This window comes from Shewanella sp. SR1 (assembly GCF_020447145.1).
Lineage (GTDB): Bacteria > Pseudomonadota > Gammaproteobacteria > Enterobacterales > Shewanellaceae > Shewanella > Shewanella baltica.
On record NZ_JAJAEF010000001.1, the window covers coordinates 1 to 57671 of the forward strand.

A 57671-nucleotide genomic window follows, 5' to 3' on the forward strand; every position below is an offset into this window, starting at 1 on the left:
TAATGAGAGTATTGGTAAAAGTCGAGGCGGTAATTCAACCAAAATTCACTTAGCCGTCGACAGCGGAGGATTACCGATTTATTTCGAATTATCAGAAGGCCAAAAACACGATATTACACACGCCCCCAGCTTAATTGAGCACCTGAAGCAGGTTGATACCGTCATTGCAGATAAAGGTTATGACAGCGATGCTTTTCGTGAACTTATCGCAAATAAAGGCGGGAAATCTGTTATTCCGAGGCGCCGCTATAAGAATACACCTCAAGAAAAAGTCGATTGGTGCTTATATCGGTATCGACATTTAGTGGAGAATGCTTTTGGAAGAATTAAACACTATCGATCAATATCAACAAGATATGACAAGCTAGCAAGAAATTACGCCAGTATGGTGTCACTGGCGTTTATGTTAATGTGGCTGCCGATGTATTGCTGAACAATATTTGTACAGCAAAGATCAACAGACCCTAATACAGGCAATCAATGCCGACAATTAATGCTGACGATAAAAACCGCTGTAAACGCTTAGCAACAGAAGATTAACGCTTAAGCCATATTCAATCACCAAAATGCGCCAAACGAGAGCCTTGTTCAAAAGGAATGCCATTAGCCCTTGAACCCTATGGCACCTTACCCGTAAGCTAGGCGGATTAAACACTTAGACTCATACCTATGTCCGCAACAGGTTTTATTCAACGTACACTCGATGCGCTCAGTGTCTATTATCACAAGCGGGTTTTGATCCTGTTATTACTGGGTTTTTCCGCCGGTCTACCATTAATGCTGGTATTTTCAACGCTATCCTTTTGGTTGCGTGAAGCCGGTGTTGATCGCACTTCAATCGGTTATTTCAGCTGGATAGCCTTGGCCTATGCGTTTAAATGGGCTTGGTCGCCCTTAGTCGATCGACTCTCGCTACCACTGTTAACTCGCTTTCTAGGACGACGCCGCAGCTGGATGTTGTTCGCTCAGCTGTTATTGGTTGGGGCTATCTTAGGTATGTCGTTCAGCGATCCGCTCAAGGATCTCGAGCGCTTGGCGCTGTTCGCGTTAATGGTCGCCTTTGCTTCCGCCACCCAAGATATTGTGGTTGATGCCTTTCGGATTGAATCCGCCCCAGAAAAGATGCAAGCCGCATTAGCCGCCGCCTATCAAGTGGGTTATCGCAGCGCTATGATTATCGCCACCGCAGGTGCACTCACCATAGCGGCTTGGGTCGAACCCGGTAACACAGCATACAACTTAGTCGCCTGGCAAACCTCTTACCTGATTATGGCGGGCTTAATGTCCGTGGGGATTTTGACCACACTTTTTAGCAGTGAGCCCGAAGTCGATACCCGCGCCGCCGATGCCACCGAATTAGCCTTAAAGCAACGCTTAAGCGCCACTTATCCAAGAATTATCGCTGCTGGCATGTCTTGGGTATACACGGCCAGTATTTTGCCTTTTATCGACTTTTTCAAACGCTATGGCCGCAGCGCTATCCTCATCCTATTGCTGATTTCTTGCTACCGGATCTCAGATATTGTGATGGGCATTATGGCGAACGTCTTTTATGTGGATATGGGCTTCACTAAAGAAGAAATTGCCTATTTGAGTAAAATCTATGGCCTGATCATGACCTTAGTCGGCGCAGCCTTCGGCGGTGTTTTGTTAGCGCGTTATGGCACGATGAAGATCCTTTTCCTTGGCGCTTTGTTGGTTGCGGTAACCAATCTGTTATTCGCGTGGCAGGCGGTGATTGGCTACAACGTCCCCTTTTTAACCTTTGCCATTTCCGTAGACAACTTTAGCGCAGGAATCGCCACGGCGGCTTTTATCGCCTATCTATCGAGTCTCACCAGCAGCGGCTACAGTGCAACGCAATATGCCTTACTGTCTTCGATTATGTTGCTGTTCCCTAAGTTTATCGCGGGCTTCTCGGGGGCTTATGTCGACGCATTTGGCTATGTGAACTTCTTTGTCGCCGCCAGTGTGATTGGTTTTCCTGTGTTGTTTTTGGTTATCTTAGTCAACAAGTATGCGCCGCACCCAAGCACATCATTAATGGATGATTCGTCAAAACGTGCACCAGCAAAATCGGATTAAGGTCTCATAGCACTTATGTCATCAATATAAAAAAGCCCTCACACCTTAGTGTGAGGGCTTTTACATTTAAAGACGAAATGGCAAACGCGATACTGAATCACGTTAAACCAAATTTGCTCGATTAATCTTTAAAGTTATCAAATTGGAAAGGCTGGCCTAACTCAGACTCACGTGCCAACGCCATGACAGCTTGTAAATCGTCACGTTTTTTACCTGTAACTCGTACTTTCTCGCCCTGAATAGACGCTTGCACTTTAAGTTTGCTGTCTTTAATTAGCTTGACCAGTTTTTTAGCGATTAAGGTTTCTATACCTTCTTTAAACTTCACTTTTAGGGAGAAGGTTTTACCACTGTGGATGGCTTTCTCATCGACTTCCATCGAAGACGGATCCACATTACGTTTGCTCAGCTGCATACGTAAAATGTCTACTAATTGTTGGCATTGGAAGTCATCTTCAGCGGTTAACGTGACCACATGATCCTTATATTCCACGTCAGCTGTTTTACCGCGAAAATCGAAACGTGTCGCCAGCTCACGCTTGGTATTATCAACCGCATTACGCAGTTCAACTTCATTCACTTCTGACACAATATCCATTGAAGGCATAGTTTTTATGTCCCATATCAAATTAATATGCAGCTAGTTTACCCACACACAGGCCTAAGTTGAAGGTAAAGCCTAGAATAAAAGCGTAATCATGGATGACTTTAGTGGTGGATTTTCCTATCATTGCCCCACTCTAAGCTAATGCAAACATATTTGTGATAACTAAAAACACCCTATTTAAGCTGGCTTTAGCCGTAGCCTTTGTCGTGATCAGTTATCTGGTATTTTCCAGACCAACCTATTCGCAAAGTATTCCGAATATCGACAAGGTAGGCCATCTTGGGAGCTTTTTTTGCCTCTCCTATCTCTCCTACCTCGCTTTCAAACCTAAGTGGTATTGGCTATCGCTCACATTGGCGAGCTATGCCATTTTAATTGAGCTGGTGCAATCGCGCTTGCCCTACCGTAGCGCCTCTGTGGCGGATGTCATTGCCGACTTTGCGGGCATTGCGCTGTTCTACTTTTGTAATTGGGCCTATGGCAAATACTTCCGTGCGGCGCAGTTGCGGGAAGATTAGTTCGAACGCTATAAATGGGCACTGATACAGAAACCTTAAGGCTGCGAATATGACTCATGCTGTGGATATTGCCATTTTAGGTGCAGGTGCCGTTGGGCAACTGATCTGTCGCCAATTGACAGTTGCGGGAATGAATGTCGGTTTTATCGGCCGTAATGCCCTCGAATCTGGCCAGCAAGTACTGAGTTTCACCCCATTAGCGTCTGCAGATGACCATCAACAGATACAAGCTATCCCGTATTCGGTGCCTATCTTAACTGCCGATGCGCTCGACAATATCCGTTTGGTGATTGTCTGCGTTAAAGCCTATCAAGTGCTCGATGCGCTCTCCCCCTTACTCAAGCAACTGCCTAGCCAATGCCATATTTTGTTATTACACAATGGCATGGGGCCTCATTTAGCGCTGGCACCGCTGATTAATGCGCAAGCCAATGGCGGAGGGCTAAGCCTAGGGACAACGTCCCAAGGGGTGTTACGTCAAGCCCATTGGCAGATTAAGCAAACCGGACAAGGGCTGACTCAGCTGGGGCATTTCGCAGGCGCTGAACTGACGGAACATTATCGCAACGCTTTGCTGGCTGCCATTCCGAGCAGTGAATGGGTCGATACGATTGTGCCTTGCCTGTGGCAAAAACTCGCAGTCAATGCCGCCATCAATCCGCTCACTGCGCTATATCAATGCCCCAATGGCAAACTAGCTGAGCCAGATTTTAGTGAAATGATTAAGGGTATTCTCGATGAGTTAGTCCTAGTTGCCGCACATGATGGCGTGTCGCTTGATCAATCATTTTTGCACGACAGGGTCTACCAAGTGATCCGCCTAACAGCTGGGAACTTCTCGTCGATGCACCAAGATATTGCGCATCAAAGGCGAACCGAGATAGACCAAATTAACGGCTATATCTGTGAGCGTGCACAAGCGCACGGTTTAAGTGCGCCAGTCAATGCCGAGCTTTGGGCGCGAGTCAAACAGCTAGCAGTTTAAGCGAGCACAACTAGCCTAGTTCAATTAAAGTTAACCTAATGTTTAATCAAGATAATCTGTAAATCACGATTTAATTCCCCGCATTCATGCAGCGCATTAAAACGCTGACTCCCCTCGCTTTATATTCACTCGACACTATCTGCACTGATACTTGCCAGCAGAACTCATCTTGCACCAATAAAACGCACCAAATCAGGGCGGTTTGATTCTGTTTTGCACCGTTTTGCATCAATTCATGATGCTATTTCGGTGCGACTTAATGTTAACGCAATGATAATAAATGCTTTGTTTATATGGCCTGATTCCTGCTTTATTCCAATAAATTGAGTCTGAAGTTTGTTGGAGAGAAAAGTGAAACTGGTCACCGCAATCATTAAACCGTTCAAATTAGACGATGTACGTGAAGCCTTAACTCAGCTCAACGTCCATGGCATGACAGTCACTGAAGTGCGCGGCTTTGGCCGCCAAAAGGGCCATACAGAATTGTATCGTGGCGCCGAATACGCTGTGGACTTTTTGCCTAAGATGAAGCTCGAAGTCGCCATTCACTCCGATCAAGAAGAAGCCGTTATCGAAGCCATTATTGCCGCTGCCCATACGGGTAAAGTGGGCGATGGCAAAATCTTTGTGACCGAACTCCAACAAGTCGTGCGCATTCGCACTTCGGAAGAAGGAGTGGATGCCCTATGATGCTAGCGAACTTCAGACTCAGTTTTAAATATCTATTGATATTATTCAGTATGTTGGCGACCAATGCTGTAGCCGATGAGAGTCAGTTCAGCGCCGCAAATACCGCGTGGATCTTAAGCTCATCCGCGCTGGTATTATTGATGACCTTACCCGGATTAGCCTTATTTTATGGCGGCTTAGTACGCAGTAAAAACGTACTTTCGATATTGATGCAATGTTTCTCTATCGCCGCCCTTGCCTCAGTTTTATGGTTTGCCATAGGTTATTCACTCGCCTTCGATGCGGGCAATAGTTTTATCGGTGGCTTAGGTAAAGCATTACTGTCAGGCGTTGGCCGCGATAGTCTCAGTGGGGATATTCCTGAGCCCCTGTTTATGCTATTTCAAATGACCTTTGCCATCATCACGCCGGCACTGATCATCGGTGGCTTTGCCGAGCGGATGAAATTCTCAGCTGTGCTCATCTTTTCAGGGGCTTGGTTATTATTGGTTTATGCGCCGATCACCCACTGGGTGTGGGGCGGAGGCTGGTTAGCACAGCTAGGACTGTACGATTTCGCGGGCGGAACCGTAGTACATATTACCGCCGGGGTTGCAGCGCTCGTGGCGGCTAAAGTGCTAGGTCCGCGCAAAGGATTTTTAAACTCGGCGATTATGCCACACAACCTGACCATGACGGTTACTGGTGCGGGCATGCTATGGGTCGGTTGGTTCGGTTTTAATGGTGGTAGCGCACTCGGCGCCAATGGCACCGCTGCCATGGCGATTTTAGCAACTCATCTCGCCGCTTCTATGGGCGCGATGACCTGGGCAGCAATTGAGTGGATTAAGTTTGGTAAACCCAGCGCCCTTGGCATAGTCACCGGCATGGTAGCAGGCTTAGGCACTATCACTCCGGCGTCTGGTTATGTTGGCCCAGCGGGCGCCTTAGTGATTGGTTTACTCGGTGGGATCGTGTGTTTTTACTCAACGGTTTATATCAAACAGAAACTTAAGATCGATGACTCCTTAGACGTTTTCCCCGTACACGGGGTTGGCGGTATTCTCGGAACTCTTTTGGCCGGCGTGTTTAGCTCGACCCAATTAGGCGTCTTTAGCGGCTACGGTTTTGCGGCCGTGAACGAAACCATGATAGACCAACTTGGGGTACAGATTATCGGGGTCGCGGCAACATTCACTTATACAGCTGTGGTCACCTGGTTGCTATTCGTGATCATCCGTAAGCTACTTGGCGGCCTTCGTGTCAGCACAGAACAAGAAGTTAACGGCTTAGATTTATCGGAACACGAAGAAACTGGCTATAGCCTTTAAACGTTTTAGGCTACAACTTAAGCTATAACGCTTGAACAGCAATAAGGGCACCTAGGTGCCCTTATTGCTGACTGATTTTATGATGCTAACGTTTAAAATGCTCGACTAACCATAGCTTTAAATCGGCCAGCTTCATCGGCTTAGCAAAGAGATACCCTTGGAGAAAATGCACTTGGCGACTGGTTAAATAATCCGCCTGCTCCTGCGTCTCCACCCCCTCTGCCACCACGACATAATTCATCTTGTGGGAAAGCTCGATAATAGTATCGAGCACATGGGAAGTGACAGAATCTTGTCCTATGGTATCGATAAAGCATTTATCAATTTTCAGATAGTCTAACGGCATCGTTTGCAGCAGGGATAAAGTGGTTTGCCCAGTACCAAAGTCATCAATTGCCACTAGAATCCCTAACTGTCGCAAGCTTTCAATACACTGGCAAATATCCGGCGTTAATAATTGCCGTTCGGTGATTTCAATCAACGGCTTAACGCCAATACGCTCCAGGGAATCCCGCAGATGAATAAATTTCGACTCAATATCATCCTGCGTAAAGTGTTCTGGCGCCACGTTAAACGCAATTCTAAAGCCCGGTTCGACCTTCATATCGGCAAAATCTTTTAATGCCCGCTCAAAAATATAGTTGGTCAATGGGACAATTAACTTGCCCTCTTCGGCAATGGGAATAAACAAATCAGGCCGCACTAAGCCCATTTGTGGGTGCTGCCAACGCACTAATGCCTCAACGCCTTTTGCCTTGCCGTCCTCGGCACAAATCACTGGCTGATAAACTAAGAAAAACTCTTCGTTCTCTATCCCACTGCGAATGTCATCGGCAAGGGAATGGCGAGTAACCCTTGAATAGAGCACAAATAGGATAGTCCCCGTAATCAAGACTATGCTAACGGGTAAAGAAATGGCCAAAAATATCCAAAAGAAATGCCAGAAAAAGGCTGGCGAAATTTCTAGTAACACTGAAAAATTGTGCTTATCAGAATCGAGCCTCATCACCTCATTTTGTTTAAATTCGGGTGACTCTGGAATCGTTTTACCATTTATAGATAAAGCGACATTGATCACTGCGCTGGGAAACACATTGGGTTGTACAAAGGAGTCTAATAAATATTGCCCTTCAATAATCACAGCAGCGCCGTGCTTAGATATCGGTTCCCAGTTTGATGCCACTATCGCAGGCACCTCAGGCATAAAAGGCGTGCCGCCAATAATAAACTGGTTAGGTATTTCAAGATTTTCAGTGGTACTGACTATGCCTAAAGGAACGTCGATATCACCTGTTTTAGATGAACAATAAACACGTTGCGAATCAAATATTAAAGCCGAGCGAAAGTAAGGCTGGAACAACATATAGTTGTGTAATTCTTGACACTCAGTGTCCTTCAACGCCAATGCATAATGGCTGATTTCATCGGCATGAGAGATCAAAGTATCTATGTTGCCTACATAAATCCCCCCCACACCTTTGACTTTATCTTCCACAAAATACTGTGCAGAGAGATAACTTGCTACCACAGCAACCCCAATGGGAAACAATATCACTGCCAGCCATTGCCACAATGGCAGATTTAATTTTGCTATTTTTCTTCGCATAGTTCTCTGTTTAGTTCCTTAACTCGCACAGCACTCGGTTAAAAATGGTATCAAAATCTAAGCGGCAAGGTATGTATATGTTTGTATCTCAGTTCATATCAGCTTGATATAAACTGGCTAAATCGCGTTTTATTCTAGTATAAAAAACCAGCATGCCATCAATGAGTTTGAAACTATTCCCACATCACCAAAATGGCGGCCATAGCAATAAGCACTAATCCAAGCATATCTTTTATCTTCACTTTTTCCTTCAGCCAAAAGGTGGCAATTAAGATCATAAAGAAAACTTCAACTTGGCCTAAGGTCTTCACATAAGGCACTGCCTGCAGCGACATAGCACTAAACCAGCCGATAGAACCTAAACAACTGGCGGTACTAGTGAGTAAGGTTAGCTTAGGTCGCTGCCATAAAGCGGCCAGTGTGGATTTATCCTTAAGTAACAGATAACTGACTAACACTAAGGTCTGTAGACTAATCACGAATAACAACACCCAAGCGGCGCTATGGGGGAAGCCGATATTCAAACACAAGCTCGCCTCTCGCACCCAAAGCGATGTCAGCGCAAACGAAGTACCACAAGCTAAACCAATCAATGCTGTATTGAGCGACAGACTTCGCAGGCCTTGCTTGGCACTCATCAAAAAAATCGCCACACCACCCAGCAACACACCCGACCAACCTAATGGTGATAAATGAGTGCCAAAAAACACTGTGCCTAATATCGCCGCAACCACAGCTTCACTCTTAGCCAGCCCAGCCCCAATAGCAAAGTTCTGCAGCTTAAACAGTTTCACCATCAAACCCGTCGCGAGGATTTGCATCGCCGAGGCGCCTAAGATAAAACCGATAAAACGGCCGCTAAAATCGGGGACTCCGACATCCTGCCAAAGATATAAACCGACCAGATACACGGCGGCAATGGGCCCTGCCCAAATAAAACGCGCTAAGGTCACGCCCGCGACACTCACCTCTTTACTCAGTTGGCTTTGAAACGCATTACGCCAAGCCTGCATAAATGCCGCCAGCAAAGTTAGTAAGATCCACATGAAGGTATTCCGTAAAGAATGAGGTCGGCAATAAAGACGAGGGTTAGGCAAACCTCATCATAAAACATTAATGTTTCAGATAGCTACAGGGTTATAGCCATCGGATTCTTTCAGCTGAAAAACAAAAGCCCCGAACGAGTCGAGGCTTTGGGATTAAATCATTAAGTCACTAATTCATTAAGTCTTAGCTTGCGATTACTTGCTAGTATCGATTGGATCGAAGGACTTAACCAAATCGTCAATTGCTTTCATTTGCTTCAGATAATTTTCTAACTGATGCAAAGGTAAGGCACATGGGCCGTCGCACTTAGCGTTATCAGGATCGGGATGTGCTTCAATGAATAGACCCGCTAAACCTAGCGCCATACCGCTGCGCGCTAACTCGGTCGCCTGTGCACGACGTCCACCAGCAGAATCGGCACGACCACCAGGGCGTTGCAGCGCATGGGTCGCATCGAAAATCACTGGGTAACCAGATTGCTTCATCTCATCCATGCCCAACATATCAACGACTAAGTTGTTATAACCAAAGCTTGAACCACGTTCACATAGGATGATCTCGTCATTACCCGCTTCGTTAAACTTAGTGATGATGTGGCGCATTTCGTGCGGCGCTAAAAACTGTGGTTTTTTCACATTGATGATAGCGCCGGTTTTTGCCATAGCGACAACCAGATCCGTCTGGCGGGCTAAGAATGCTGGCAACTGAATGATATCAACCACTTCAGCAACAGGCGCACACTGGTGCACTTCATGCACGTCAGTGATCAAAGGTAAGTTAAAGGTCTTTTTAATTTCTTCAAAAATCTTCAAACCTTCTTCCATGCCTGGGCCACGGTAAGAGTTGATTGAAGAGCGATTCGCCTTATCAAAGGACGCCTTAAACACATAAGGAATACCCAGTTTTTGGGTCACTTCGGCGTAGGTTTCAGCAATCGACATAGCAAGATCGCGAGACTCAAGCACGTTCATGCCACCAAACAACACGAAAGGTTTATCGTTGGCAATCTCGATTGAACCTAGGTTAATGATTTTATTACTCATCGCAACTTCTCTCTAAAATGCTGGAACCTTTCCCAGCGATGAACTGAATATAGGGCTAAGGCCGCTATGCCGCAACTGCTTGTAAAAGCTGGCCACAGAGCCACGCCATGTAAGTCCCTAACGCATAACCAAATACGGCTAACAACACACCAACAGGTGCTAAAGCGGGGTGGAATGCCGCAGCAACAACAGGGGCAGATGCTGCGCCGCCTACGTTCGCTTGGCTACCCACTGCCATATAAAACAGCGGCGCTTTAATCAACTTAGCCACCAATAACATAAAGCCTGCGTGCACTAACATCCAAATAATGCCCACTAAAAAGTACAAAGGCGTGTCGAGCACTTTACTCACATCCATGTGCAGACCAATCGTCGCCACTAAGATGTAAAGGAAAGCCGACGCCACTTTCGATGCCCCCGCCGCCTCTAAATGGCGCACTGGGCTGAAGGACATAGCCAAACCAATGGTTGTGACTATCACCACTAACCAGAAGAACTTAGAGGTTAAGCTGTAATCTTCGGTCCAAGGGTAGTTCGCTTCAAAAAATGGTCCAAGGAAATCGGCGGCCATATGGGCGATACCTGTGATACCAAAGCCAACGGCGACAATCAGCATAAGATCGCGCAGATTAGGAATACGTGCATTTTCAGCGTGATACTTTTCAACTTTGTCTTTTAACGCTTCAATTGCTGAGGTATCGGCACCCGTTCTCGCATCAATCTCTTTCGCCTTTGAGGCCATAAATAACAATACGGCCATCCAGATATTGGCGACAATCACATCGACTGTCACCATCACAGAGAAAATATTGCCACCTACCGCATAGATTTCTTTCATCGCGGCTTGATTTGCGCCGCCACCAATCCAGCTTCCGGCTAAGGTCGTCATGCCGCGCCATACCGCATCAGGACCATCAACTCCAATTAAAGAGGGCTCGATGATCGACACTAACAGCAAGGCAACCGGGCCACCGATAACAATACCGACAGTGCCGGTTAAAAACATGATTAAGGCTTTCGGCCCTAAACTTAAAATAGCTTTTAAATCAACGCTTAATATTAATAAGACTAAACACGCTGGCAGTAAATAACGTGACGCCACAAAATACAGTTGTGAGGTATTACCGTCGATCACCCCAAAGGTATTCAATAAAGAGGGTAAAAAATAACACAATAAAAGTGCGGGAATGAAACGATAAAACTTCTGCCAAAAAGGATGACTACTGCTACTGGTATAAAATACAAAACCTAGAATTGTCGCGAGTATCCCTAACGCCGTGGCATCGTTCGTCACTAAAGCCGTGCTTGTCATGCTAATTTCTCCCTGTTAATACAGTTATTATTTTATTTTTATTAGAGACTTAACCTTTAAGTCCCTGGGTCAAACTTCCATCTGCCCAGTGTTATTATTTTTGCTAATTGGATTGAATAGTTGATAAATAAGAAGAGCCCCGAAAGGCTCTGCTTTAATGGTAAATCTCGGCATGCTCGTTTAATTCTTTGAGCTGCATCTTCACGATTTCGATCACGGGATCGTGGGGGCTGTTATCGACAAAATGCTGCAAATCAGCAGCCGCCACATTAATACAACCCAGCTGCTGCGCGATAAAGGCTCGCTCACGATTAAGGTGCACATCATCGCTATGCCATTGCAATAGCAGACTGCAACATTCCATCGCCGCCTCAAATTGATGCGACACTATGCAACCGGCTTTTAGCTCATGCAGCATACGCGTCAGCAGTTTTTTCACCGTTGCAGGCTTTAAGTAACTCGCCTTAAGCTCGGCCGCATTGCCTAACTCGCCGCGCACTAACACATGCAACTGGTGACGGCTGAGCTCCTTGCCCGTCAAAGGGTCCAGATAACTCACTTCACCGGCAATCTTGCAACGCAGCACCGTATTGCCGGGTAGCAATATCGGTTCAAGCTCAAGATCTAACTGCTTCGCCAGTAACATCAAGACAGTTGCCAGCGTAGTGCTATTCCCTTGGCGGCTAATCAAGCAAGTACCTAAATCCGCTGCCTCAGTACTAAAGTAGTTATCGCGGACACAAAAGCCTAAATCCTCGTAAAACCAATGCAACAGCGCATTAAAACGCTGTTGTTGGTCAACCAAGTAATGACTTAATACGGCTCCCGCCATTTCAAACCAAGCCCATTTAGCGGCTTCTAGTTTAGAAAATCCAAGGTGCGCACCTACATCCAATGCCGACTCGGGCAATGAAATGCCATCTTGCAGAGTGTAGTTACTCATTAACCCAATAATACCGCTTGTTTAAAATGAGCCAATTTAGCAGCATAAACCAACCAGCCTATCGCGCCTAAGTAAGCAAACACTTTGAACAACTTGTTTCTGTTCGCCTTTATAGCAATCGCGCCTAGTACAATATAGGCAACCACAGCACCGATTTTTTCGGTCATCCAAGGATCGACAAAAGGAAATTGCTGGATCATAAAACACAAAGTTAAGCCCGACAGCAGTAAGAAAGTGTCGATAACATGGGGCGCTATCTTGAGCAGTTTCTTCTCCATCAAAGCCGATTGGCGCAGATGCAGAACAAAGCGTACGGTAAGCAGCAACACGCTTAACGCGATAAAGGTAAAATGCAGATGTTTAACCGCAGGATATAGACTGTAAAAAGTTTCCATTACGATACTTATGGCCAGTGACAAAGGCGCTAGTTTACCCTAATCCGTTACTGCATACCAATGCCTATCAGCCTAGATAGTCAGAGCTAACATCATAAAAAATCAAACGAGAAGAGACGATGAATTTAAGCTTAATTAACGATGAATCAACCGAGTTCGCCGATGCCGTAAAACAAAAAATTGTCGAGTTTAACCAAGCCCAATGGCAAGGGCTTAGCCGTAAGAATCTCGGCCTCAAATTACAAGACGCCGAAGGTAAACTGTTAGCAGGGATCAGCGGTAAAACCTTCGGCAATTGGTTGTTAATCGAGTATCTGTGGGTCGATGACGCCCTAAGACACCAAAAAATCGGCACTCGCTTATTGTTAGAGGCAGAAAGCCAAGCAAAAGCGCGCGGCTGCCAATTTGCCCTACTCGATACCTTAGATTTCCAAGCTAAGCCCTTTTATGAGCGCCACGGCTATCGCGTGCAATGGATATAACAAGCCTACCCAGAAACCGGCAGTAAATTCTTTATGGTGAAAGCGTTGTGATGTTTAAGGCTTGCGATCGTCAGCTTAACATCTGCTTAAGGTGGCTATTTAGAAGACAAAAACGCCATTGGCGATAACCAATGGCGTTCGTTAAATCGGTATAACTGGATAAATATCTTCACTTAAAGCAGCGCGTTATTCCGCCCATTTACCCATAGTACATCTGTCATTGCTGCCAAAGTCTCGCACTGTGGCGACATTCTCGTAGCCCAGCTCGATAAGCTTAGCTCTGAGTCTTACCGCCTGTTCGAAACCATGCTCGAGCAGGATATAGCCGTTAGGCTTTAAGTAATCTCGGGCAGTGTTGGCAATATAATACAGATCGGCAAAGCCTTCCTCGGCGGCGGTTAACGCGCTTTGGGGCTCGAAACGCACGTCACCTTGGTGCAAGTGTTCGTCAGTCTCATCTATATAGGGCGGATTTGAGACGATTAAGTCAAAGTCACGCGACTTTACCGCGCTAAACCAGTCACTTTGAAGAATGTCGACCTGTGGCAGCTTTAAGTTCTCACGGTTCGCGATAGCCAAAGCTACGGCATCATCGACTTTATCGACCGCCGTGATTTGCCATGACTCACGCTCAGACGCTAACGCCAGCGCAATGGCCCCAGTGCCTGTACCTAAGTCGAGCACTTTAGCGTAGGTAGAAAGCGGCATGTTCAAGGCGGTTTCGACTAAAATTTCCGTGTCGGGACGCGGGATCAAAGTCGTGTCGTTGACGATAAAAGGCAGCGACCAAAATTCGCGCTCACCGACAATATGTGCCACAGGTACGCCTTTTTGGCGTTTCTGTACCATTTGCTGGAAGCGTTTCCACTGTTCAACCGTTAGGGATTTTTCAGGCCAAGTATACAAATAGCTGCGGCTTTTATTGAGGCAATATAACAACAAAACCTCTGCATCCAGATGAGCGGATTCAGAGGTTGATGCTAACTGCACATAAGCCCATTGCAGGGCTTCGGCTATGCTAGATTGATCTGACAAAATTACCCCTGCTCGTCAGCCAGTGCGGCTAACTGATCGGCTTGATGCTCTTGCATCAGAGGCAATAAAATAGCATCGAGATCGCCTTCCATTACTTCGTTCAAGCGATATAAGGTCAAGTTGATGCGGTGTTCGCTCACGCGGCCTTGCGGGAAGTTGTAAGTACGTACACGTTCGGAGCGATCGCCACTGGCAACCAGACTACGACGGGTCGATTCTTCGGCGCTACGGCGTTTTTCGTCTTCAACAGCTTGAATACGTGCAGCCAGTACACTCATGGCTTGGGCACGGTTCTTGTGTTGCGAACGTTGATCTTGGCATTCCACCACGATCCCAGTAGGAATATGGGTGATTCGAATAGCTGAGTCAGTTTTGTTAACGTGCTGACCACCCGCGCCCGATGAACGATAAGTATCGACTTTCAGATCGGCTGGATTGATTGAAATCGCTTCCGCTTCAGGCACTTCGTGAAGTACCACTACAGTAACCGCTGAAGTATGCACACGTCCCTGGGATTCGGTTTCTGGCACACGCTGTACACGGTGGCCGCCGGATTCAAACTTAAGTTTGCCGTATACGCCTTCACCGCTGACCTTCATGATCACTTCTTTAAAGCCACCATGTTCGCCTTCGTTACAGCTCATGATTTCAATCTGCCAGCGATTCGCTTCAGCATAACGGCTGTACATGCGGAATAAGTCACCGGCAAAAATAGCCGCTTCATCGCCACCTGCACCAGCGCGGATCTCAACGAAGGCGTTTTTATCATCGTCAGGATCTTTTGGCAGTAATAGAATTTGCAATTCGTCTTCGAGCTGCTCGAGTTTGGCCTTAGCGGCTTTCATCTCTTCCTGCGCCATTTCACGCATTTCAGCATCGTCTTCTTCCAGCATTTCTTTGGCAGAATCGAGATCGGCCTGCGCTTGCTGATAGGCTTTAAAGCCAGCAACAACGTCTTCTAACTGGGCATATTCTTTCGATAACGCACGAAACCTGTCTTGATCAGAAATGACGCTAGCATCACCCAGCAAAGCCATGACTTCTTCATTGCGCTCGAGCAAGCCTTCCAGCTTGCGGATAACGGATTCCTTCATTTAACTCGCTAACCTTAGTTTTTATCTAATCCAAGCGCTGATCTTAACTGACCGAGAGTATTCAAATCGCCCTGACGACTCGCTGCCGTGAGGGCCTGTGTCGGTGCGTGGATAAGTTTGTTGGTCAGGCGATTGGCTAGTTCAATCAATACCTGCTCAGTGTCTGAGCCCTGAGCTAATTTATTCAAGGCGCGTTCCACTAACTCATCTTTTACCGCCATGCTCTGGCTGCGATACTCGCGAATACTGTCGACCGACTCTAAAGAACGGATCCAATCCATAAATAGGAAAGATTGTTCTTCAGTAATTACTTCAGCTTGCTCGGCGGCTTCTTTTCGAGAAGCCATATTCTGTTCAATAATGCTATGCAGGTCGTCCACTGTATACAGAAACGCGTCATCCAAATCGGCGACTTCCGGCTCAATATCCCGGGGAACTGCTATATCAACCAATAACATAGGTTGATGGCGACGCTGCTTTAGCGCTTTTTCGACCATGCCTTTACCTAGGATAGGCAGAGGGCTGGCGGTAGAGGATATCACGATATCGGCTTTTGGGAGATAATCTGGTATCTGCGCCAGTGTAATTGCTGTTGCGCCAAACTCCTCACACATGCCTTGGGCACGTTCTAACGTCCGATTTGCTACGACCATTGAAGCCACACCGTTATCTTTAAGATGCTTCGCAACCAGTTCTATGGTTTCACCCGCACCAATTAACAGCACTTTAGTGGTCGATATCGATGAGAAAATATGTTTCGCCATGCTTACCGCGGCAAATGCCACAGAAACTGCAGCGGCGCCAATTTCAGTGTCAGTACGGACTTTCTTAGCGACTGAAAAAGTGTTCTGAAAGAGTCTATCTATGGTTAGTGCAACCGTACCAGCCTCTTTGGCCTTAACGAACGCTTGCTTTACTTGACCGAGAATCTGCGGCTCACCAAGGATCAAAGAATCGAGCCCAGAGGCTACGCGCATCAAATGCCTGACGGCATCTTGACCATGATAGTTATAGAGACAAGGTGCTACATCCTCATGATCTAGGCCGTGATACTCTTCAAGCCACGCAATAATGTCGGCCTCATCGCCATTGTTGCAATACAACTCAGTGCGATTACAGGTCGAGACAATAACGGCTTCACCCGAGCGTGTACGACTGGCCAGACTCTTCATAGCATCATGAATTTTGTCCGGAGAGAAGGCAACTTTCTCACGCAGGTCTACCGTGGCTGTTTTATGGTTAATACCGATTGCTACAAGGCTCATCTGACTCTTTCTAGATTCTTGGCGACTCTCTTAATAAGGGCATTCTACTGAATTGGCCCAACTAAAAACAGAATACGCTTAACAAAACCGAATAAAGGTCTAACTTCTTACCTAAATTTTCTATCAATAATAGGTAAGGCAAAATTTGCCCCAAGGGAGCAAATCTAAGTGACCGCCGATGGAAATTTTACGTTTGGCATTGGTATTCTTTCCAAGCCCTCGTATCATAAGGACTTTGGTATATCAGTCATAGATGAATAATTTGAAGCGCCTCACAAAAACCATTTTCTCTTGTTTTACCTTAAGCGCCCTACTCTTACTGGCGGGGTGTGAAACCTTGCCGCCGATGACTGACTTAAGCCCAATCACAGTCAATGATGCGCGCCAAGCCAAAGCTTGGGAATTACAGGGAAAACTAGCGATAAAAACTCCCGACGATAAACTCAGTGCCAATATCTACTGGCGCCACAGTGAAGATCGCGATGAACTCACACTCACGACTATGCTAGGTACAACTGTGTTGACGCTTAATTCAACCTCGAACTCTGCCCATTTACATATCGATGGCAAAGATTTTCGCGACGATAACGCCCAGCGTTTACTCGAGCGTGTCAGCGGTTGGTCCATCCCCTTGGCCGATTTACCTTTATGGATCACCGGCCAAGTTGGCCCGAATGATCAAGTACTTGAAAGCGATAGCCAAGGCAAACCTAAACAGCTCACGAACACTCAAACCCCACCGCCTTGGCAGGTCACATTTTTGAGTTGGCAATCCCAGAGCGGCGCCAACGTGCCCCATCAATTAAAGCTTGAGCGTGGTGACTTACAACTCAAACTACAATTGAATCAATGGCAAGCCCTCGGCAAGCCTGCAATCATACTCGAAGAGAAACCTTAGCATGCCCGCAGCAATTTCACGCCATTGGCCAGCACCAGCCAAGCTTAACTTATTCTTACACGTGAATGGTCGCCGCGCAGATGGTTATCATGAACTGCAAACCTTGTTTCAGTTTATTGATTACTGTGACATGCTCGATTTTAAGGTCACTGAAACCGCAGAACTGATTTTGCACTCCAATATCTCTAATGTTGTCGCCGATAGCGATAACTTAATTCTGCGAGCCGCAAAATCATTACAACAAATCACAGCCTTTACTGGCGGCGCCGAAATCTGGTTGGATAAACGTCTGCCTATGGGCGGAGGTTTAGGTGGCGGCTCGTCAGATGCTGCCACCACCTTAGTTGCACTTAACACATTATGGAACACCCAATTATCGACCGAAGAACTGGCTAAAATCGGCCTTAAACTTGGAGCCGATATTCCTGTTTTTATTCATGGTTTCGCTGCTTTTGCCGAAGGTGTAGGTGAACGCTTACAAGCGGTAAATCCGAGTGAGCCTTGGTACTTAATCATCGCACCCGATGCCCATGTTTCCACCGCTGAAGTATTCCAAGATCCACTTTTACCACGTGATACCCCGAAACTGGCCATAGATACCTTAATGAACCAACCTTGGGCAAATGATTGTCAAAAACTAGTCGTTTCTAAATACCCTCAAGTTGCCAAGGCATTAGGCTGGCTGCTAGAATATGCGCCGTCGAGAATGACAGGAACAGGCGCATGCGTGTTCGGGGAATTCACACAAAAGCAACAAGCTCTCGCAGCCTTGGCGAAATTACCGTCTGAAATGCAAGGATTTGTTGCACAAGGGATGAATCTTTCGCCGCTCATCACGCGACTCAGTCACCCTTAAACTACTTTCTTCTAGAGTAACCACTTAACGATAACGCCTCGGGTTCCTCCCGTCCCTACATCGTCGTTACTCTAGCCACTAAAATATAAAGCAAACGCCTGAGGTTCATACAGTGCCCGACATCAAGCTCTTTGCTGGGAACGCCACCCCCAGTCTCGCTAAAAAGATAGCCGATCGTCTATTTTGCAAACTCGGAGACGCAGTGGTTGGTCGTTTCAGCGATGGTGAAATCAGTGTCCAAATTAACGAAAATGTACGTGGTGCCGATGTGTTCATCATCCAATCCACTTGCGCGCCGACAAACGACAACCTGATGGAACTCATCGTGATGGTTGACGCGCTACGCCGTGCATCTGCTGGCCGTATCACAGCGGTTATTCCTTACTTTGGTTATGCTCGTCAAGACCGTCGCGTTCGTAGCGCCCGTGTACCTATTACTGCAAAAGTGGTTGCCGATTTCCTGTCTAGCGTGGGTGTTGACCGCGTTCTGACCTGTGACCTGCACGCTGAGCAAATCCAAGGTTTCTTCGACGTTCCTGTTGATAACGTATTTGGTAGCCCAGTGCTGCTAGAAGATATGTTAGCGAAGAACTTAGATAATCCAGTTGTTGTTTCTCCAGACATCGGTGGTGTTGTTCGCGCTCGCGCAGTAGCAAAACTATTGGATGATTCTGATTTAGCGATCATTGATAAACGTCGCCCACAAGCGAACGTTGCGCAAGTTATGCACATCATTGGTGATGTTCAAGGTCGTGACTGCATTATCGTTGACGATATGATCGACACAGGCGGCACTCTGTGTAAAGCGGCTGAAGCCTTAAAAGAACATGGTGCGAACCGCGTATTTGCTTACGCAACTCACCCAGTCTTCTCTGGCAAAGCGGCTGAAAATATCGCTAACTCAGTGATTGATGAAGTGATTGTGACTGACACAGTTCCTTTAAGCCCAGAAATGTTGAAAGTGGCTAAAGTAACTCAGTTAACTATGTCTGCGGTACTGGCTGAGGCAATTCGTCGCGTAAGCAACGAAGAGTCTATTTCTGCCATGTTCCGTCACTAATAGTTACGTCGCGAATAGTTCGGTCGCTGAACGTTCTGACTAATCTGAGTGGTTCCGATGCACAGCTTACTGTTTTAACGAATCACTAAGCTTGCAGAGCTAATTACTCAGACATAAAAACGCACTCCTCGGAGTGCGTTTTTGTTAGTGTATTTTTTAAGCCAGCTTCTGATCATCAGATGTAAACTGGCTTCTACGCATTAGATTTTAAAATTACTCACCGCACGGAATAAGAACTCAGCCTGCGCCTTAAGCTCATCCGATGCGGACGCATTTGCATCTGCCGCATGGGATGACTCCTCAGCGATATCGCGGATCACCACCACATTCTTATTCACTTCGGCCGCCACCATACTTTGCTCTTCAATCGCCGCCGCAATTTGAGTGCTCATGTCCATAATATTACGCACGTCGTTATTGATAAGCTTCAATAAAGCGCCAGCACTTGCCGCTTGTTCAGCGCTTTCAACGCCTTGTTTTTGGCTAGATTCCATCAATTGCACAATCGATCGGGTACGCGTCTGCAGGGTTTGAATGATGTTAGCAATCTCTTGGGTTGACGATTGCGTCCGCATCGCTAAGTTACGCACTTCATCGGCAACCACAGCAAAACCACGGCCCTGCTCACCCGCACGCGCCGCTTCAATCGCAGCGTTCAAGGCTAAAAGGTTAGTCTGCTCAGCAATGCCGCGGATCACATCTAGCACGCTACCGATAGTCTCGCTGTCACGTTCCAATTCGTTAACGACCGCTGCTGAGCTATTCAACTGCTCAGCAAGTGACTGGATTTTATGTATCGTTTGCTCAACCTCTAATTGACCACTTTGGGCATTATCGTGGGTCTGACCCGCTTTTGATGCAGCTAATTCGGTTGTTTTAGCAATTTCCTCAATCGTTGCGCCCATCTCAGTGATTGCTGTTGCGACCATGTCGGTCTCATTAAGTTGTTGGCCCACACCTTCGGAGGCGAGCATGGCATTTTCGGATACGCGCTTACAGGAGGTGTTAATTGTCGCGACCGACTCAATCACTTGCTCAATCAGTTGCTGGAAGCTACTCACCATACTATTGAAATGCAGTGCAATTTCGCCAAGTTCATCTTGCGTTGATGCATCGCATCTTAAGGTCAGGTCTTTACTCACTTCGATGCGAGCAATGATCTGCGTGATACGCTCAACCGGCGCGATGATACTGCGGATAATCAGATAGGTGATGAAAGATAGCAGCAACGTGATAAATATGAACACAGCAATACCTACATTAACGCTGCTGCTCTCAGCATCATCAATCGCCTTAAGCGCTAGGTTATGTAAGTCATTCGCGCTGCTTTCAATTTGTAGGTTGGCCGCGACAAGACGCGCCATAGTGCCATCTTTCTCGGTCAAACCGAGTTGCTGCTCTTTATTGGTTAAGCTTTTAAAATCTTTCTGATACTGAGTAATAAGCTCTGCAATTTTATTTTGGGTATCAACATCTAAGCTCGATGAACGCAGTTTGTCATTAAACTTGCCAATATTGGCATCGAAGGTTTCAACATAACTTAGCTCACGGCGCAGCATAAAATCTTTTTCATTACGCCTCAGTTGCAGCATAGCCACTTCGAGTTCGAGCTGATTATATTGCTTAAGCAGCGTTTCAACATTGTGCACCGCCGAACGCAATGTGCCGTACAACCCCGTTTTGGGTGTTAAGCCAATCTCCTGCTGTAGCTGCACTACTTCAGAGAAAGCAACTTGATACTGATTTAAATTACTGTCGAAACTTTCAAGCGATGCCTTGGACACGCCATATTCTTTAAAGACTTTCTCTAACTCGGGGACAATACCGTCGATTGCCATGTGGCTTTGCTTATGTAGCTCTGCATATTTTAAATCCTTGCGAGCGAAGAAATCCTTTTCGTTTTTACGCAGAATTAAGACGTCACGCTCTAACTCAAGCACACTTTGAGCGGCATGGGAGAGCTCAGACTTAACCGAATTTGAATGGAGTTGTAATCCAAACATGGCAACTAATGCCGAAATAGACACAGCTGCACTGAGTAACAACTTTGAGCGGATAAACATAGAAAGTCCCCGAATAAATAATCTATCTTAAAAAGATAGCTGTAAATTAGGCCTTTAACAGCGCAAGTGTAGCAATACATGAAAAGTTCATATCCAATACCTAAGTAGCTTGTGAATTAAAGCTCACATATCGAAAGCACCTCATTATTTTTAGCTTAGTTCATCAAGATGATGCCGACATATTTTTCAAAGTAATGCGTGTTAATCTTGTTAAATATACCGTCTCAATGCCGATATAAATGTCACCATACCAACTGGTATAAAATGAATAACTTCATCAGCTTAACTGTATATTTGCGGGCGGATTCTACTACAGATTACAAAAATGTTACGCTGGATAATGAATCTTAATAAAATATATTTTTTACAGTTCCAAACCTTTTGCAGCATTCAGAGCGTCAAAACTACAACACTTAATAATTATGGCAGGGAATGACAGTGACGGCAGGGATACTCCCACTCAATAGCGCAATGTCTGACTTTGAACTGGTCACCTTAGCCAGCCAAGGCAACAGAGCCGCCTTTAAACTGCTGTATCAGAGCCATCACCAACGTATTTATGCCCTATCACTGCGCCTTTGCGGCCATAAAACTATGGCGGAAGAAATTACCCAAGAGTGTTTTATTTTAGTGTGGCAGAAGTTGCCGCAATTTCGAGGTGAGAGTCAGTTTTCGACTTGGTTACACAGCATTTGTGTCAATCAAGCCTTGAGCAGTATTCGTAAACAACAATCATTCTGGGCACGATTTATCCCGCTGGAAAATGAGACTGAACCTATGAGTTCAGATGAAAGTTATAGCGGATTAGATAAGTTGATTTTCAAACTGCCGCAGCGGGCACGCATGGTGTTCGTACTCTGCGCCATCGAAGGTTATCAACACGATGAAATCGCTGACTTACTTGGCATTGCCGTCGGCACTAGCAAGACCCAATACCACAGAGCTAAGCAACTACTACAGGAGATGCTGTAATGACGTTAACGCCGCTTTCCCGTGAACAACAGCTTGAGCAACTGCTCAATAGCGCTCCCAACGCAATGCCGCCCACCCATGATCTGTGGCAAGGCATTGAAAAGCGTATGGACAAACCGCTGGTTTCCCAAACACGCCAATCCCAGAGCGGCCGACAGTGGGCGATAGCTGCCTCTTTTATCATGCTAGTGGCATTGGGATATAGCCAATTGCCTTATTTCAATCAATTAACCACACAGCAGACAGAGCTTGCCCAAAACTCAGCTATGCCAGAGCAACAAGGGGATGCGGCCTTACAGTTACTGTTAACCCAAATCGCGGCATCACACCAAGCGCAAGTGGATAACCTAGAGCAGACAACGAATGCGCTAGCTTGGCAGACCAGCAGTTTCAGCGCGCCCGTTGAGCAAGGTTTGGCGGAACTAAGACGCGCGGCAACCCAGATTTACCAAGCTTTACAAGCAAATCCAACCGATAAACAACTTTGGCAACTCTGGCTTTGGGTGCAGCAACGTGAGCTCGACCTATTGCAACAGGGCCAAAAACTACCCATTAGAAACTCGACACAAGGAAACACTCTATGAGTAACCTCAATCTCACTAAAGCCAGTCTATTGGTTTCGACACTCTATTTAGGTTTGATGGGCAATGTGTTCGCAGCACAAAGTGTTGATAAACAGCTCAATATTAGCAGCGACACCCAACTGCAGATCAAAGTCCAGCGCGGCGATGTGACGATTCAAACCTGGGATAAGAGTGAAGTCAGCGTCACAGGTACACTCGATGAATTGAGCGAAGGCTTTGCGTTCGAGCAACAGGGAAACAGTCTGAATATCGAAGACAAAATGCCCCGCCACTACAATGGCAGTAATGACAAAGGCTCGCAGCTCACCATTAAAGTGCCAAAGACAGTAAAACTCAGTGCAGATACTATTTCAGCAAATCTGCAAGTCGCCGAAGCCCAAGGTGAACTCGATTTGAATACCGTCAGTGGCGATATCAAAGCTAACAACCTTAGTGGTAAACCTGAGTTGCACACAGTCTCAGGCGACATCATCACTCAAGCACTCGATGGTAAAGTGAAATTAGAGACAGTATCAGGCACGATTCAAGACACTGACAGTAAAGGAGAAATGAACTATCGCCTCGTAAGTGGTGACTTAAAAAGTCAAACTCAGGCCGAAAAAGTGACGGTTGAACAAGTTTCTGGCGAAGTGAATGCTAACTTTAGCCTCGCTAAGGAAATCGTACTCAGAACCGTCAGCGGTGACTCAAAAGTGTCACTGGCGAAAAACTTCAACAGAGCCAATTTAGAAAGTGTGAGTGGCGATATCATAGTGACTTTTGCCGATATGCCAGATGCCAGCTTTGACTTAGACGGCGGCCCAGGTGGCAAGATCAAAAATACCTTAACCCAAGATGAACCTAAAAAGCAGAAATACGTGCCACGCGCCGAGCTGTCATTCCAAACAGGTTCGGGGACTGCCAGCGTAAAAATGAACACTATCAGCGGTGATTTGGTTTTAAAGAAGCAGTAATCAGTCAGATTTTATCGCACCAATAAAAATGCCGCCACGAGTCAAACTCGGGCGGCATTTCTGTAGATTCCTTGAGTTAGACTGATGCTATTTCTTCGGCAGTCAAATAACGCCATTCACCCAGCGCTAAGGCGGGATCTAATTCAATTTGGCCCACACTTTCACGGTGTAACCCTTGTACGTGGTTGCCCACAGCAGCGAACATACGTTTCACTTGATGGTACTTACCTTCAGTGATGGTGAGTCGCACTAATTGCGGCTCAATAATCTCCAGCAATGCAGGCTTAGTTAAGCCATCTTCACCGCGCAATTCAACGCCAGCGGCAAATATTGCAATCAAGCTGGCATCCACAGGATCGGCGAGTTGCACTAAATAGCGTTTACCGCATTCTTTCTTCGGTGAGGTGATTTTATGCGACCACTGGCCGTCGGTAGTGATCAGCACTAGCCCTGTGGTATCTGCATCTAAACGGCCGGCAATGTGCAAGGTTTCAGGCTTTGGCACATCCACTAAGCTCAATACCGATGGATAGGTTTCATCAATCGTTGAACAAATCGTATCGACTGGTTTGTTGAGCATTAAATAACGTACGCCCACTAAGGCAATAGGCTCGCCCTCGAGACAAACACGCATACCTTCAGTCACTTTAAAGCCCGAGTCTTTGACGACTATGCCATCGCAAGTAATGTCACCGCGATGCAGGGCTTTTTTCGCTAATGAGCGAGTCAGTGGGGTACTCTCACAGATAAATTTGTCTAAACGCACGTTAATACTCAACTTCAATAAAGAAAACTGCCATATTATGAGGCCGACCACTGCAAAGGGCAAAGAATTGCTGCTCAGCACGCGATGTGTTTCTATTTAGCCCTTACGCATTTACGACAGTCACCCTAGGGAAAGATGACATGACTGAATTCCAAAAGATGATCACAGGCCAAGAATACGATTGCCTTGCCAGCGAACTATTAAGTTTACGAGCTCAACAGCAACGGCTGAATCGACAATTAAATCAAATAATTGACCAAGATACCCCAGAGTACAGCCAACTCTGTCAGCAGCTCATTCCCCATAAATCACCAGCCGCAACGATATCCACGCCGATTTTTATCAGTTATGGCGCCAACCTATCCCTTGCTGACAAAGTGTTTATCAATGTGAATGTCACCTTGCAGGATAATGCGCCTATTTCTATTGATGAGCAGACTATGGTCGGCCCCAATGCACAGTTTTATACCTCGAGTCACCCACTCGATGCCGAGCTGCGTTGCTCAGGTTTAGAAACCGCTAAAGCAATTAAGGTCGGTAAACGGGTATGGATTGGTGGCGGCGCTATCATAATGCCAGGCGTCATTATTGGTGATGACGCCATCATAGGCGCTGGCGCCGTAGTTACAAAAAATGTAGCCGCCAAAACCGTGGTCGCAGGTAACCCCGCAAAGCCGATCCGGCAGCTAATTTAATCGCGGGTAAAAAAGAGAAAGCTAAGTGCTCGCTTACCTGAAAAGGCTTGCATACGGTAACTTTACCGCTAATGAGCTTAAGACTGTAACTGGTAACCTTTAGTTACATATGACTCAAGATAAATCCGCGATAAAAACTGTAATGACCTTGTTTAGATTCCTAGTAAGGCATTAACATAGTTCATTGCGCCTGAAGCAATCCCATTTTGCAAAAAATAACAGCCCCAATAATGGGCACAATAATAAACTCGAAGGAAACGACATGAGAAAAGTACTCATTGGGGGACTGTGTGCCTCACTTATCGCAGGCCTGACTGCCTGTAATGACAAGCCAGCCGACGTTAAAGCACCTGAAACCGCAAAAACAGCGACAGCGGCCGCAGTAACTAAAGTATTAAGTTCAGGTATTGAATTTGCTAATTTTGATAAAGCGGTTCGCCCGCAAGACGATTTTTATAAATATGTAAATGGCACTTGGCTTAAAAACAATGAAATCCCTGCGGATCGCACTAGTATTGGTGCCTTCTACGATTTACGTGAAAAAGCACGTGACGACGTAAAAGCCATTATCGAAGAAGTGGCAGCAACACCTAATCTGGCCTCTGGCACAGACGAGCAAAAAGTGGCCGATTTATATCGATCATTTATGGATACTGACACACTTAACAAACTGGGCGTGACACCAATCCAAGGTGAGTTCGATGCCATTAACGCCTTAAAAGATAAGAATGAATTAGTGAAGTACTTCGCCCACAGCCAAATCGCTGGCGCGGGTACGCCGATGGCATTTTATATCGATATCGATGCGAAAAACTCTAGCCGTTACGCGACTCATCTCTATCAATACGGCCTAAGCCTGCCAGAAAAAGACTACTATTTTAACGAGTCAGAACGCTTCGTTAATATCCGTAAAGCGTATGTAGCTCACATCGAAAAGATGTTTACTCTTGCTGGTCTTGCTAATCCTAAAGCCAGCGCTGAGTCTATCCTTGCCCTAGAAACAGCAATTGCCTCTAAGCATTGGGATGTGGTTGAAAACCGCGACAGCACTAAAACCTACAATCTATATCAAGTGAAAGATCTTCCAACACTGGCACCGGATATCGATTGGACTGTCTACTTAACGGCGCTTGGCGCGGACAAGCAAACCGACATCATTATTAACCAGCCTAGCTATATCCAAGGTCTGAACGAGGTTTTAAAAACGACCGATTTAGCCACTTGGAAAACCTACATGCAATGGCAAGTGCTAACGCATGCGGCGAACTATTTGAGTGAAGCGCTGGACAACGAAAACTTCGATTTCTTCTCTAAAACCTTAAACGGTCAAGAAGAGCAAGAACCGCGTTGGAAGCGTGGCGTAGCCTCTGTTAACGGCATGCTGGGTGAAGTTGTCGGCAAAGTGTACGTTAAACGTCACTTCACGCCTGAAGCCAAAGATCGTATGCAGGCACTGGTGGAAAACCTTCGTGGCGCTTACGGCGACAGCATCAAAGATTTAACCTGGATGAGCGACAGCACTAAAGTGGCTGCGGCGGATAAGTTAGCAAAATTCAACCCGAAAATCGGCTACCCGAACAAGTGGGAAGATTACAGCAAGCTGAGCATTAAAGCTGACGACTTAATCGGTAACGCTATTCGTGCCAGCGAAGTTGAACATGCTAAGTCATTAGCCAAACTGGGCGCGCCAATCGACAAAGACGAATGGCACATGACCCCACAAACGGTTAATGCTTACTACAACCCAACCATGAACGAAATCGTCTTCCCTGCGGCAATTCTGCAACCGCCATTCTTCAATTTGGCGGCTGATGATGCAGTCAACTACGGTGGTATTGGTGCCGTTATCGGTCACGAAATGGGCCATGGTTTCGACGACCAAGGTGCTAAGTTCGATGGCGAAGGCAACATGCGTGACTGGTGGACTGAGCAAGACTTGAAAGAGTTCTCTGCCCGTGGCCAAGCGCTGATTGCACAATACGACGGTTACTTTGTGTTTGACGATTTGCACGTCAACGGTGGTTTAACGCTAGGTGAGAACATTGGTGACTTATCAGGTGTGACTATCGCATACCGCGCATATAAGAAATCACTCAATGGTCAAGAGGCACCGGTCATCGATGGCTTAACGGGCGATCAACGTTTCTTCATCGGTTTCACTCAAATTTGGCGCGCGAAAGCCAAAGAAGAAGCGATGCGTAACCGCGTAGCGACCGATCCACACTCACCTGCGGAATTCCGTGCTCTGGGTGCTCTGTCTAACATGCCTGAGTTCTACACCACATATGATGTGAAACCCGGTGATGCTATGTATATCGCACCAGAAAAACGCGTAAAAATTTGGTAAGCCAGATTTAAATCGCCGCTCGGCTGCATAAGCTGAGCAACAACAATGGCGCTCACTGTCACAGGTGGCGCCATTTTTTTTGGCTAAACTCCTCAATCCTGAGTGATGAATGTGAACCCATGCGCAAGATGAACAAGTCTTAATGATTGATTCAGCTTTAATTAAGCAAAAGAAGCCTATGGTGGATGGGTGACCTGTACAACTCACCCATAAGGAAGTAGGCCGCATGACTAAGTTATTTCGTACCTTTTTTATTTTTCTACTCTTATTATCGAGCCGCGCTGGTGTAGCAAATTCTCTCGACGTCAGTGACACAAAAACAGAACGTGGTAATTACAGTGCAAGACAGGCACAAAGCCACGATCTACAAGGTCTATACGCACTCAGCAGTCAGACCTTTGATGCGCCTCGTCAAGCCTCGAATGACTTATCTGTTCTCCATCACCAAGCCTATGATGCTCAGGCTGAGCTGGCTCAGTTGCTTACCCGAATTGCCCATCATTCACAGACGCAAGTGATTATTCCTCCGGTGAAGAGTTATCAAAGAGCTGCCGATAAAGTGGCGACAAAATTTAACGGTGATGCCAGCCAAATTACCGACCTGGCAAGGGCAAGTATCGTGACCGACAGCATTCAAGATCTGATGCAGGCTTACCAAGCCTTGAACGAGCAGACCCAAGTGGTGAAACAGAAAAACCGCTTTGCCGAACCCAAAGCATCTGGCTATCGCGATCTCAACTTGCTGGTGCGTTTACCCCAATCGGGCATGATTGCCGAGGTGCAATTGCATTTGCAGGATATCGCCGATATCAAAAACGGCCCAGAGCACAAGGTATATGAAAAAGTGCAGAGGATTGAGGCCAATGCCCGTAAACAGCAAAGGTTACTCAGTGAGTTTGAACTCGCGCAGATTGCTAAATTACGCCAAGAATCACACAAGCTGTACCATAAAGCATGGCTTAACTATAAACGGGTCGATGAAGCCAGTTTATTAAGAGTCTCAGTCGCTTAACCCGCAATCGTTTCCACTGTTGCGCTGGTCTCCCGCAAAGGTGCCAGCGCTTTTTTTATATTTTACTGCGCCTGAAAAACCATATTAAAAATAAGCTGAAAAAAAGCACTCTCTCGCATCGAACGTCTTTTTAAGTCGATACCCAAGCAACCTGAAGATACGAGTTTCAGAGTGCCTAGGGTGCTTCAATTCAAGGCGCATCAATGACAGAATGTCGGCCACCTTTTGAATTGATGCAACACGGAAGTGAAGTGCCCTAGGCACTCCTTCCTGGCGAGCTTTAACGCACTTTATGCAGTGTTGACTATTTTTAACATAGCCCGCTAGGTCTGCAAATAGCCGCAATCGCCATGGATGGCGTGAATGCCATTTATGCAGGAGCAATAAATGGCCTTGCCTAAAGTGCGTTAAATTCTCGCTGAATCCTGCATCTTCAGGTTGTTTGGGTATATAATCCCGCGCCATAGCCCTATCAGCAGGAAACGCCATGCACGACATCATTGAGCAACTCCAAGAACGCAGCGAAACTGTTCCTGTACCACTCGAATTACCCACATTTGAGCAGCTCGTCGAAGTCGAAGAGCAAATCCTGATTTCTTTGCCGCGGGAGCTTAAAGAATACCTGCTGTATGCCAGTGATGTGATTTACGGCACGATAGAGCCAGTAACTGCATCGGATCCCTACTCACACACCTATCTGCCTGAAGTCACTTGTTATGCTTGGTCTATCGGCATGCCAAGGGACATGATTGCCATTTGTCAGCAGGGCGATGCCTTTTACTGTATCGACCAAGATGGCCAAGTGCATTTCTGGAAAAACGGCGGCTTTACCGATATCTATTGGGAGTCGTTCTGGGAATGGGTTGAAGAAATCTGGCTAAAGATTAAATACTAATTTTACTTTCACTGCATTGAGAACACGATTATGTCTAAAAACATTGGCTTGAATGCCATCGAAATGAGCTACTTACGCCAATCACTGAGCTTAAGTGCGGCTCAAGTTGGCACGCTAACTAACCATAGCGAAGCCGATGTATTAGCCTGGGAAAGTGGCGAACAAGCGGCACCTGAGCTGGCGCAAAAGAAGCTGCTCGATATTGATGACATCATTGAGATGCAAGTGCTTAACACCTGCGATGGCATTGAAGAATTATTTAAAAAAGAACCTAAGCGTCATTTAGCTTTCGTGGTGTATCCCACTCAAGCCACTTACACTCAATACAACCCCGAATTTTTAAGTTCATTGCCTTTTACTGAGCTGTATAACACGGCAGCTTGGCGCATCAAGAAAGAGTGCAAACTGGTCCTAGAAGTCGACGTCAGCTTAGTCGCACTGGACGTGGAAGCCTATAAAGCCTTCCGTGAACCGACCAAAATGAGCGAAAGCCGTGAAAGCCGTGCTAAATGGGCCGCGACTCAGCTATAAGCGTGTAAATCCAGAAGCTTAGTACTCGCATTAACAGTAAGGGCAGATATCACTATCTGCCCTTGTTATATGCTCATAATGATTTTCAGATAATGGTGGGAATGCACCAGAATCATTCAAGACTAAAATAATCAGCTACTCTGCCTGATTAACCCTTAGCAGCCACCACAGCATCCATCTTCTGCAAAGCCGATTGACGCGACGGCAGCGCAGACAACCTATCGCGATAAGCGGCGAGTTTGGGCGGAATGGCTTGTTCGAACAATGTGCCCCACATTAAGGTATGGGCCAGTAAAATATCCGCCACCGAAACGTCATCACCGAGCAAAAAATCACTTTCAGGCAACATGGCTTCGGCCAATGCAGCCGCCTTATCAAACTCCCATACCGCACAAGGCATGATCTGCGGATGACGCTGATCCTCCGGTAAAGCAAACTTATGCTTACCCAAAGTCCAAAGCGGCTGCTCAAGCTCAGTAATGATGAAGCTCACCCATTGATGGTGCAAACCCGATGCGTTACTCCCCGCGGCTGGCAACAACTTACCCTCGCCATACTTTTCTGCTAGATAAAGGCAAATCGCCGCTGATTCAGATAACACTAACTCATCATCAGTTAGCACAGGCACTTTACCGCAGGGGTTTATCGCTAAAAATGCCGCGCTGCGATGCGCACCCTTAGTCATATCCACAAAGGAAAAATCCCAATCAACGCCCAACTCTTCCAACACCCAAGCAACTCGTAATGCGCGACTGCGCGGTGTGCCATATAAAGTGATCATTGCAACGTCCTTTTAGTGATTGTAGGTAAGCTAAGTCCCGAAGATACACTGAGACTGCACCAAATAAAACTCAAACAATCGCTATAAAATTACATCCTAATATATTAAAACAATGTATTTCACCTAAGCGATGATCCAAGATAGGAAATGCCCAGTAAAGCAGCCAACTCAAGAGCGAGTTGTACTTGAATATCAGAATTTAAGGAAGAAACATGGAAGACAAGATCATTCATCAAGCAGAGTTTGAGTCCAATCTAGGTTTGTATTGGTTGCTTTCAGGAGCCGCCTATTTCAGCCTCAGCATAGTCGGCATTCCCTTGTTATTGCTTTGGTTTCCAATCGGGCTGTGGGGAACTCGCCGCTATATTCGCAATATGAGTGCCGAGCTCACCAGTAATAAGTTGATTGTGCGCCGCGGAATATTAACTCGTACCGAAAACTCTGTGCCTTTGGACAAAATTACCGATATGGCATTAATCCAAGGCCCAATTATGCGCCTATTTGGTCTGCATAAACTCACGGTAGAAACCGCAGGGCAATCGGGCGCAGGCGCCTTGATAAGCTTAGTCGGCATAGTTGATGCGCCTCAATTTAGAACCCGCGTATTAGAACAAAAAGAGCGTCTTACTCAGCGCCCACATCCAGCGAGTCCATCTGTACAACCTGATGATGCGTTATTACAAAACGTAGTCGAGATGGCAGCAAGCCTAAAACGAATTGAAGCCTTGCTCAGCCAAAAATTAAATAGATAAATTGAATAAAACGACTTTCAGTTCAATCACTTTCCCTTTAATGTTGAGCCACTCACTTAGCGTTAGCACAGCTTTAGCATGAGCGCAGCCTTAACATAAGGGCTTGTTCGATTCCCCAGATTAATTTTCAACAGGTACTTTTAATAACGACATGACTGAATCCTCGACAACCTCCCCTTCATCCTCTTGGATGGCACACCTGACGCTTGGCATTAAAGCTATGGGGCCCGGTGTGCTTATGGCCGCAGCGGCGATTGGTGCATCGCATTTAGTTGCCTCGACTCGGGCCGGCGCCGAATTTGGCTGGCAATTGGCTTGGGTCATTTTAGGGGTGAATTTACTTAAGTATCCTTTCTTTGCCGCTGGCGCACGCTACACCGCCGCCACAGGGGAGAGTTTACTGCACGGTTACCTCAAACAGGGCCGAGGTTATTTGCTGCTATTTACTGGACTGAATGTGATCGCCGCCGTCGCCAGCACTGCGGGTGTTTGCATGCTCACCGCCGCTATGTTGACCCAATTTATTCCGCTTCCCATCGATTGGTTAGCCCTGCTGGTATTGCTGAGTTCATTGGCTTTGCTGATTTTAGGCCATTATCAACTACTCGATAGACTCACTAAGATCATCATGTTCGCCCTAACCCTAACCACCTTAATTGCCGTGACCTTAGCTTGGGATCATGCTCAGCCATTAGCGAGCAATTTTGTTTCTCCCTCACCTTGGCAATGGGCCCATGTGGGATTTCTGGTCGCCATGATGGGCTGGATGCCGGCACCGATTGAAGTGAGCGCTTGGAATTCCCTCTGGTTGCTCGAAAAACAAAAAAGCCAGACGGTCACAAAAGCGCAGGCGCTGCTCGACTTTAATTTAGGCTACATCATCACCGCGATCCTCGCGATCGTGTTTCTGTCCTTGGGCGCCTTAGTGATGCACGGCAGTGGTGAGCACTTTTCCGATTCGGGCGCACAATTTGCTAATCAATTGATCAACCTTTACAGCCAAGTGATGGGTGGTGAAAGTCGTTATCTTATTGGGATTGTGGCTTTTCTCTGTATTTTTAGCACCACAGTAACCGTTATCGATGGCTACAGCCGCACCTTAGATATGGGCTGGCAGTTACTCACCTCAAAGGCCAGTTCAGACAAACGCCTCACTGGTATCATGCTCGCCATCAGTGCCTTTGGCTTATTGCTGATCCTCTTCTTTAAAGGCGCACTGTTGCCGCTACTTGAGTTTGTGATGATTTTGGCCTTTATGACCACAGTCATTTTTGCTTGGTTAAACTACCGCTTAATGACCAGCAAACAGCTCCCCGAAGCCGATAGATATGGCAGTAAGATGAAGCTACTCTCTTGGTTTGGCCTAAGTTATCTGCTGATTTTCGCGGCGCTGTTTATCTATTGGTACAACGTCATTAAAAGCTAATTGCCAGAATGGTATCAATGCTATTTATGTCAGAGTCATAAATAGCATTCGCTACGCAGCGTTAAATTCCTGCTAAATTCTGCTTTTGAGGCGGTTTGGGTATATAATACCGCCTCTTAAACCAGACAGCGCAGCCGCGCCAAGAGATGACCATGATTAATAATGATATTTTGCGCCGTTTGCGCTTCGTGTTTGATTTCAACAATGCCAAAATGATTAAAATTTTTGCCAAAGCTGGAAGAGAAGTGCCGACAGAAGAGATCATTGCTCTACTGCACAAAGAAGAGGAAGAAGGTTACAAAGCCTGTAATGACACCACTTTATGTCAGTTCCTAGACGGCCTTATCATCGAAAAGCGTGGCCTACGTGAAGGTGCCGAAATCCCAGCGCCAGTATCGCGTTTAAACAATAACTTAATCTTCAAAAAGCTCAGAGTGGCCCTCGAAATGCGTGAAGAAGACATAGTTGCAGCCTTGGCTCTAGCCGAAGTGCAAATGTCAAAATCAGAACTGAGTGCGCTGTTCCGCAATCCGGATCATAAGAATTTTAAAGAGTGTGGCGATCAAATCCTGCGTAACTTTATTCGCGGCTTATCACTTAAGTATCGCGGTGAATAACGCAAAACATAAGTTTGTCACATCAAACGCAGCTTAGGCTGCGTTTTTTTATATCCAATTTAGCTATACCTAAAGTTGCTTAGGCATAAACAACAGCATAACAATTCCATCTGAAGTACCTCATAAATCCTGTTTAAAACAGCTGACTTTTTTACTGCTGCAAAAAAAACCACAAATACCTCGTTCCACGGACAACAAAGATCACATTTCATGATAACCTTACGTGACTTACAGCACGTATTGACCACTTAAACAATAACTCAAAAGGTTACCCATGGACGATAATAAACGCCCCCTCTATCTTCCGTTTGCAGGACCTGCCATTCTTGAAGCCCCGCTGATTAACAAGGGCAGTGCATTTTCTGAAGAAGAGCGTATTTTCTTTAACCTCGAAGGCTTAGTTCCCTATGCCATTGAAACAATTGAGGAGCAGGCTTCCCGCGCCTACGATCAATTTAGAAGTTTCAACAACGACTTAGACAAGCATATTTACCTACGTAATATCCAAGATACTAACGAGACCTTATTTTATCGTTTAGTGCAAAATAACATCAGCGAGATGATGCCTATCATCTATACGCCGACGGTAGGTTTGGCTTGTGAACGTTTCTCGAAAAACTATCGCCGCAACCGTGGTTTGTTTATCTCTTATCCGAACAAAGATAGGATCGATGACATTCTCAATAACTCGACTCGCCAAAAAGTTAAAATCATCGTTGTTACCGACGGTGAACGTATTTTAGGTCTTGGCGATCAAGGTATTGGTGGCATGGGGATCCCTATCGGTAAGTTGTCACTCTACACGAGCTGTGGTGGCATCAGTCCGGCTTATACTCTGCCTATCACTTTAGACGTAGGCACAGATAATCCGCAGTTATTAGAAGATCCTATGTATATGGGCTGGCGCCATCCGCGCATCGGTGGCGAAGAATACGCCGAGTTTATCGAAGCCTTTATGCAAGCTGTACATGTGCGTTGGCCAGACACTTTGATCCAATTCGAAGACTTTGCCCAAAAGAATGCCATGCCGATCTTAGAGCGTTATAAAGATCGCTATTGCTGCTTTAACGATGATATTCAAGGTACCGCTGCCGTTGCCGTCGGTTCATTGCTGGCCGCTTGTAAAGCTGCAGGTACTGAATTAAATCAACAACGCATTGCCTTCCTTGGTGCGGGTAGCGCGGGTTGCGGTATCGCCGAAGCTATCGTGGCGCAAATGGTGTCCGAAGGGATCAGCGACGAGCAAGCTCGCACTCAAGTGTGCATGGTTGACCGTTGGGGCTTATTGTTAGACAACATGCCTAACCTGTTGCCATTCCAGCAAAAATTGGCGCAGAAATGCACCAATATCCAAAACTGGAGTAATTTCAGCGACAATATTTCGCTATTGGATGTAGTTAACAACACTAAACCGACCGTGCTGATTGGCGTGTCTGGCGTACCGGGTCTATTCACCGAAGAAATTATTCGCGCTATGCACAGCCATTGTGCCCGCCCGATTATTTTCCCACTGTCTAACCCAACCAGCCGTGTTGAAGCGACACCAAAAGACATTTTGCATTGGACTTCAGGTCAAGCATTAGTCGCCACGGGTAGCCCGTTCGAGCCAGTAGTGGTTGATGGTGAAACCTTTGAGATTGCCCAGTGTAACAACAGCTTTATCTTCCCAGGTATTGGCTTAGGTGTTTTAGCCTCAGGTGCCCGCCACGTTTCCGATGCCATGTTAATGGCATCAAGCCGCGCACTCGCGGAATGCTCACCACTGGCGATCGACGGTAGCGGCCCATTATTACCGAAACTCGAAGATATCCACGCGGTCAGTAAACACATCGCTTTCGCTGTGGGTAAAGTTGCAGTTGAACAAGGGTTAACACTGCCAATGAGCGATGAAATCTTACAACAGTCAATTGAAGGCAATTTCTGGAGTCCAGAATATCGCCGCTACAAACGCACTTCGTTCTAAGCATAGCGTTGCCGCGACTTAAGTCGTGGCAACGCAGCTTTAGCTAAGCGTTTGTAACAGCAAAAAGCCCGTCACTGCAAAGTGACGGGCTTTTTGATTTTCAGACTCTGCGCATATTTCAATAAAAACTAAGGCGCCATTACCTGTTTAAAGCTATTGAGCATAGAGCGATCGGTACGTGCCTTTTTCAATTTACGTAGACTTTCTTTGAGCGACTCATCGGCTAAACGGGTAAAGATACCGTTATATTCTTGCTCTTGGATTTCACCATCAGTATCGGCCTGCTCAGAAATCTCTTGGGCAACACGGCTCAACTGCAACCAAGCATTCGCGATATAAAAACCATGGAATGCGGCTTGCTCCATGAGATTACGCGCGCTGGCAGGCAAGGATGCCCAAGCTTGGCTAAATTTGCCCTCTCTGTCTTCCAACAGTTCGGCGCACAGGCTTTGATATGCGGCTAATAATCCGTCAGGTAGTTTTGCCATTGGCAGCACTTTATTTGCGACATTGTAAGAAATCTGCTCGGCAGTTTCACGGTAAACAGCTGATAATTCACTCATAAAAAATCTCGATTAACATTCATTCAAAAAATAGACTTAAAACTGACCACTCACATATAAACCATAAACGCCGTTACCCGCTATCGGTGTGACAGTAATACCTTCATAGGGTTGAGTAAAATACCAACCCGCTAGCGCGCCAATTGCAGCACCCGCTAAAACATCCTCTAGGTAATGTTGATCGCTCGCCACTCGGGTATAGCCAACATACGATGCAGCGACATAGGCGGGTAAACCATATTGCCAGCCATAACGCTGCTGAATAAACGTCGCCGCCATAAAGCTATCTGAAGTATGACCCGATGGGAACGAATCGTCGCCACTACCGTCGGGTCTGTCTTTGCTCACACCATATTTTAGGCCTTCAACAATTAATCGACTCGATACTGCCGCCTGAATTAACTGCCAGCTGCCATCGTAACCGTCTTCATAAAATAACGTCGCGCCCATTGCTGTTGCGGGGAGCAATAAGTGCAATACATCGCCCGACGTTTCTAAATCTGAGCCCGCCCAGCTAGTGCCGCTCATCATGAGTAGGGCAGCACAAAATAATTTTTTCAAGGGTGATTCCTTTTTAGGATGATTTCCAAGGCGAAGTTTATACCTTGATAGCTAGCTGAATGCAAAATTGCTATGCATCTATATTCAAAATGAACAAACAAGTTATGCTAAGCTCATTATTAGCTATTGATTTTAATGTGAACAGGATACCTTTTTTGCTACGTCCATTCCGATACTTATCATTTACCTTGTTGCTGCTCTTACTGCTGCTAAGTCCGGCTATGGCAGAAGAAAAGACTCAGGTTGATAAAATATTTGAAAGATTAGAAAGCGGTGAGCCCATGACCCGCGAAGCAATTAACAGCGATCTTGCGTTATTGAGCAAACTGATTGCAACCGACGATGTCGCCCGCAATGAAAAGCTGCAGCTACTGAAATGCTGGGATCAAAGTGCCGAAACGGATACTGACATAGCGCTGGCAGTTAAGAATACGAGTCAAACACTCACCCATATTCCACCAACGGCTTCCGCGCATTTCATCACCGACCTCATGCTTTGTCATTCTTGGTTTTTGCAGTTAAATGGTGATGTAGATAGCGCAATGGAAGGCTATAACCTCAGCGTTAAGCGTGCCTATGAGCATGAGGATCTTAAACTGATCGCCGACTCACGCAGCCTTCGCGGCGCTCTGTATTCCTACATTGGTGATTTTTCTGCGGCATTAGACGACCTCATAACAGCGCAAGATCTATACGAGTCACTGAATTTAACCGGCTGGGCTAACATCAATCTTGCCGATATGGCCACCAGCTTTAGACGTTATGGCGATCCCCAAAGTGCAATCCGTTACTACAATAAACTCAAAGCACTCTATTTAAAGAACAATAACCAAGAACAGGCAATGTATGTCACCTCAGAAATAGGTCTGGCTTTAGATGAACTGGGTGAACATCAACAAGCTATTGATCACTTCTTGCTCAGCTATCAATACTTTAAGGAACATCAGCTAGAAAAAGTGGCCGCCACCATGGCGACGGACATTGCCTTTAGCTTAATCAAACTCCATCGTCTTAATGAAGCGGAAAAATATTTAACTGAAGCTGCTGCTGTGATTAGCGAAAAAGATTATGCCGCTTATAGCTTTATGAAACTCTTTACGGCCAATATCAAGTTTCAACAAGCACTTTATAAAGAAGCGCTTACCGAACTCGAACAAGGGGAAAAAGCCTTTCGAACTCTGCAAAATGATCGGGGACTCACCCAACTATTACAGCTGAAAAGTGATGTCTATGCGGCCATGAATAATTTACCTGCGGCCTATGGCGCATTGCAGGAATTTGTCGCCCTCACCAAAAAAGTCGATGACAACTCTTTCTCCCATCAAACCACAGAGTTAAAAGTGAAGTTTGATACCAGTCGGATTGAATCTGAAAATCAGCGCTTGATTGAAAACCAAAACCTTAAAGAACAAGAACTTGCGCTACTCGAGAAAAACAAATCATTACAACACATTATTTTATTATTGACGGGCTTTATCCTGACAATAGTGTCGATATTTGCGTATAAACAAGTACAGAGAAATCGCCAACTGCAGGTCATCGCCCTCACAGATTACCTCACCAAGCTCCCTAATCGTCGGCATATTTATGCCCAAGCCGCGCAGTATTTTCAGCAAGCCTTAAAACAACAAAGCCCTTTTTCGGTGATTATCTTTGATGCTGACCACTTCAAGAAAATTAACGATAACTTCGGCCATGAACTGGGCGATCGCGCCTTACTGACGATCGCAAGCGCAGGTAAAGCCCTAACGGGTAATAAAGATCTTATTGGCCGTATCGGTGGTGAAGAGTTTTTAATTCTCTTACCCAACACGGATGCTGAACGTGCTTGTGAACTTGCCCATCAGTTGCAAGCTCATATTAGCCGCCTAGGCGCAGAGGATTTACCCACTGAACTCAAATTGACCGTTAGCGCAGGAGTCGCAACCTTAGCGCCACAAACAAATATTGAAAATACCTATCAAGACAAAGACTTTGCCAGCCTACTGAAACGTGCCGACGATGCCCTTTATGAGGCTAAAAATGCGGGAAGGAATTGTGTTAAAGCTGCCAAAAATGAGGCTACGTGCGAGAGTTAAACAGCTTTATGCCAAAACACTTGATGCTGTAATGGCGGCGGTAAAGCACCAAACCATGTCTGATATAAACGACTAAACTCCCCTGAGTCTTTCATTTTCTCAAGCTCTGTTTGCCAACTCGTGACCGTGGCCGCCGACGTCCCTTTAGAAAAGGCTAAATACAGATTAATCTCAGATACGACATACACTTGGCGTATATCGGCCTCACTCGCGCCCACTTCTTCAAGTATCTGCTTTACCGCTAGATCCGCTTGGCACCAAAAACGAATTCGAGAGAATAGTAATTGCTTCGCCGATTGCTGCGGAAAACTCGCCACCAGCAAGTTATCCACGCCGGCTTGTTGTAACAGCTGCGCCCCAGCGGATTCGCGATAAACCCCCACAATATCTTTAGATTGAAGCTCCGCAAGTTGATCGAGTGCGATGGGATCTGCCGCCCTCGCATACAAAGCAATTTTGCTGGTTGCAATCGGGCCGATAAAATCGAAATGATCTTCACGCTCGTCATTAATAGACGTCGCAAAAAGTAAGACATTCGCCGAAGTATTAGCAATCGAATACGCCCGTGCCCAAGGTAACACATCAATTTTTTCACTCTGGCCCAGTCTCGATTGCAAGATATTGACTAAGTCCACCGCAAAACCTTGGGGAACACCATCTTGCTCGTAACTCATGGGAGGCCAAGCTTCGGTCACCAACTTCAACTTGTCAGGCGCCGCAAAAACAAAAGCGGGCATGAGACCTAATAAGCTCATCGCAAGAAAACACGCCCTAAGGGGAAACGCACTCAGCATACGGATACCAAACGGGAAACATTAAACCTAATCATAGACTCAATCCCTGCTGCAAATAAACATATGCCCCAAAGAAAATAACCTCTCATTCATGCTCACTGAGTAAACTCGTCCGTAACAAGTGAAAACTTGCTATCATATTGCCACCTAGCCAAGAGCCTCACTGCAATGAATCCATGTCGACTTTAGCCAATCAAATCCCCAACCAATCCTATGCCAGCACACTGTCGCGGCTCGCGCTGCAAATAAAAACGTGGGGAAAAGCACTCGGATTTGCACAAGTTGGCATTTGCGATACAGATTTAACGGCCGAAGAAGCCAAGCTCCAAGCATGGCTAGACAAAGGGTTTCATGGCGAAATGGCATATATGGCCACCCACGGGATGATGCGCGCTCGCCCGCAAGAATTGCATCCGGGCACAGTGCGAGTGATATCCGTACGGATGGACTATTTACCACCCGAAGCAGGCTTTGCCACAAATCTCACCGATCCCAACTTAGGTTATATCTCCCGTTATGCGGGTGGCCGCGACTATCACAAGTTGATCCGCGCTCGGCTTAAAAAGCTGGGGGATCAAATCAGTGCAGAGTTAGTTACTCTCGGTTTCGATGCCGCCGATTTCCGTCCCTTCGTCGACTCAGCGCCCGTGCTCGAGCGCCCATTAGCCGAAAAAGCCGGTATCGGCTGGACAGGTAAGCACTCACTCATACTCAACCATGAGGCGGGCAGTTGGTTCTTTTTAGGTGAGCTACTGATCAATTTGCCTCTGCCTGTGGATATTCCAATCCAAGAAGGCTGTAACAGTTGCGTCGCCTGCATCACCTCCTGCCCAACAGGTGCAATCGTAGAACCCTATGTGGTTGATGGCAGACGCTGTATTTCCTATCTCACCATCGAGCTACAAGGCGCTATTCCTGAAGAATTTAGGCCACTTATGGGCAATCGCATCTATGGCTGCGATGATTGTCAGCTCGTGTGCCCCATCAATCGCCAAGCGCCACTCACAGCCGAAACCGACTTCCATATTCGTCCCCAGTTAAAACAGCCCGACCTTCTCAGCCTTTTTGCTTGGAGCGAGGCCGAATTTCTAAAGCAAACCGAAGGCAGCGCCATTCGCCGAATTGGCCATAAACGCTGGCTACGTAATATCGCAGTCGCGCTGGGTAACGCCCCCGCAAGCCCAAGCATTATTGCCGCGCTTAACGCTCGCAATGACAACGAAGATATCGATGAGATAGTGCGTGAACATATCGAATGGGCGCTCAATGCTCAGCAATCGCGCCTTGCCGACACCGCTGCAACTGAGCAACAAAAAGCGCGCCGCAAAACCGAACGCATGGTGCGTATTGTTGAAAAGGGTTTACCTCGAGATGCTTAAGATGTCCTCGCCAATCAATACCGATGCCACTGATTCATCATCATAAAGCTAGAGTCGTTATTTGCTCAGCACGCCAATTGAACCTTGATATTAAACATTACCAATCGACCTTCGAGTTTCCCTTATTCGCAAGTGATAAAAGACAACGGATGCATAGGCATCCGTTGTCTTTTTACTCATTAAGCTCAGTTTAAAACTCTCACTCAAGCATAAATATTAGCCAAGGCGGCGACGCAGTTCGCGGGTAGCATCGACCATGTTTTTCAATGCAGGTTCGACTTCATCCCAAGTACGGGTTTTTAGGCCACAATCTGGGTTGACCCACAGTTGACGCACAGGTACTTTCTGCGCGGCTTTCTCGATTAAGTGCACCATGGCCTCCACACTTGGGGTGTTTGGTGAGTGGATGTCATATACACCGGGGCCAATTTCATTTGGATATTCAAAATCTTCAAAGGCGTTGAGTAACTCCATCCGTGAACGCGAAGTCTCGATAGTGATCACATCGGCATCCATGGCAGCAATCGCGCCAATCGTGTCGTTAAACTCGCTGTAACACATGTGAGTGTGGATTTGAGTCTCATCAGTCACGCCAGCAGCGCTGAGTTTAAAGGCATTCACCGCCCAATCTAAATAGGTTTGCCACTCACTTTGCTTCAATGGCAGACCTTCACGGAAGGCGGGCTCATCAATTTGAATAATGCCAATCCCCGCATTTTGTAAATCGACCACTTCATCACGGATAGCCAGCGCCAGTTGTGTCGCAATCGCATCGCGGCTGATATCTTCACGGGCGAATGACCAGTGCAAAATCGTCACTGGCCCCGTCAACATGCCTTTTACGGGCTTGTCGGTGAGACTCTGGGCAAACTTTGCCCACTCGACTGTCATGGCTTTTGGACGACTCACATCACCGTAAATCAAGGGGGGCTTAACACAGCGTGAGCCATAGCTTTGCACCCAGCCATTTTTACTAAAACCAACACCAGCTAACTGCTCGCCAAAGTACTCCACCATGTCGTTACGTTCGGCTTCACCGTGCACAAGCACATCGATACCCAGCTTTAATTGGCGATCGATAGTATCGCGGGTCACTTGCTGTAACTGCTCTGTATATTGCGCATCGTTAAGCTCACCCTTGCGCCAGCGGCTGCGTAGTCCACGAATTGCCGGTGTTTGTGGGAACGAACCTATGGTCGTGGTTGGCAACAGAGGTAATTGGTATTTTCGTTGCTGCACACTTTGGCGCACACTGAAATCATTTGCCCGCTCATAATCTGCAGCGGTTAATGCCGAAACGCGATCAACTACTTGCTTATCTGCAGCCTGCGCTTTTGCTTGGCGACGAGCGATACAAAAAGCACTGATTTTCTGTGCTTCATCCGAGCTAGACGCCAACAATAATTGGCGAACTTTGCTCAATTCCAACAATTTCTGCTTAGCAAAGGCCAACTGCTTACGCAGCACAGGTAATAGTTTGGCTTCAACATCTAAATCGACTGGGCAATGCAGTAATGAACATGATGTGCCAATCCACAAACGATCGCCTAAATCACGAGCCACAGCGCCAATACGCTCGGCAATCAAATCGATTTCTGCCGCCCACACGTTACGGCCATTGACCACACCCGCCGATAAAATTTGATCTTGACCAAGAGCATTAGCAAACACAGCCAGTTGTTCTGGCGCAGTAACTAAATCTAAGTGCAAACCAGCAACAGGCAAGGCAGATACGAGGGCTTGATGATGCGTAATACCGCCATAATAACTCGCTAAGATAACCTTAACGTTAGCAGTGCTTAATGCTTGATAAGTCTGAGTCATCGCCGCTTGCCAATGCGTGTCTAACTCTAATGCCAACACAGGCTCATCTAACTGTACCCATTCCACACCTTGGGCGGCGAAACGGGCCAAAATGTCAGCATAAGCTGTTAATAAATCAGGTAATAAACTTAACTTATCGAACTCTTGACCCACAGTTTTAGCAAGGTGCAAGTAACTGACTGGGCCGAGTAGCACAGGTTTGGCTTTATAGCCTAGCGCTTGCGCTTCGCTGACTTCATCAAAAAACTGCTCGTAAGCAATCGAAAACTCTTGGTTTTGCGTCAGCTCAGGCACCAGATAGTGATAGTTAGTATTAAAATACTTGGTCATTTCAGAAGCTGGCGCATCTTGGCCCGTTGGCGCTCTGCCGCGGGCAACACGGAATAGAGTATCGAGATCGATAGCACCTTCGCCGCGGTGGCGATCAGGAATGGCATTTAAGGTCGCACTTAAGGTCAGCACTTGATCATAAAAGGCAAAATCCCCCACAGGCACTTGCTCGATGCCAGCAGCAACTTGCCACTGCCAATGGGTACGGCGCAGTTCGCTCGCCACTTCACGCAGTTCAGCTTGAGTGATCTCACCACGCCAGTATTTTTCTAAGGCAAATTTCAATTCACGACGACGCCCGATACGGGGAAAACCAAGACTATTTAATTGCATACCCTATCTTCCTTTATTTGAGATAAGCCATATTCGGCACTTGCACCCACCAGATTGTGTTCTCTTGGCACTTTTCAGCATTTCCGCCTTGATAAATAACAATGGGCGTCTGGACGTCTAGAAGTTTATTGTGTTAGTCTCTATTCCAGCAACCGAATTGATTTCAAGCACAACATGAGCGAATTTCACCTGGAGTGAACATGATCGAACTAAGACATCTGCGAACCTTAATGGCCCTGAAGGAAAGTGGCAGTTTGGCGGGCGCAGCCAAAAAACGTTTTGTCACTCAATCCGCCCTCTCCCACCAGATTAAGGAGCTGGAGCAAAGGATTAACTCGCCTATTTTTGTGCGTAAGAGTAAGCCGCTGTCATTCACCCAAGAAGGTGCACGCCTGCTTCATCTCGCGGAAGAGATTTTGCCTAAGGTGTTAGAAACCGAGACAGATCTTAAGAATGGCCTTGAAACCGAAACCAATCAGTTGCGGGTTGGTATTGAGTGCCACAGCTGTTTTCGCTGGTTAATGCCTGTGATGGAGCAATTTAGACAAGACTATCCCCAAGCGGAGTTAGATCTGTCGAGCCGTCACTTGTTCGACTCGCTCAATGCCTTGGAAATGGGTGAACTGGATATAGTGCTGACCTCAGATCCTGTGCCTGGGCATTCACTCGCTTATCAGCATTTGTTTGATTTTGAAGTGAAGTTAGTGGTTGCTAGAGATCATCCTCTAGCAAAAGAAGCCTATGTCACCCCTAAGCAATTAGCGCATTTACCGATCATCAGCTATCCCGTACCACTGACGCGTTTAGACATCTATCGCCACTTTTTAGAGCCCGCAGGTATAGAAGCGGGTGAGCAGAAAACCTGTGATTTAACCATGATGTTACTGCAACGCATCGCCTGTAAAGACGGCATAGCCGCACTGCCGAACTGGTCGATAAATGAAGGACATGGCCTAAGCCTCACCACAGTGAAGCTAGGGCAAGAAGGTTTAAAACGTCCTCTGTTTGGTGCCTATCGCCGCCATAGCGCCAACTCAGCCTTGATCCAAAATTGGTTACAACTGGTGGCGAGTGAAGGTTTATCCCGCCAGCAGAAGACAAATTAACACAGGTGAAACCTAACAAAAAAGCCTGCTGATGCAGGCTTTTTTAATGAATCTAATGACTATTTCATAGGATCAAACAGCGATTTAATGCATCGAAATATTACAACGGATTCATCAACAGACCACGCATAGACAATACGCGGCGCAAGATTAAACCAGGGGAATTCGAATTGCGGGTCTGACGCAAATTATGGGCAATCATAAACTCTTGGCGTAAGTCCTGATCTAAGTCTAACGCTTCGAATGATTCTATGGTCAAAGTCTGCTGTTGATTATCAATCAATGACTTAATCACGCTTAAAGGGAATGATTGTTCGGCATTAGCATTTAAATAGGCAAATGCCGTGAGCGCGATAATTTGGCCGAACACACTGAACAGGGCCAAGGTTTGCACTTCATCAGCATCAACCTCAACGCCTTCCATCTCCGCTAAACTGTCCACCGCATCTGTTGCAATATCTTCAGTCAACTTCCAATAACCTTGGACTAACTTTTTATAAGGTTGCGGCAGCTCATCGAGGCGTTCTTTCAGATAAAACGTAAAGGCATAACGATAGATATTCACTTGACCTAAGCGGATTAAAGCTTCTTTCAACGAGCGAGTTTTATGATTTTCCACTACAGCTGCCTGTGCGGAATTACTGCGCATTAGCATGTGCGCCGCCAATGCGGGATCGCTCGAGATAATGTCGATCACGTTACGAATGTCGCCTTCAGCGAGGATCGCTTTTTTGAGTGGAATTAAAATCCCTCTGCGGCCAATCACTTGCTCTTCGTTCGCTATGATAGCTCTAACTTGAGTAAAAACCTGTTGCTCAAGATCAGTCATAAGACACTTTGCACCTGTTTATTAACAATAAGATGATTCGGTTACAGCTCACATCATACCTAAAATACTAAGAATTTCAGCCATAAACAGCAGAGTAAAACATAAATTACTACTGTTTAGTTATTGCTGCCCGCTAATCACTATAGATAACGACAATTAAACCACTCTACTGAAACGATATTCAAGACTATACCTATTTTAAGATTTATTCCTTGAACCAAGCCTAAAAAATATAAAGCCAGACTGAGTCTGGCTTTATCGATAGCTGGCGAATCAATGCCTAGAAGCGATAACCAAGGGTAAAACGAATATCGCGGCCTCGACCAGAGTAATAACTATCACCCCAAAGGCCACCGTAATAGCCTGCGCTGACATAGTCTTTATCAAATAGGTTATCGATACGCAGGCTGGCAAGCCAAGCATCACGGTTGTAGTTCAAGGCTAAATTACCGAGCACGTAACTGGCCAGCTTATCGCCTTCATTACCGTTATCACCTTCCACAAAGCGATCACCCGTGTAGATAGCTTCGGCAAAGACTTGGAAATGCTCAGCAAAATCCATACTGACATATCCGCGCCCCGTGTGTTTTGCCACCCAAGATAGCTCCTTGCCATCATTGTTACCGTCGGTAAATTCGGCATCGATATAGTTATACTCAAGCCCTAGTTGTACTGCTTTAGTCACCTGCCAATCCCAATCGGCACTCGCGCCATAACGACGAGAAGCGTCAGCATTGACATTTGCGCCATCGAAATTACCACCAATAGGCTTAGTGGCGCTTGAGTCATACACAATTTCATCTTCTAAATCGAGACGGTATAGGCTCACTCGTAGAGTTTGGCTAGCAAGAGTCCAATCCCAACCCGCTTCATAGGAGCGACCCGTTTGCGGCTTTAAGCCAAGTACACCAGGCGATGTATAAGCTTGCTCATCCACTTTCGCAAAACGGAAGTTATCATCAGCGCGAACATAAAGTCTGTACTCAGCAGTTGGACGGTAATTTAAACCCAGTTCAAATGCGTGGGCATTTTCGTCTAAATCCATGCCATTAGGATAGACATTACCATCGACTAACTCGTCGGTCACCCGCGCATAACGACCACCCACAACGTAGCTTAAGGTATGGCTTAAAGGCACTGTGGCTTGTAGATAGGCGCTTTGCATTTGCTGTACATTACTACGCGCCATAGTGTCAAAATCAGCCTTACCACGGCTGATGTCTAAACCTGTGACTAGGTTTAGCTCACCTTGACGCGTACTGTAGCTCGCTAACGCTTTAGGACTAAACATCAACAGTGAGCGTGTGTTACGACTCTGTCCCCAGTTCAATGATGACACTAAGGTATCGCTGTAATCTAAATCCGCCGCCAGCGCCCAGTTTTGATTGAGCTGATGCTGGTAACCCGTGCGCGCCGCCGTAGTCATTTCATGGGAATATTGCTTATCGTTACCAGAGTAACGTGGGTTATCTTTAAATTGCTTTTCAGTCAGCGAGCCCGGATTTTCACGATCGTTGTCGTAGTAGCTAGTTTCAACAAAGAAGGAGTCTGTGGCCGTTTTATATTGAATGCGACCTAAAATCGACCCTGTTTCATTGGCATTATGCTTGCGGTAGTTGTCACCTTGGTTATAGCTACCAGTGAAAAAGTAACGCCAATCCTTGTTGATCGCGCCAGACACATCACCGCGACCTTCATAGGTATCAAAGCTGCCGCCGGATAACTGCACGCTACCACCAGTATTTTCAGGAGATTTAGTGACAATATTGATCACGCCGCCTACCGCTTGATCGCCATAGAGCACACCCGCACTACCCGATAAAATTTCGATGCGCTCGACTTGGTTAAGCGGTATGGCATTAAGGCTAGGGGCGGCGATATCGATATTATTGAGGCGACGACCATCAAGTAAAATCAGCGTGTTATTAACGGCAGTGCTGGCGCTAAAGCCACGCATCGCAAAACTAGTACCGATGTTATTATCCGAAATTTGAATACCGCTTTGACCGCGTAAAACGTCAGTCACGCTAGTGGCACCGCTCATTTCAATCGCCGCAGCGTCAATCACATTCACATTCGCGGCAATATTTAACGGGGTATTGTCAGAGCGGCCGATCACGACAAGATGCTCGTCGACTTTAGCTGTGCTGGTATCGCCTGCCGCCATAGCGGGCGCGATAACGGAAAAACTGCAAAGGCTACCGATAAGTAGCGCGATTTTTGTTGGATTTGTTCCCATTTTACCTTTAACTCCTGCAAGGAAAACGGGGCATTAGCGCCACGATACTGTTCATTCAGTAAAAGATACTGACAGTGACTATCGCATTTTGAGATCTGCCCACCGAAATCTCAAAAACACCTTTAGGGCCGGTCTCCGGACTTAGGCTATGTTAATCCCTTAAAAATTGGATTAACGCGAGACTGACCTTTGACATTCTGACTATCGGGTTCGGTCTTGAACTCACCAATCAAACGCGGTCTTCTCTCACCTTTTACCGTTGCGGGGGCAGTGCCAGAATTCCACTGGCTTCCCGATTATCTCGCGGCTTTTGCACGCAAGCACCTCAGAAGGTTGACTAAAAATTTGATTCATAGGGTACAGCCATCAATAAAACAGCGATACTCCCTTAAGGCTCAGCACATTATAGAGCCTGAGCGCGCGCATTATAGACGTCTATACGGATAAAAGTCCATCAAACTCAAGCGAGCGTCTACAGCCTACTTCAAGGAGAATGGGACTAAAGTGGAAATAAAATCTTGGCTATTATCCGCCTGCAGCGGCGGTTTATCGGCAGAAAAAACGGCACCTCGCATCGACTTATGCAACAGATACAAATCTTTATTGCCACTAACAACCGTATAGTAGCCAATTTCCCCTTGAGGAGTTGAAGCATAGGCTTTGGAATTCAGTGCCGTCACACCGTGCATATTGGGCATGGCTGTACAGCCTAGAATCGCATGAAATCCAGCGTGCCCATCGACTTCGTTGTCACCGAGCTTCTGGTACACCACTTCGCCGTCACAGGTCGATTTATAGGTCTCGGCCATCGCATCTAAGAAGCGCTCAGGGCTAATACTCTCGGCCATATCCTTAAAACCCTGCACGCAAAATAGCGCACTCCACTGGGTTAATGCTTCCTGCTCTGGCACAAACTCTGCCATAAACATGCCTGCTTGCTCCTCATGATAAGCCTGTTTCCAGCCCGCAGGCAGATTGAACCCTAATTGCTGACCAAATACGGGCAATACATGGGTATGAGCAGCGCCGCTTTCGCTCCGGGGCATATCTAATGTGGCTTGAACAGGCTCTGAGCCAATTAAGCTGCAGAGTAACAACACACTGGCACCTTGAAATAATCCAATAGGTGAACACAATGCTAATTTCATACTTATCATCCTTGTATCGCACTTATAACTAATACTAATTAATACGACATCATGAAATTGAACAGAAAACACCCAGCATTCTAGCGAATAACCCAGATTGAAAACAGTCAAAAGCTTAGATTAACTGCCACTTTGAAAGAAATAATCACTGTCACGGCTTGAATAACAGAGAAATACTCCGTTTATCTGCGCCGTGATGGTAAAAGAGGTTAATGCTATTCGCTAAATAACCACATTTTTACTTCTGGTTTTGGCCTTTCCTGACTTAGAATCGCCTGCCGTTGCTCTGGCGTTTCGCATTGGGTAGCAGGGGTAAAATCCAGCGGCTTAATCACCAACGAATCGGCAGGCTGCAGCGGAGATTTGGCGAACATCTCGTTATTCATCGACCAAGAGACCCATTCCCCCTTTTCACTGATCCCGACATAACCCTCACCCGCCCTCGCTAACCAAGTTAATCGCGGGATGCGTTCTATGAGCTTCTCGACATTTTCTAGGTTAGCCCTATAGCCTACTGGCACGACTTTGCCGTCAGGACGGGTGAATACAAATGATGCTGAACCTATAGTGATTTTGCTTCCCTCCTGCCAATATCGATTGAGGATCTCTTGGGCATAGTGAAAACCATATAGATAGGCGTAGTCAGTGTCATCGACGAGGATTTGCGGTACGGCATTGTCACGCAGCAACAGAAATCCCGTGCCGACACTGACAATACTGTTCACGCCTTTAATATCTGTTTGTTTGAGCCAATCGATACCGCAGTTCGTTTCATTGCCCCAAAAGTGCGCTTCTCCCGCTGGACTTAAGATTGCAAAAGCACAGCTATTTGACGTAATACTCACGACATCCTGAAGCGCACTGCGAATAGGGTAAATATCGCTACTCTGCCCCCAAGTCACGACACTGCCATCCTTTTTCAAAGCGGCATAGGTCCCTTGGGTATACTCAACACGCACAACATCCATTAACTGCGGCAGCAGCTTTTTCATATTGGTTGAACGTTCAATTTGCCCCCAAATCACAGTGCTGCCGTCTTTCTTAAGTGCCGTAAAACTTCGTCCTTCAGCAAAGATATCGACTATATCCACCAGTTTATCCTGCACATGCTGGCTATTGCCGCCTTCGGGCCCATAACCCCAAGTGTGCACTTTTCCACTGGCATCGAGTGCGGCTACCGCCTCACGGTTAGCATAGAGTTTAGTGATGTTTGTCATACGGCTTTGCAGGGCTTTGTCGAGACTCAGTTTCCCTGCACGTCCCCAGTACACCACAGTGCCATCTTCACGCAGGGCGGCAAAACCTTCCTTTACAGGCACGACTTGTTTAACGTGTTTAAGCTCCGCAGCAACTTCGCGGCTATCGCCGCCGCTAAAACTATTTCCCCAAGTGATCACATCGCCATTTTGGGTGATGGCAGCCACTGCCATATCATTTACTATCACGGAACTTACTGCCGGTAAATCACAGGGAATATGGCGATACTGCGGACTCGGTTTTTCCTTAAATTGGATGAGTTTACCATTATCGAACTGCAGCAATGACTCGTTATTGCTTTCAATAATGGCCATAGGTTGAGGATCGCTGCAGCCAGAGATTTGCATGGCAACCATGCCCGCGAGTAAAGCCTTAGGCCAAGTGATTCGATGAGTGAGCATTACTTATTTCCTTGTATTTGCTTGGATATGTCATTCAATGTTGTGCAGCGGACAGAGCGAGAATGGATTTACCTAACATCGCCTAGTGTCAAAAACGGGCAGAATTCTAGCAGCTTGTTAATAAAAAGACGAAAACGCTCACAGTTTGCTCTGCAAGTACCCTCCACAGGCTAGCGCCTAACTTATGGCATGCTATTCTAAGCATTCAGTACCGCTGTTTAAAGGAGTAACAGTATGACTCGTCACATCATTCTTGATTGCGATCCCGGCCATGACGATGCTATCGCACTGATCTTAGCCTTAGCTCACCCAGACCTCGTTCCCCTTGCCGTCACGACTAGCGCAGGCAATCAAACCCCAGATAAAACCCTCAACAACGCACTGCGGATCTTAACCCTGTTAAACCGTGGTGATATCCCTGTCGCGGGCGGTGCCACTAAGCCGCTAACACGTGAACTGATTATCGCCGACAATGTTCACGGCGAGACTGGCCTCGATGGCCCAGCATTACCCGAACCGAGCTTCAGTCCACAAGCCATAACGGCCGTTGAACTGATGGCGCAACAAATCCGCCAAAGCACACAGCCAGTGACTTTAGTGCCCACGGGGCCGCTGACTAACATCGCCCTTTTACTGGCGAGTCACAGCGAGCTACACCCTAAAATCGAGCGTATTGTGCTAATGGGCGGCGCAGCCGGTGTCGGCAATTGGACGCCTGCCGCCGAGTTTAATATTTTTGTCGATCCCGAAGCCGCCGATATTGTCTTTAAGTCAGGCATTCCCATCACTATGTGCGGGCTCGATGTGACCCATCAAGCGCAAATCATGGATGCAGACATAGAACGGATTCGCGCCATCCCAAATCCAATTGCTCAGTGCGTCGCCGAGTTATTGGATTTCTTTATGATTTACCACAGAGATCCTAAATGGGGCTTTATTGGTGCACCTCTGCACGACCCCTGCACTATCGCTTGGTTGCTCAAACCTGAACTGTTTGAAGCACAAGATTGTTGGGTAGGGATTGAAACCCAGAGCGAGCTGACCCTTGGTATGACAGTGGTTGATCGCTATCAACTCACTGGCAAACCCGCCAATGCGACCGTGCTGTTTGGGCTCGATAGACTAGGCTTTGTCGATTTACTGGTAGACAGTTTACGTGTCTATGATCCAACTTATCTCAATCGCAGATGAAAATAACAGTGAGTTTTCTATGAGCCAGATACTCGTTATCGGCAGTGCAAATGCCGATCATGTGATGAAATTTGAGTACCTGCCCGCAGCAGGGCAAACCTTGATGAGCCGAGATTATCGCCTCGAACTGGGCGGCAAAGGTGCCAACCAAGCCGTCGCCTGCGCTCGCTTAGCCAAACCAGGCACCCGCACTGACTTTATCTGCCACCTCGGCCAAGACAGTATCGGCGATGATATGCGTCAAAGCTGGATTAAAGATGGCATCAGTACAGAAGGAATTAGCCAAATAGCGGAGCAGAGTACCGGCACCGCGATGATTTTTATCGGTGACAACGGTGAAAATACCATTGGTGTTGCAGCTGGTGCCAACGCCACTCTTTCACCCGATGATTTAGAACATCACTATGCTCTGTTTGCTAATGCTCAGTACTTATTAGCACAATTAGAAACCCCTGCTGCCACAGTGGCAAAAGCGCTAAAAATGGCCAAAAATCTTGGTGTGACGACGGTATTAAATCCCGCTCCAGCGACCGCCCTTGGGCACGATGTACTCAAATGGGTTGATGTGATTACGCCTAATGAGACTGAAGCAGAGGCTTTAACTGGCGTTGAAATTAACCATCTCGATGATGCTCAAATGGCTGCGCAGCTTCTGCACCAGCAAGGTGTAGGAATTGTAGTGATCACTTTAGGCAGTCGCGGCGCATATACCAGCAGCCAAGGTTTTACCGGACTAGTGCCCGCACTTGAAGTGCAAGCCATAGACACAGTCGCTGCAGGGATACCTTCAACGGCGCCTTAGTCGTTGGCTTGAGCGAAGGCATGTCGATTGCTGCGGCGGTGGGATTTGCTAATGCGGCCAGTGCCATTACTGTGACTCGCCAAGGCGCACAGCGTGCTATCCCTTATCGGCAGGAGCTTTCGTACTAAAAAAGTAAGCCACTCTGAGTTAGATGCTCTGAGTCAGACTTTCTAAATTATCATTTATAAATCAAAGCTATAAATCAAAGCCATTAATGATAATCCGCGAGTATTTAGTTGGTTCCAGCTAAGTACTCGCTCGTCTATGTGTACCGCTAGCGATTTTGCCGTTACAGAATTTTGCAGTCACTGAGAATGCAGCACTCAAACGAAAGTTGCATATACATAATTTACACGCTGATTTCATTCCCATTTAATAAAGATTGCTTATGCTGGCAGGCGCATGTCCGAGTCAAAAGGACTCGGCTACCCTTGTTCAAATAAGGAAGTACCAGATGAAAGCAAAAAGCACAGCTTTACGTAACGTGACCAGCACTAGCCTAATCGGCCTAGGATTATTATTCGCTAGCCAAGCGAGTGCCAACGAATGTGAACTGAAAATTGCCGCCACTGATGCAATGCAATTTGACACTAAAGAGCTGTCTGTACCTGCAAGCTGTAAGGAAGTGACCTTAACCTTAACCCACTCAGGCACTTTGCCAAAAGCAGCTATGGGCCACAACTGGGTATTAACTAAGGCAGCCGATATGTCAGCCGTAGCGACCGAAGGTATGAGTGCCGGTCCTGATGCAGCCTATGTCAAAGCGGGTGATACTCGCGTTATCGCTCACACGCCATTAGTGGGCGGCGGCGAATCAACGTCTATCACCTTTAGCACTGCTGGCATGAGCGCTACTGAAGCCTACCAATTCTTCTGCAGCTTCCCAGGTCACTGGGCGATTATGCAAGGTAGTTTCAAGCTAAAAGCTTAAGGTGAATGGCTTAGCCTAACGTTAAGTGATAAAAACAAAAAAGCGGATCTTAGGATCCGCTTTTACATTCCAGCCATTGCATTTAGCCGCAATAATTCATCAGGGTCTTGGTTGGATGACTAATGGCGCAAAGCTCGTCATCGCATTACCGTTAGCGCCGTTCAAGTTAGGATATTCAACCCCTTCCTGTAAGGTGTAATACACGTCGACAAAGTCATCGTCATTGGTGAACCAAGCATCCGGCATCACACTTAAAATACCATTGGTGATTTGCGGGATCAGCGCATAACCCTGAGCTTCAGGATCGGGGATCGACTTTAAGATCTGCTCCGCCGCTTCCAACAACTTAGTGGCCAACACTTTATAGTTAGTGCCATCGTCATGCTCCATTAGGATCATGTCCGCAGCCGCCCAACGATAACGCTCCCAATGGATGATGATTTGATTCGGATAATAGGTCGTATCCGCATAATCTAAATAGGGCATTTCGACGATATCGAGCACAGGTTCTTCACGGCTCGGGTCAACCCCAGTCACTATGCCGTAAATCTCGGCACGACCAGAAATCCACGGCTCATGGTCATCCTTCAAGGATATTTGTTTGATCACTGTGGTTGAAATAGGCTTGTCTGCCACCGCCTGTGTTTGCGCACGGCTCAGTAGCGCGCCATCTTTTTTCGCCGATTGTACTTCGGCAAATGTCGCCCGCATCACCTCTAAGCCAGCCACAAAGGCTTTTTTACTGTCGATACCGACCACAAACACCGGCTGCTGCGGTAGGTTATACACGTCTAATTGATGCACTTGCCCATGAATATCAAAGGCTTCAATATAATCCCACTGACTCTCGTCACCATCGGGCTCATAGGCAAATAAAGGAGACTCACCTTGCTGCCATGGGGTTAACATGGTTTCATCCGCCAGACGCACTTGCACCAGAGAATCCGCTTTGGCACTTAAGCCCTTCACTCGGCGAATCGACGCATCGGCTTTGGTGATCACATTATCATTGAGCCTATGCTGAGACAGAATGTCATCGGCATTTACTGCCAACTGATACTGGTTTATTTCAGTCTGTAAGATAGGCGCAAGCTGCGCATATTGATGGCTCAAATCTAACGCCAATGCCCGCTTAGTATTGGTTAACTGAGCTTGTGCATCCAAAGTCGAATCCTTTAGCGACGCCTGTAGCAAGCGTAACGCCTCTCCATCTAAGGCTTGGCCATAACTCATGGTTGCCGAAGCCGACAAACACAGCAATAAACTGGATTGAAGTAGTTTCATAGGTGTTCCCTTACCTTAATAATATTAAACGTGTGTTCAAATTATCTACATATGAGCACAGACCCGAATCCAAGTAAACCAAATGATAATAATTATCGTTATTTATTAATAGTATAGAATACGCAATAGTGCTGAAACTCGCTAAAAACAAGACAGTTATCTAAAAATAGAATAATAACGATAACGACCCTTAATCGGCCAAAACGTGCGGAATAAACAGGAAGAAACAACAAATGGGTTTACAAGCTAAAGTAGCTCGAGCGACAAAAACACAAAAGGCGGATCCTAAGATCCGCCTTTTGTTATTCATAGCCAGAGTGACGTTTCAGAACGCGTCATGCGCGCCCTAACAATCACACTAGCTTGATAAGACAATACTGAACGAGTGAGTGTTACTCTTCGTCGAAATCATCTTCATCAAGATCTTCGGCATCAGTTGCCGCTTCAGCCGCTAATGCTGCCGCTAATTTTGCTTTAGCTTGTTTCTCTGAACGACGCTTGTTGCGCTCAGTTAACGTACCTAAAAACACTTGTAATTCAGTTAAGCCCCAAGCTTGCGCTTCAGCTTCGGTCGCAAAACCATCATGGCTCTTAGACACAACCGTTTTAGTTGATGTCATGCGACGAGTGATTTCAGTTTTCCAACCTTTGTCGCCCTGTGTCACGCGAAAATCGTATTTTTTGCCCTTGCTCATTCTGCTCTATTTCCTAAATGATGCTTGTCACGTTTGTCTTATCAAGCGAACCAAACGCTCATCATAAAACAAAAGGAGCGCAGTGTACTTGATTTCGGCCCAGAAAGATCGCCCAGATGAAAATATTCATGCCAGTTTCATCGACTCGCCCAGTGGAGTCAATTCTCAAGTCTAAAACAACACTGCGCATATATCCCGCTCATCCTCTATCGATGGCTGTTTATCGCGAGCTAGCGCAAACAAACATGCCTAAGATAATCGTCATGCAAACGGTATATATTCTTGTTTATGTCATAAAAATAGGCTTTTTTAGTCACATTAACACTTTAGAGTTTCTGATTAATATTAATAATTTACATCATTACTCATAGGTAAATCTGATGAAACTACGCCCTATTTCGTCGCTCTCACTCGGCCTGTTAATTGCCACCAGCGCTTTATTAGCTGGTTGCAATAGTGACGATAACAACACAGAAGTCACGCCACCTGCCAGCAAACCTGTTCCAGCTCAAGTGGGAGAAAGACCTTTATTCCTCGTGCGTCAAATGCAAGACAGCGCACTTAAAACCCGCTTAGAACAATGTACCACTGACAATTTTTATCGCAGCGAGTTTTCCATCGGTCACCGTGGCGCACCAATGCAATTCCCTGAGCATACAAAGGAATCCTACCAAGCGGCTATCGATTCTGGCGCTGGCATAGTTGAATGTGATGTCACCTTCACCGCCGATAAAGCTTTAGTTTGCCGCCACTCACAGTGCGATCTTGCCAGCACGACCAACATTTTAGCCGTGTCTGAACTGGCTAATAAATGTTCGAGCCCATTCACTCCAGCCGATGCAGCCAATGGCGTCAGCGCATCGGCGACCTGTTGCACCAGCGATATCACCCTCGCCGAATTTAAAACCCTCAAGGGTAAAATGGAAGGCAGCAATCCTAAAGCGACCACTGCGGCCGAATTCATCAATGGCACTCCAAGCTGGCGCACCGATCTCTACGCTGGCAATGGCACCTTGATGACCCATGCTGAAAGTATTGAAATGTTTAAAAAAGCTGGCGTGAAGATGACGCCAGAGCTCAAAGCCGCCAGCGTATCTATGCCATTCGATGGTTTTACTCAGCAGGATTACGCGCAAAAAATGTTAGATGAATACACGGCGGCAGGCGTCGATGCTTCGCAAGTATTCCCTCAATCATTTATCTTAGATGACATCAAATATTGGGTCGCCAACGCACCTGAGTTTGCGAAACAAGCCGTATTTCTCGATGACAGATACGATTATAACAGCGCTTTCGATCCGCAAAACTCTGCCACTTGGTCACCATCAATGGCAGATTTGAAAACCCAAGGCGTCGAAATTATTGCGCCGCCACTCTGGGTTTTAGTCGCCTTAGATGCGGATAAGAAATTAATTCCTTCGGAATACGCTAAGGCCGCCAAAGGCGCTGGGCTTAAGATCATCACTTGGTCGCTGGAACGTTCTGGATTATTAAAAAATGGTGGCGGCTTTTATTATCAAAGCATTACCGAAGCCATAGATAACGAAGGCGATACCTTTGAATTACTCGATGTGTTAGCTAAAGATGTCGGTGTGATTGGAGTATTCTCCGACTGGCCCGCCACTGTGACTTACTATGCGAACTGTATGGATTTATAAGTCGTCGATATAGAAAACAAAAAATGCGTTAACGATTAATCGTTAACGCATTTTTTATTGCGAAAATAGTCTATATCTCGCCGCGAGCAAGCTATTTAAACAGGTGCTGGATATTCTTTAAATCGCCCTTACCTTCGGCAATTTCTTCCGGCGTTAAACCTGTGACTTCATGCGGGAACACTAACCAGTCTTCAGAGGCATGGATGTAATAGTCAGGCTTTAAAGGCACGGCGGTATTTTTTGGCTTGTAATAAGGGCAAGCGATACGGATATCAGTTGGCATATTCAGGCGCATCAACTGACCGAGTTTTTCTTTTAATGCATGGATACTGCGACCAGAGTCAAACACGTCATCCACAATCAATAAACCGTCGCTAGCGTTCGCATTTTCAACGATGTAATGCAGGCCGTGAACTTTGATTTCTTTGCTTTGCTTATCAGTGCCAATCCCATAATAGGAAGAAGTACGCACGGCAATGTGATCGGTTTCTACTTGTTTAAAGTCGAAAAATTCCTGTACCGCGATCCCGATTGGAGCGCCGCCACGCCAAATACCCACGATAAACTGCGGACGAAAGCCACTCTCATACACTTGCGAAGCTAATAAAAATGAATCTTCCAGCAATTGCTGCGCGGTAACAAAATACTTTTCTGACATGACACAGTCCCCATCACATTGA

The 57671-nt window shown here is 46.5% G+C and carries 51 protein-coding genes, 2 pseudogenes and 1 riboswitch; of the genes and pseudogenes, 29 read left to right on the forward strand and 24 right to left on the reverse strand.

The genetic code is table 11. The features are described 5' to 3' along the window. A pseudogene (locus KV201_RS00005) lies at window positions 1-433 on the forward strand (IS5-like element ISSod6 family transposase); the annotation flags it as partial. A 236-nt stretch (window positions 434-669) separates the two neighbouring features. Then, window positions 670-2085, forward strand: a complete 1416-nt coding sequence (locus KV201_RS00010; protein WP_226058160.1) for an AmpG family muropeptide MFS transporter — start codon at window positions 670-672, stop codon at window positions 2083-2085. A gap of 121 nt (window positions 2086-2206) precedes the next feature. Here KV201_RS00010 and KV201_RS00015 read toward each other — a convergent pair whose 3' ends face one another. After that, window positions 2207-2692 (reverse strand): YajQ family cyclic di-GMP-binding protein, encoded by a 486-nt coding sequence (locus tag KV201_RS00015; protein WP_006080274.1) that lies wholly within the window; start codon window positions 2690-2692, stop codon window positions 2207-2209. A 155-nt stretch (window positions 2693-2847) separates the two neighbouring features. Here KV201_RS00015 and KV201_RS00020 point away from each other — a divergent pair, with 155 nt between their 5' ends. From KV201_RS00020 to KV201_RS00035, 4 genes are all read left to right on the forward strand, one after another. Continuing rightward, window positions 2848-3210, forward strand: coding sequence for a VanZ family protein (locus KV201_RS00020; RefSeq protein ID WP_006080272.1), 363 nt, complete (start codon window positions 2848-2850; stop codon window positions 3208-3210). A 49-nt stretch (window positions 3211-3259) separates the two neighbouring features. After that, the gene (locus KV201_RS00025; RefSeq protein ID WP_226058161.1) at window positions 3260-4195 is read left to right on the forward strand and encodes a ketopantoate reductase family protein; all 936 of its coding nucleotides are present in this window, start codon (window positions 3260-3262) and stop codon (window positions 4193-4195) included. A 351-nt stretch (window positions 4196-4546) separates the two neighbouring features. After that, window positions 4547-4885: a P-II family nitrogen regulator gene (locus KV201_RS00030; RefSeq protein WP_006080270.1), complete on the forward strand. Its 339-nt coding sequence runs from the start codon at window positions 4547-4549 to the stop codon at window positions 4883-4885. Next, the gene (locus KV201_RS00035) at window positions 4882-6195 is read left to right on the forward strand and encodes an ammonium transporter (RefSeq protein WP_226058162.1); all 1314 of its coding nucleotides are present in this window, start codon (window positions 4882-4884) and stop codon (window positions 6193-6195) included. Before KV201_RS00030 ends, KV201_RS00035 begins: the two co-directional genes overlap by 4 nt. 85 nt (window positions 6196-6280) lie before the next feature. Here the strand turns inward: KV201_RS00035 and KV201_RS00040 are convergent, their stop codons facing one another. The 6 genes from KV201_RS00040 to KV201_RS00065 form a co-directional block, all read right to left on the reverse strand. Next, a complete protein-coding gene (locus KV201_RS00040) occupies window positions 6281-7801 on the reverse strand; it encodes an EAL domain-containing protein (RefSeq protein WP_226058163.1) in 1521 nt (506 codons plus the stop codon). A 173-nt stretch (window positions 7802-7974) separates the two neighbouring features. Then, entirely contained in the window at window positions 7975-8847 is an 873-nt protein-coding gene (locus tag KV201_RS00045) for a DMT family transporter (RefSeq protein WP_226058164.1), read from the reverse strand. Window positions 8848-9042: 195 nt separating this feature from the next. After that, window positions 9043-9891 (reverse strand): 3-deoxy-8-phosphooctulonate synthase, encoded by an 849-nt coding sequence (gene kdsA / locus KV201_RS00050; RefSeq protein WP_071938555.1) that lies wholly within the window; start codon window positions 9889-9891, stop codon window positions 9043-9045. Between the two features lie 64 nt (window positions 9892-9955). Further along, entirely contained in the window at window positions 9956-11203 is a 1248-nt protein-coding gene (locus KV201_RS00055) for a DUF819 domain-containing protein (RefSeq protein ID WP_226058165.1), read from the reverse strand. A 154-nt stretch (window positions 11204-11357) separates the two neighbouring features. Next, window positions 11358-12146 carry a SirB1 family protein gene (locus tag KV201_RS00060; protein ID WP_226058166.1) on the reverse strand — a complete coding sequence of 263 codons (789 nt, stop codon included), beginning with the start codon at window positions 12144-12146 and terminating at the stop codon, window positions 11358-11360. Continuing rightward, window positions 12146-12541: a SirB2 family protein gene (locus tag KV201_RS00065; protein ID WP_006080263.1), complete on the reverse strand. Its 396-nt coding sequence runs from the start codon at window positions 12539-12541 to the stop codon at window positions 12146-12148. The genes KV201_RS00060 and KV201_RS00065 overlap by 1 nt, the downstream gene beginning before the upstream one ends. A 119-nt stretch (window positions 12542-12660) precedes the next feature. Here KV201_RS00065 and KV201_RS00070 point away from each other — a divergent pair, with 119 nt between their 5' ends. After that, window positions 12661-13023: a GNAT family N-acetyltransferase gene (locus tag KV201_RS00070; RefSeq protein WP_226058167.1), complete on the forward strand. Its 363-nt coding sequence runs from the start codon at window positions 12661-12663 to the stop codon at window positions 13021-13023. Between the two features lie 186 nt (window positions 13024-13209). Here the strand turns inward: KV201_RS00070 and prmC are convergent, their stop codons facing one another. Genes prmC through hemA form a run of 3 tightly spaced genes read right to left on the reverse strand, consistent with a single transcriptional unit; the run spans window position 13210 to window position 16417 of the window. Next, complete coding sequence (gene prmC, locus KV201_RS00075; protein ID WP_006080260.1) at window positions 13210-14058, reverse strand: peptide chain release factor N(5)-glutamine methyltransferase; 849 nt, start codon at window positions 14056-14058, stop codon at window positions 13210-13212. A 2-nt stretch (window positions 14059-14060) separates the two neighbouring features. Next, window positions 14061-15152 (reverse strand): peptide chain release factor 1, encoded by a 1092-nt coding sequence (prfA, locus tag KV201_RS00080; protein WP_113939045.1) that lies wholly within the window; start codon window positions 15150-15152, stop codon window positions 14061-14063. A gap of 14 nt (window positions 15153-15166) precedes the next feature. After that, entirely contained in the window at window positions 15167-16417 is a 1251-nt protein-coding gene (gene hemA / locus KV201_RS00085; protein WP_028761678.1) for a glutamyl-tRNA reductase, read from the reverse strand. 253 nt (window positions 16418-16670) lie between these two features. Between hemA and lolB the strand changes: the two genes are divergently transcribed. From lolB to KV201_RS00100, 3 genes are all read left to right on the forward strand, one after another. Continuing rightward, a complete protein-coding gene (lolB, locus tag KV201_RS00090) occupies window positions 16671-17315 on the forward strand; it encodes a lipoprotein insertase outer membrane protein LolB (protein WP_113939046.1) in 645 nt (214 codons plus the stop codon). Window position 17316: 1 nt separating this feature from the next. Further along, complete coding sequence (ispE, locus tag KV201_RS00095) at window positions 17317-18171, forward strand: 4-(cytidine 5'-diphospho)-2-C-methyl-D-erythritol kinase (RefSeq protein WP_226058168.1); 855 nt, start codon at window positions 17317-17319, stop codon at window positions 18169-18171. Between the two features lie 112 nt (window positions 18172-18283). Further along, on the forward strand, window positions 18284-19231 hold the full coding sequence (locus tag KV201_RS00100) for a ribose-phosphate pyrophosphokinase (protein ID WP_006080255.1): 948 nt from the start codon (window positions 18284-18286) through the stop codon (window positions 19229-19231). Window positions 19232-19431: 200 nt separating this feature from the next. Here KV201_RS00100 and KV201_RS00105 read toward each other — a convergent pair whose 3' ends face one another. Beyond that, a complete protein-coding gene (locus KV201_RS00105) occupies window positions 19432-21294 on the reverse strand; it encodes a methyl-accepting chemotaxis protein (RefSeq protein ID WP_226058169.1) in 1863 nt (620 codons plus the stop codon). Between the two features lie 438 nt (window positions 21295-21732). Between KV201_RS00105 and KV201_RS00110 the strand changes: the two genes are divergently transcribed. Genes KV201_RS00110 through KV201_RS00120 form a run of 3 tightly spaced genes read left to right on the forward strand, consistent with a single transcriptional unit; the run spans window position 21733 to window position 23803 of the window. Continuing rightward, the gene (locus KV201_RS00110; RefSeq protein WP_226058361.1) at window positions 21733-22266 is read left to right on the forward strand and encodes an RNA polymerase sigma factor; all 534 of its coding nucleotides are present in this window, start codon (window positions 21733-21735) and stop codon (window positions 22264-22266) included. Then, the gene (locus tag KV201_RS00115; protein WP_014615396.1) at window positions 22266-22850 is read left to right on the forward strand and encodes a hypothetical protein; all 585 of its coding nucleotides are present in this window, start codon (window positions 22266-22268) and stop codon (window positions 22848-22850) included. Before KV201_RS00110 ends, KV201_RS00115 begins: the two co-directional genes overlap by 1 nt. Beyond that, window positions 22847-23803: a DUF4097 family beta strand repeat-containing protein gene (locus tag KV201_RS00120; RefSeq protein WP_226058170.1), complete on the forward strand. Its 957-nt coding sequence runs from the start codon at window positions 22847-22849 to the stop codon at window positions 23801-23803. The genes KV201_RS00115 and KV201_RS00120 overlap by 4 nt, the downstream gene beginning before the upstream one ends. 76 nt (window positions 23804-23879) lie before the next feature. Here the strand turns inward: KV201_RS00120 and rsuA are convergent, their stop codons facing one another. After that, a complete protein-coding gene (gene rsuA, locus KV201_RS00125) occupies window positions 23880-24632 on the reverse strand; it encodes a 16S rRNA pseudouridine(516) synthase RsuA (protein WP_226058362.1) in 753 nt (250 codons plus the stop codon). 77 nt (window positions 24633-24709) lie between these two features. On the opposite strand from rsuA, the gene KV201_RS00130 reads away from it, so the two are divergent. The 5 genes from KV201_RS00130 (at window position 24710) to KV201_RS00150 (ending at window position 30049) form a co-directional block, all read left to right on the forward strand. Next, the gene (locus KV201_RS00130; RefSeq protein ID WP_226058171.1) at window positions 24710-25264 is read left to right on the forward strand and encodes a sugar O-acetyltransferase; all 555 of its coding nucleotides are present in this window, start codon (window positions 24710-24712) and stop codon (window positions 25262-25264) included. Between the two features lie 262 nt (window positions 25265-25526). Next, on the forward strand, window positions 25527-27611 hold the full coding sequence (locus KV201_RS00135; protein ID WP_226058172.1) for a M13 family metallopeptidase: 2085 nt from the start codon (window positions 25527-25529) through the stop codon (window positions 27609-27611). Between the two features lie 226 nt (window positions 27612-27837). Continuing rightward, on the forward strand, window positions 27838-28623 hold the full coding sequence (locus KV201_RS00140; RefSeq protein ID WP_071938562.1) for a RelA/SpoT domain-containing protein: 786 nt from the start codon (window positions 27838-27840) through the stop codon (window positions 28621-28623). 487 nt (window positions 28624-29110) lie between these two features. Next, window positions 29111-29518 carry an SMI1/KNR4 family protein gene (locus KV201_RS00145; protein ID WP_011845817.1) on the forward strand — a complete coding sequence of 136 codons (408 nt, stop codon included), beginning with the start codon at window positions 29111-29113 and terminating at the stop codon, window positions 29516-29518. A gap of 30 nt (window positions 29519-29548) precedes the next feature. Continuing rightward, window positions 29549-30049 (forward strand): DUF4447 family protein, encoded by a 501-nt coding sequence (locus tag KV201_RS00150; RefSeq protein ID WP_006084089.1) that lies wholly within the window; start codon window positions 29549-29551, stop codon window positions 30047-30049. Window positions 30050-30197: 148 nt separating this feature from the next. On the opposite strand, the gene KV201_RS00155 is transcribed toward KV201_RS00150, so the two are convergent. After that, the gene (locus KV201_RS00155; protein ID WP_226058173.1) at window positions 30198-30830 is read right to left on the reverse strand and encodes a glutathione S-transferase family protein; all 633 of its coding nucleotides are present in this window, start codon (window positions 30828-30830) and stop codon (window positions 30198-30200) included. A 212-nt stretch (window positions 30831-31042) separates the two neighbouring features. Between KV201_RS00155 and KV201_RS00160 the strand changes: the two genes are divergently transcribed. The 4 genes from KV201_RS00160 (at window position 31043) to KV201_RS00175 (ending at window position 35588) form a co-directional block, all read left to right on the forward strand. Then, window positions 31043-31582: a PH domain-containing protein gene (locus KV201_RS00160; RefSeq protein ID WP_226058174.1), complete on the forward strand. Its 540-nt coding sequence runs from the start codon at window positions 31043-31045 to the stop codon at window positions 31580-31582. Window positions 31583-31733: 151 nt separating this feature from the next. Further along, the gene (locus tag KV201_RS00165; RefSeq protein ID WP_226058175.1) at window positions 31734-33008 is read left to right on the forward strand and encodes an Nramp family divalent metal transporter; all 1275 of its coding nucleotides are present in this window, start codon (window positions 31734-31736) and stop codon (window positions 33006-33008) included. Window positions 33009-33160: 152 nt separating this feature from the next. Then, window positions 33161-33625: a DUF1456 family protein gene (locus KV201_RS00170; protein WP_006080239.1), complete on the forward strand. Its 465-nt coding sequence runs from the start codon at window positions 33161-33163 to the stop codon at window positions 33623-33625. Between the two features lie 274 nt (window positions 33626-33899). Next, a complete protein-coding gene (locus tag KV201_RS00175; protein WP_006080238.1) occupies window positions 33900-35588 on the forward strand; it encodes an NAD-dependent malic enzyme in 1689 nt (562 codons plus the stop codon). Window positions 35589-35716: 128 nt separating this feature from the next. Here KV201_RS00175 and KV201_RS00180 read toward each other — a convergent pair whose 3' ends face one another. Then, window positions 35717-36151 (reverse strand): DUF3069 domain-containing protein, encoded by a 435-nt coding sequence (locus tag KV201_RS00180; protein WP_006084096.1) that lies wholly within the window; start codon window positions 36149-36151, stop codon window positions 35717-35719. Window positions 36152-36187: 36 nt separating this feature from the next. Then, entirely contained in the window at window positions 36188-36712 is a 525-nt protein-coding gene (locus KV201_RS00185) for a phosphatase PAP2 family protein (RefSeq protein WP_012588528.1), read from the reverse strand. A 155-nt stretch (window positions 36713-36867) separates the two neighbouring features. Here KV201_RS00185 and KV201_RS00190 point away from each other — a divergent pair, with 155 nt between their 5' ends. Beyond that, complete coding sequence (locus KV201_RS00190) at window positions 36868-38790, forward strand: GGDEF domain-containing protein (RefSeq protein WP_226058176.1); 1923 nt, start codon at window positions 36868-36870, stop codon at window positions 38788-38790. Here KV201_RS00190 and KV201_RS00195 read toward each other — a convergent pair. Further along, window positions 38787-39584, reverse strand: coding sequence for an ABC transporter substrate-binding protein (locus KV201_RS00195; RefSeq protein WP_226058177.1), 798 nt, complete (start codon window positions 39582-39584; stop codon window positions 38787-38789). The genes KV201_RS00190 and KV201_RS00195 overlap by 4 nt on opposite strands. 176 nt (window positions 39585-39760) lie before the next feature. Here KV201_RS00195 and queG point away from each other — a divergent pair, with 176 nt between their 5' ends. Next, window positions 39761-40963: a tRNA epoxyqueuosine(34) reductase QueG gene (gene queG / locus KV201_RS00200; RefSeq protein ID WP_226058178.1), complete on the forward strand. Its 1203-nt coding sequence runs from the start codon at window positions 39761-39763 to the stop codon at window positions 40961-40963. Between the two features lie 216 nt (window positions 40964-41179). On the opposite strand, the gene metE is transcribed toward queG, so the two are convergent. Beyond that, complete coding sequence (metE, locus tag KV201_RS00205; RefSeq protein WP_226058179.1) at window positions 41180-43450, reverse strand: 5-methyltetrahydropteroyltriglutamate--homocysteine S-methyltransferase; 2271 nt, start codon at window positions 43448-43450, stop codon at window positions 41180-41182. Window positions 43451-43650: 200 nt separating this feature from the next. Here metE and KV201_RS00210 point away from each other — a divergent pair, with 200 nt between their 5' ends. Beyond that, complete coding sequence (locus KV201_RS00210) at window positions 43651-44556, forward strand: LysR family transcriptional regulator (RefSeq protein ID WP_014615412.1); 906 nt, start codon at window positions 43651-43653, stop codon at window positions 44554-44556. A gap of 100 nt (window positions 44557-44656) precedes the next feature. Here KV201_RS00210 and KV201_RS00215 read toward each other — a convergent pair whose 3' ends face one another. From KV201_RS00215 to KV201_RS00230, 4 genes are all read right to left on the reverse strand, one after another. Beyond that, complete coding sequence (locus KV201_RS00215) at window positions 44657-45385, reverse strand: HDOD domain-containing protein (RefSeq protein ID WP_226058180.1); 729 nt, start codon at window positions 45383-45385, stop codon at window positions 44657-44659. 280 nt (window positions 45386-45665) lie between these two features. Beyond that, the gene (locus KV201_RS00220; protein ID WP_226058181.1) at window positions 45666-47624 is read right to left on the reverse strand and encodes a TonB-dependent receptor; all 1959 of its coding nucleotides are present in this window, start codon (window positions 47622-47624) and stop codon (window positions 45666-45668) included. Window positions 47625-47732: 108 nt separating this feature from the next. Further along, window positions 47733-47967, reverse strand: a riboswitch (cobalamin riboswitch). A 136-nt stretch (window positions 47968-48103) separates the two neighbouring features. After that, window positions 48104-48772 carry a hypothetical protein gene (locus KV201_RS00225; protein ID WP_226058182.1) on the reverse strand — a complete coding sequence of 223 codons (669 nt, stop codon included), beginning with the start codon at window positions 48770-48772 and terminating at the stop codon, window positions 48104-48106. Between the two features lie 215 nt (window positions 48773-48987). Continuing rightward, window positions 48988-50430 carry a hypothetical protein gene (locus KV201_RS00230; RefSeq protein WP_226058183.1) on the reverse strand — a complete coding sequence of 481 codons (1443 nt, stop codon included), beginning with the start codon at window positions 50428-50430 and terminating at the stop codon, window positions 48988-48990. Between the two features lie 234 nt (window positions 50431-50664). Here KV201_RS00230 and rihA point away from each other — a divergent pair, with 234 nt between their 5' ends. The 3 genes and pseudogenes from rihA (at window position 50665) to azu (ending at window position 53354) form a co-directional block, all read left to right on the forward strand. Then, window positions 50665-51621, forward strand: a complete 957-nt coding sequence (gene rihA / locus KV201_RS00235; RefSeq protein WP_226058184.1) for a pyrimidine-specific ribonucleoside hydrolase RihA — start codon at window positions 50665-50667, stop codon at window positions 51619-51621. Between the two features lie 19 nt (window positions 51622-51640). After that, window positions 51641-52551, forward strand: a pseudogene (gene rbsK, locus KV201_RS00240) (ribokinase). A gap of 326 nt (window positions 52552-52877) precedes the next feature. After that, the gene (gene azu, locus KV201_RS00245; RefSeq protein ID WP_006080224.1) at window positions 52878-53354 is read left to right on the forward strand and encodes an azurin; all 477 of its coding nucleotides are present in this window, start codon (window positions 52878-52880) and stop codon (window positions 53352-53354) included. 99 nt (window positions 53355-53453) lie between these two features. On the opposite strand, the gene KV201_RS00250 is transcribed toward azu, so the two are convergent. Next, complete coding sequence (locus KV201_RS00250) at window positions 53454-54638, reverse strand: DUF3103 domain-containing protein (RefSeq protein ID WP_226058185.1); 1185 nt, start codon at window positions 54636-54638, stop codon at window positions 53454-53456. Between the two features lie 392 nt (window positions 54639-55030). Next, window positions 55031-55333 carry a DUF3622 domain-containing protein gene (locus KV201_RS00255; RefSeq protein WP_006080221.1) on the reverse strand — a complete coding sequence of 101 codons (303 nt, stop codon included), beginning with the start codon at window positions 55331-55333 and terminating at the stop codon, window positions 55031-55033. Between the two features lie 380 nt (window positions 55334-55713). On the opposite strand from KV201_RS00255, the gene KV201_RS00260 reads away from it, so the two are divergent. After that, window positions 55714-56991: a glycerophosphodiester phosphodiesterase family protein gene (locus KV201_RS00260; protein ID WP_226058186.1), complete on the forward strand. Its 1278-nt coding sequence runs from the start codon at window positions 55714-55716 to the stop codon at window positions 56989-56991. 91 nt (window positions 56992-57082) lie between these two features. Here the strand turns inward: KV201_RS00260 and KV201_RS00265 are convergent, their stop codons facing one another. Next, a complete protein-coding gene (locus tag KV201_RS00265; RefSeq protein ID WP_006080219.1) occupies window positions 57083-57649 on the reverse strand; it encodes a phosphoribosyltransferase in 567 nt (188 codons plus the stop codon). Between the last annotated feature and the right edge of the window lie 22 nt (window positions 57650-57671).

Coding starts and splice junctions, on each gene's coding strand:
- KV201_RS00180 (WP_006084096.1), bottom strand. CDS start 36,151: ATGAGTGAATTATCAGCTGTTTACCGTGAAACTGCCGAGCAGATTTCT.
- KV201_RS00250 (WP_226058185.1), bottom strand. CDS start 54,638: ATGAAACTACTTCAATCCAGTTTATTGCTGTGTTTGTCGGCTTCGGCA.
- KV201_RS00155 (WP_226058173.1), bottom strand. CDS start 30,830: ATGATCACTTTATATGGCACACCGCGCAGTCGCGCATTACGAGTTGCT.
- KV201_RS00105 (WP_226058169.1), bottom strand. CDS start 21,294: ATGTTTATCCGCTCAAAGTTGTTACTCAGTGCAGCTGTGTCTATTTCG.
- KV201_RS00130 (WP_226058171.1), top strand. CDS start 24,710: ATGACTGAATTCCAAAAGATGATCACAGGCCAAGAATACGATTGCCTT.
- KV201_RS00010 (WP_226058160.1), top strand. CDS start 670: ATGTCCGCAACAGGTTTTATTCAACGTACACTCGATGCGCTCAGTGTC.
- KV201_RS00195 (WP_226058177.1), bottom strand. CDS start 39,584: ATGCTGAGTGCGTTTCCCCTTAGGGCGTGTTTTCTTGCGATGAGCTTA.
- metE (WP_226058179.1), bottom strand. CDS start 43,450: ATGCAATTAAATAGTCTTGGTTTTCCCCGTATCGGGCGTCGTCGTGAA.
- KV201_RS00220 (WP_226058181.1), bottom strand. CDS start 47,624: ATGGGAACAAATCCAACAAAAATCGCGCTACTTATCGGTAGCCTTTGC.
- KV201_RS00175 (WP_006080238.1), top strand. CDS start 33,900: ATGGACGATAATAAACGCCCCCTCTATCTTCCGTTTGCAGGACCTGCC.
- KV201_RS00025 (WP_226058161.1), top strand. CDS start 3,260: ATGACTCATGCTGTGGATATTGCCATTTTAGGTGCAGGTGCCGTTGGG.
- azu (WP_006080224.1), top strand. CDS start 52,878: ATGAAAGCAAAAAGCACAGCTTTACGTAACGTGACCAGCACTAGCCTA.
- kdsA (WP_071938555.1), bottom strand. CDS start 9,891: ATGAGTAATAAAATCATTAACCTAGGTTCAATCGAGATTGCCAACGAT.
- KV201_RS00065 (WP_006080263.1), bottom strand. CDS start 12,541: ATGGAAACTTTTTACAGTCTATATCCTGCGGTTAAACATCTGCATTTT.
- KV201_RS00260 (WP_226058186.1), top strand. CDS start 55,714: ATGAAACTACGCCCTATTTCGTCGCTCTCACTCGGCCTGTTAATTGCC.
- KV201_RS00045 (WP_226058164.1), bottom strand. CDS start 8,847: ATGTGGATCTTACTAACTTTGCTGGCGGCATTTATGCAGGCTTGGCGT.
- KV201_RS00225 (WP_226058182.1), bottom strand. CDS start 48,772: ATGAAATTAGCATTGTGTTCACCTATTGGATTATTTCAAGGTGCCAGT.
- hemA (WP_028761678.1), bottom strand. CDS start 16,417: ATGAGCCTTGTAGCAATCGGTATTAACCATAAAACAGCCACGGTAGAC.
- KV201_RS00265 (WP_006080219.1), bottom strand. CDS start 57,649: ATGTCAGAAAAGTATTTTGTTACCGCGCAGCAATTGCTGGAAGATTCA.
- KV201_RS00035 (WP_226058162.1), top strand. CDS start 4,882: ATGATGCTAGCGAACTTCAGACTCAGTTTTAAATATCTATTGATATTA.
- ispE (WP_226058168.1), top strand. CDS start 17,317: ATGCCCGCAGCAATTTCACGCCATTGGCCAGCACCAGCCAAGCTTAAC.
- KV201_RS00040 (WP_226058163.1), bottom strand. CDS start 7,801: ATGCGAAGAAAAATAGCAAAATTAAATCTGCCATTGTGGCAATGGCTG.
- KV201_RS00140 (WP_071938562.1), top strand. CDS start 27,838: ATGACTAAGTTATTTCGTACCTTTTTTATTTTTCTACTCTTATTATCG.
- lolB (WP_113939046.1), top strand. CDS start 16,671: ATGAATAATTTGAAGCGCCTCACAAAAACCATTTTCTCTTGTTTTACC.
- KV201_RS00055 (WP_226058165.1), bottom strand. CDS start 11,203: ATGACAAGCACGGCTTTAGTGACGAACGATGCCACGGCGTTAGGGATA.
- KV201_RS00160 (WP_226058174.1), top strand. CDS start 31,043: ATGGAAGACAAGATCATTCATCAAGCAGAGTTTGAGTCCAATCTAGGT.
- KV201_RS00145 (WP_011845817.1), top strand. CDS start 29,111: ATGCACGACATCATTGAGCAACTCCAAGAACGCAGCGAAACTGTTCCT.
- KV201_RS00230 (WP_226058183.1), bottom strand. CDS start 50,430: ATGCTCACTCATCGAATCACTTGGCCTAAGGCTTTACTCGCGGGCATG.
- KV201_RS00150 (WP_006084089.1), top strand. CDS start 29,549: ATGTCTAAAAACATTGGCTTGAATGCCATCGAAATGAGCTACTTACGC.
- KV201_RS00120 (WP_226058170.1), top strand. CDS start 22,847: ATGAGTAACCTCAATCTCACTAAAGCCAGTCTATTGGTTTCGACACTC.
- KV201_RS00070 (WP_226058167.1), top strand. CDS start 12,661: ATGAATTTAAGCTTAATTAACGATGAATCAACCGAGTTCGCCGATGCC.
- KV201_RS00215 (WP_226058180.1), bottom strand. CDS start 45,385: ATGACTGATCTTGAGCAACAGGTTTTTACTCAAGTTAGAGCTATCATA.
- KV201_RS00115 (WP_014615396.1), top strand. CDS start 22,266: ATGACGTTAACGCCGCTTTCCCGTGAACAACAGCTTGAGCAACTGCTC.
- prfA (WP_113939045.1), bottom strand. CDS start 15,152: ATGAAGGAATCCGTTATCCGCAAGCTGGAAGGCTTGCTCGAGCGCAAT.
- KV201_RS00165 (WP_226058175.1), top strand. CDS start 31,734: ATGACTGAATCCTCGACAACCTCCCCTTCATCCTCTTGGATGGCACAC.
- queG (WP_226058178.1), top strand. CDS start 39,761: ATGTCGACTTTAGCCAATCAAATCCCCAACCAATCCTATGCCAGCACA.
- KV201_RS00210 (WP_014615412.1), top strand. CDS start 43,651: ATGATCGAACTAAGACATCTGCGAACCTTAATGGCCCTGAAGGAAAGT.
- KV201_RS00170 (WP_006080239.1), top strand. CDS start 33,161: ATGATTAATAATGATATTTTGCGCCGTTTGCGCTTCGTGTTTGATTTC.
- rihA (WP_226058184.1), top strand. CDS start 50,665: ATGACTCGTCACATCATTCTTGATTGCGATCCCGGCCATGACGATGCT.
- KV201_RS00255 (WP_006080221.1), bottom strand. CDS start 55,333: ATGAGCAAGGGCAAAAAATACGATTTTCGCGTGACACAGGGCGACAAA.
- KV201_RS00015 (WP_006080274.1), bottom strand. CDS start 2,692: ATGCCTTCAATGGATATTGTGTCAGAAGTGAATGAAGTTGAACTGCGT.
- KV201_RS00060 (WP_226058166.1), bottom strand. CDS start 12,146: ATGAGTAACTACACTCTGCAAGATGGCATTTCATTGCCCGAGTCGGCA.
- KV201_RS00135 (WP_226058172.1), top strand. CDS start 25,527: ATGAGAAAAGTACTCATTGGGGGACTGTGTGCCTCACTTATCGCAGGC.